Annotated in this window: 56 protein-coding genes (2 of these 56 running past the window's edge); 28 read left to right on the top strand and 28 right to left on the bottom strand. The window is 66.3% G+C overall.

Going from position 1 to position 54287, the window contains the following annotated elements:
- Positions 1-440: the 3' portion of a glutathione transferase GstA gene (gene gstA / locus ACQ4WQ_RS09315; RefSeq protein WP_436496418.1), read on the top strand. The gene continues 175 nt to the left of window position 1, outside the view; 440 of the gene's 615 nt are visible here — the last part of the coding sequence; its start codon lies off the left edge, out of view; it ends in the stop codon at positions 438-440.
- A gap of 243 nt (positions 441-683) precedes the next feature.
- Positions 684-1256 carry a DUF4337 domain-containing protein gene (locus tag ACQ4WQ_RS09310; protein ID WP_326458671.1) on the top strand — a complete coding sequence of 191 codons (573 nt, stop codon included), beginning with the start codon at positions 684-686 and terminating at the stop codon, positions 1254-1256.
- A gap of 6 nt (positions 1257-1262) precedes the next feature.
- Here the strand turns inward: ACQ4WQ_RS09310 and ACQ4WQ_RS09305 are convergent, their stop codons facing one another.
- The 3 genes from ACQ4WQ_RS09305 to ACQ4WQ_RS09295 form a co-directional block, all read right to left on the bottom strand.
- The gene (locus tag ACQ4WQ_RS09305; RefSeq protein WP_436496416.1) at positions 1263-1883 is read right to left on the bottom strand and encodes a ParB-like protein; all 621 of its coding nucleotides are present in this window, start codon (positions 1881-1883) and stop codon (positions 1263-1265) included.
- A 49-nt stretch (positions 1884-1932) separates the two neighbouring features.
- A complete protein-coding gene (locus ACQ4WQ_RS09300; protein ID WP_436496414.1) occupies positions 1933-3594 on the bottom strand; it encodes a SulP family inorganic anion transporter in 1662 nt (553 codons plus the stop codon).
- A gap of 64 nt (positions 3595-3658) precedes the next feature.
- Positions 3659-3955 (bottom strand): hypothetical protein, encoded by a 297-nt coding sequence (locus tag ACQ4WQ_RS09295; protein WP_436496412.1) that lies wholly within the window; start codon positions 3953-3955, stop codon positions 3659-3661.
- Positions 3956-4072: 117 nt separating this feature from the next.
- Between ACQ4WQ_RS09295 and ACQ4WQ_RS09290 the strand changes: the two genes are divergently transcribed.
- The gene (locus tag ACQ4WQ_RS09290; RefSeq protein WP_436496410.1) at positions 4073-5170 is read left to right on the top strand and encodes an acyl-CoA dehydrogenase family protein; all 1098 of its coding nucleotides are present in this window, start codon (positions 4073-4075) and stop codon (positions 5168-5170) included.
- On the opposite strand, the gene ACQ4WQ_RS09285 is transcribed toward ACQ4WQ_RS09290, so the two are convergent.
- The 3 genes from ACQ4WQ_RS09285 to ACQ4WQ_RS09275 are packed head-to-tail and all read right to left on the bottom strand — an operon-like array spanning position 5153 to position 7896.
- On the bottom strand, positions 5153-6514 hold the full coding sequence (locus tag ACQ4WQ_RS09285; protein WP_436496408.1) for an MFS transporter: 1362 nt from the start codon (positions 6512-6514) through the stop codon (positions 5153-5155). The two genes, ACQ4WQ_RS09290 and ACQ4WQ_RS09285, sit on opposite strands and share 18 nt — an antisense overlap.
- 38 nt (positions 6515-6552) lie before the next feature.
- Positions 6553-7200: a 4-carboxy-4-hydroxy-2-oxoadipate aldolase/oxaloacetate decarboxylase gene (locus tag ACQ4WQ_RS09280; protein WP_436496406.1), complete on the bottom strand. Its 648-nt coding sequence runs from the start codon at positions 7198-7200 to the stop codon at positions 6553-6555.
- A 33-nt stretch (positions 7201-7233) separates the two neighbouring features.
- Positions 7234-7896 (bottom strand): RraA family protein, encoded by a 663-nt coding sequence (locus ACQ4WQ_RS09275; protein ID WP_436496404.1) that lies wholly within the window; start codon positions 7894-7896, stop codon positions 7234-7236.
- 93 nt (positions 7897-7989) lie between these two features.
- Here ACQ4WQ_RS09275 and ACQ4WQ_RS09270 point away from each other — a divergent pair, with 93 nt between their 5' ends.
- The 4 genes from ACQ4WQ_RS09270 to ACQ4WQ_RS09255 all read left to right on the top strand — a co-directional run bounded on the left by ACQ4WQ_RS09270 (position 7990) and on the right by ACQ4WQ_RS09255 (position 11394).
- Positions 7990-8883, top strand: a complete 894-nt coding sequence (locus tag ACQ4WQ_RS09270; protein WP_436496402.1) for a LysR family transcriptional regulator — start codon at positions 7990-7992, stop codon at positions 8881-8883.
- A 221-nt stretch (positions 8884-9104) separates the two neighbouring features.
- Entirely contained in the window at positions 9105-9938 is an 834-nt protein-coding gene (locus ACQ4WQ_RS09265) for an HDOD domain-containing protein (RefSeq protein ID WP_436496400.1), read from the top strand.
- Positions 9939-10030: 92 nt separating this feature from the next.
- Positions 10031-10462, top strand: coding sequence for a hypothetical protein (locus ACQ4WQ_RS09260; protein ID WP_436497379.1), 432 nt, complete (start codon positions 10031-10033; stop codon positions 10460-10462).
- Positions 10459-11394 carry a DUF2145 domain-containing protein gene (locus tag ACQ4WQ_RS09255; RefSeq protein ID WP_436496398.1) on the top strand — a complete coding sequence of 312 codons (936 nt, stop codon included), beginning with the start codon at positions 10459-10461 and terminating at the stop codon, positions 11392-11394. The genes ACQ4WQ_RS09260 and ACQ4WQ_RS09255 overlap by 4 nt, the downstream gene beginning before the upstream one ends.
- Here ACQ4WQ_RS09255 and ACQ4WQ_RS09250 read toward each other — a convergent pair.
- Genes ACQ4WQ_RS09250 through ACQ4WQ_RS09235 form a run of 4 tightly spaced genes read right to left on the bottom strand, consistent with a single transcriptional unit; the run spans position 11391 to position 15172 of the window.
- Positions 11391-12680, bottom strand: a complete 1290-nt coding sequence (locus ACQ4WQ_RS09250) for a glycosyltransferase (RefSeq protein ID WP_436496396.1) — start codon at positions 12678-12680, stop codon at positions 11391-11393. The genes ACQ4WQ_RS09255 and ACQ4WQ_RS09250 overlap by 4 nt on opposite strands.
- A gap of 23 nt (positions 12681-12703) precedes the next feature.
- On the bottom strand, positions 12704-13168 hold the full coding sequence (locus ACQ4WQ_RS09245; protein WP_436496394.1) for a GNAT family N-acetyltransferase: 465 nt from the start codon (positions 13166-13168) through the stop codon (positions 12704-12706).
- 47 nt (positions 13169-13215) lie between these two features.
- Complete coding sequence (locus ACQ4WQ_RS09240; RefSeq protein WP_436496392.1) at positions 13216-13845, bottom strand: Rossmann-fold NAD(P)-binding domain-containing protein; 630 nt, start codon at positions 13843-13845, stop codon at positions 13216-13218.
- Positions 13846-13891: 46 nt separating this feature from the next.
- Positions 13892-15172 (bottom strand): arsenic transporter, encoded by a 1281-nt coding sequence (locus tag ACQ4WQ_RS09235; RefSeq protein WP_436496390.1) that lies wholly within the window; start codon positions 15170-15172, stop codon positions 13892-13894.
- Between the two features lie 167 nt (positions 15173-15339).
- On the opposite strand from ACQ4WQ_RS09235, the gene ACQ4WQ_RS09230 reads away from it, so the two are divergent.
- A complete protein-coding gene (locus ACQ4WQ_RS09230; RefSeq protein WP_436496388.1) occupies positions 15340-16824 on the top strand; it encodes a phage tail sheath family protein in 1485 nt (494 codons plus the stop codon).
- A 33-nt stretch (positions 16825-16857) separates the two neighbouring features.
- On the opposite strand, the gene ACQ4WQ_RS09225 is transcribed toward ACQ4WQ_RS09230, so the two are convergent.
- Positions 16858-18513, bottom strand: coding sequence for a DUF4394 domain-containing protein (locus tag ACQ4WQ_RS09225; protein WP_436496386.1), 1656 nt, complete (start codon positions 18511-18513; stop codon positions 16858-16860).
- A 197-nt stretch (positions 18514-18710) separates the two neighbouring features.
- Here ACQ4WQ_RS09225 and ACQ4WQ_RS09220 point away from each other — a divergent pair, with 197 nt between their 5' ends.
- From ACQ4WQ_RS09220 to ACQ4WQ_RS09205, 4 genes are all read left to right on the top strand, one after another.
- Complete coding sequence (locus tag ACQ4WQ_RS09220; protein WP_326458654.1) at positions 18711-18995, top strand: 7(1) septoil knot domain-containing protein; 285 nt, start codon at positions 18711-18713, stop codon at positions 18993-18995.
- 22 nt (positions 18996-19017) lie between these two features.
- Positions 19018-19602 (top strand): Hcp family type VI secretion system effector, encoded by a 585-nt coding sequence (locus ACQ4WQ_RS09215; protein ID WP_436496384.1) that lies wholly within the window; start codon positions 19018-19020, stop codon positions 19600-19602.
- A 16-nt stretch (positions 19603-19618) separates the two neighbouring features.
- Entirely contained in the window at positions 19619-19849 is a 231-nt protein-coding gene (locus ACQ4WQ_RS09210; RefSeq protein WP_436496382.1) for a contractile injection system tape measure protein, read from the top strand.
- A 64-nt stretch (positions 19850-19913) separates the two neighbouring features.
- On the top strand, positions 19914-20726 hold the full coding sequence (locus ACQ4WQ_RS09205; protein ID WP_436496380.1) for a hypothetical protein: 813 nt from the start codon (positions 19914-19916) through the stop codon (positions 20724-20726).
- A gap of 3 nt (positions 20727-20729) precedes the next feature.
- Here the strand turns inward: ACQ4WQ_RS09205 and ACQ4WQ_RS09200 are convergent, their stop codons facing one another.
- Genes ACQ4WQ_RS09200 through ACQ4WQ_RS09190 form a run of 3 tightly spaced genes read right to left on the bottom strand, consistent with a single transcriptional unit; the run spans position 20730 to position 26419 of the window.
- The gene (locus ACQ4WQ_RS09200) at positions 20730-22103 is read right to left on the bottom strand and encodes an efflux transporter outer membrane subunit (RefSeq protein ID WP_436496378.1); all 1374 of its coding nucleotides are present in this window, start codon (positions 22101-22103) and stop codon (positions 20730-20732) included.
- Complete coding sequence (locus ACQ4WQ_RS09195) at positions 22103-25249, bottom strand: multidrug efflux RND transporter permease subunit (RefSeq protein WP_436496376.1); 3147 nt, start codon at positions 25247-25249, stop codon at positions 22103-22105. Before ACQ4WQ_RS09195 ends, ACQ4WQ_RS09200 begins: the two co-directional genes overlap by 1 nt.
- Positions 25250-25282: 33 nt before the next feature.
- The gene (locus tag ACQ4WQ_RS09190) at positions 25283-26419 is read right to left on the bottom strand and encodes an efflux RND transporter periplasmic adaptor subunit (RefSeq protein ID WP_436496374.1); all 1137 of its coding nucleotides are present in this window, start codon (positions 26417-26419) and stop codon (positions 25283-25285) included.
- 163 nt (positions 26420-26582) lie between these two features.
- On the opposite strand from ACQ4WQ_RS09190, the gene ACQ4WQ_RS09185 reads away from it, so the two are divergent.
- Positions 26583-27332 carry a response regulator gene (locus ACQ4WQ_RS09185; RefSeq protein WP_436496372.1) on the top strand — a complete coding sequence of 250 codons (750 nt, stop codon included), beginning with the start codon at positions 26583-26585 and terminating at the stop codon, positions 27330-27332.
- On the top strand, positions 27332-28414 hold the full coding sequence (locus ACQ4WQ_RS09180) for an ATP-binding protein (protein ID WP_436496370.1): 1083 nt from the start codon (positions 27332-27334) through the stop codon (positions 28412-28414). Before ACQ4WQ_RS09185 ends, ACQ4WQ_RS09180 begins: the two co-directional genes overlap by 1 nt.
- Here ACQ4WQ_RS09180 and ACQ4WQ_RS09175 read toward each other — a convergent pair whose 3' ends face one another.
- A complete protein-coding gene (locus tag ACQ4WQ_RS09175; RefSeq protein WP_436496368.1) occupies positions 28415-29302 on the bottom strand; it encodes a LysR family transcriptional regulator in 888 nt (295 codons plus the stop codon).
- A gap of 102 nt (positions 29303-29404) precedes the next feature.
- Between ACQ4WQ_RS09175 and ACQ4WQ_RS09170 the strand changes: the two genes are divergently transcribed.
- Positions 29405-30403, top strand: a complete 999-nt coding sequence (locus ACQ4WQ_RS09170) for an aldo/keto reductase (RefSeq protein WP_436496366.1) — start codon at positions 29405-29407, stop codon at positions 30401-30403.
- A 106-nt stretch (positions 30404-30509) separates the two neighbouring features.
- Positions 30510-31148, top strand: coding sequence for an NAD(P)H-dependent oxidoreductase (locus tag ACQ4WQ_RS09165; RefSeq protein WP_326458644.1), 639 nt, complete (start codon positions 30510-30512; stop codon positions 31146-31148).
- 56 nt (positions 31149-31204) lie between these two features.
- Here the strand turns inward: ACQ4WQ_RS09165 and ACQ4WQ_RS09160 are convergent, their stop codons facing one another.
- A complete protein-coding gene (locus ACQ4WQ_RS09160) occupies positions 31205-32515 on the bottom strand; it encodes an ATP-binding protein (protein ID WP_436496363.1) in 1311 nt (436 codons plus the stop codon).
- Entirely contained in the window at positions 32509-33174 is a 666-nt protein-coding gene (locus tag ACQ4WQ_RS09155; protein WP_326458642.1) for a response regulator transcription factor, read from the bottom strand. The genes ACQ4WQ_RS09160 and ACQ4WQ_RS09155 overlap by 7 nt, the downstream gene beginning before the upstream one ends.
- A 190-nt stretch (positions 33175-33364) precedes the next feature.
- Here ACQ4WQ_RS09155 and ACQ4WQ_RS09150 point away from each other — a divergent pair, with 190 nt between their 5' ends.
- Positions 33365-35230 (top strand): LodA/GoxA family CTQ-dependent oxidase, encoded by a 1866-nt coding sequence (locus tag ACQ4WQ_RS09150; RefSeq protein ID WP_436496361.1) that lies wholly within the window; start codon positions 33365-33367, stop codon positions 35228-35230.
- Positions 35227-36333, top strand: a complete 1107-nt coding sequence (locus ACQ4WQ_RS09145; RefSeq protein ID WP_436496359.1) for a tryptophan 7-halogenase — start codon at positions 35227-35229, stop codon at positions 36331-36333. The genes ACQ4WQ_RS09150 and ACQ4WQ_RS09145 overlap by 4 nt, the downstream gene beginning before the upstream one ends.
- Here the strand turns inward: ACQ4WQ_RS09145 and ACQ4WQ_RS09140 are convergent.
- The 4 genes from ACQ4WQ_RS09140 to ACQ4WQ_RS09125 all read right to left on the bottom strand — a co-directional run bounded on the left by ACQ4WQ_RS09140 (position 36320) and on the right by ACQ4WQ_RS09125 (position 38790).
- The gene (locus tag ACQ4WQ_RS09140; RefSeq protein ID WP_436496357.1) at positions 36320-36952 is read right to left on the bottom strand and encodes a hypothetical protein; all 633 of its coding nucleotides are present in this window, start codon (positions 36950-36952) and stop codon (positions 36320-36322) included. The genes ACQ4WQ_RS09145 and ACQ4WQ_RS09140 overlap by 14 nt on opposite strands.
- Before the next feature lie 127 nt (positions 36953-37079).
- Complete coding sequence (locus tag ACQ4WQ_RS09135) at positions 37080-37742, bottom strand: DUF799 domain-containing protein (RefSeq protein ID WP_070221498.1); 663 nt, start codon at positions 37740-37742, stop codon at positions 37080-37082.
- Complete coding sequence (locus ACQ4WQ_RS09130) at positions 37739-38107, bottom strand: DUF4810 domain-containing protein (protein WP_414654781.1); 369 nt, start codon at positions 38105-38107, stop codon at positions 37739-37741. The genes ACQ4WQ_RS09135 and ACQ4WQ_RS09130 overlap by 4 nt, the downstream gene beginning before the upstream one ends.
- An 8-nt stretch (positions 38108-38115) precedes the next feature.
- On the bottom strand, positions 38116-38790 hold the full coding sequence (locus tag ACQ4WQ_RS09125; RefSeq protein ID WP_230538325.1) for a CsgG/HfaB family protein: 675 nt from the start codon (positions 38788-38790) through the stop codon (positions 38116-38118).
- A gap of 301 nt (positions 38791-39091) precedes the next feature.
- On the opposite strand from ACQ4WQ_RS09125, the gene ACQ4WQ_RS09120 reads away from it, so the two are divergent.
- Together ACQ4WQ_RS09120 and ACQ4WQ_RS09115 are read left to right on the top strand one after the other, a co-directional pair.
- Positions 39092-40291: a YbfB/YjiJ family MFS transporter gene (locus ACQ4WQ_RS09120; RefSeq protein ID WP_326458638.1), complete on the top strand. Its 1200-nt coding sequence runs from the start codon at positions 39092-39094 to the stop codon at positions 40289-40291.
- Between the two features lie 39 nt (positions 40292-40330).
- Positions 40331-40864 carry an ankyrin repeat domain-containing protein gene (locus ACQ4WQ_RS09115; protein WP_436496354.1) on the top strand — a complete coding sequence of 178 codons (534 nt, stop codon included), beginning with the start codon at positions 40331-40333 and terminating at the stop codon, positions 40862-40864.
- A gap of 441 nt (positions 40865-41305) precedes the next feature.
- On the opposite strand, the gene ACQ4WQ_RS09110 is transcribed toward ACQ4WQ_RS09115, so the two are convergent.
- The gene (locus ACQ4WQ_RS09110) at positions 41306-42085 is read right to left on the bottom strand and encodes an HAD-IC family P-type ATPase (RefSeq protein WP_436496352.1); all 780 of its coding nucleotides are present in this window, start codon (positions 42083-42085) and stop codon (positions 41306-41308) included.
- Between the two features lie 25 nt (positions 42086-42110).
- Positions 42111-44516 (bottom strand): AAA family ATPase, encoded by a 2406-nt coding sequence (locus ACQ4WQ_RS09105; RefSeq protein WP_436496350.1) that lies wholly within the window; start codon positions 44514-44516, stop codon positions 42111-42113.
- 96 nt (positions 44517-44612) lie between these two features.
- Between ACQ4WQ_RS09105 and ACQ4WQ_RS09100 the strand changes: the two genes are divergently transcribed.
- Positions 44613-45452 (top strand): universal stress protein, encoded by an 840-nt coding sequence (locus ACQ4WQ_RS09100; RefSeq protein ID WP_436496348.1) that lies wholly within the window; start codon positions 44613-44615, stop codon positions 45450-45452.
- Positions 45453-45537: 85 nt separating this feature from the next.
- Entirely contained in the window at positions 45538-46182 is a 645-nt protein-coding gene (locus ACQ4WQ_RS09095; RefSeq protein WP_436496346.1) for a BON domain-containing protein, read from the top strand.
- A 67-nt stretch (positions 46183-46249) separates the two neighbouring features.
- Here ACQ4WQ_RS09095 and ACQ4WQ_RS09090 read toward each other — a convergent pair whose 3' ends face one another.
- Positions 46250-46861, bottom strand: coding sequence for a hypothetical protein (locus ACQ4WQ_RS09090; protein WP_436496344.1), 612 nt, complete (start codon positions 46859-46861; stop codon positions 46250-46252).
- A gap of 256 nt (positions 46862-47117) precedes the next feature.
- On the opposite strand from ACQ4WQ_RS09090, the gene ACQ4WQ_RS09085 reads away from it, so the two are divergent.
- Together ACQ4WQ_RS09085 and ACQ4WQ_RS09080 are read left to right on the top strand one after the other, a co-directional pair.
- A complete protein-coding gene (locus ACQ4WQ_RS09085; RefSeq protein ID WP_436496342.1) occupies positions 47118-47588 on the top strand; it encodes a pyridoxamine 5'-phosphate oxidase family protein in 471 nt (156 codons plus the stop codon).
- Between the two features lie 158 nt (positions 47589-47746).
- Positions 47747-48112 (top strand): hypothetical protein, encoded by a 366-nt coding sequence (locus ACQ4WQ_RS09080; protein ID WP_436496340.1) that lies wholly within the window; start codon positions 47747-47749, stop codon positions 48110-48112.
- A 73-nt stretch (positions 48113-48185) separates the two neighbouring features.
- On the opposite strand, the gene ACQ4WQ_RS09075 is transcribed toward ACQ4WQ_RS09080, so the two are convergent.
- Both ACQ4WQ_RS09075 and ACQ4WQ_RS09070 read right to left on the bottom strand, forming a co-directional pair.
- Positions 48186-48830, bottom strand: a complete 645-nt coding sequence (locus tag ACQ4WQ_RS09075; protein ID WP_436496338.1) for a SagB/ThcOx family dehydrogenase — start codon at positions 48828-48830, stop codon at positions 48186-48188.
- 40 nt (positions 48831-48870) lie between these two features.
- Positions 48871-49320: an Hsp20/alpha crystallin family protein gene (locus ACQ4WQ_RS09070; RefSeq protein WP_436496336.1), complete on the bottom strand. Its 450-nt coding sequence runs from the start codon at positions 49318-49320 to the stop codon at positions 48871-48873.
- Between the two features lie 292 nt (positions 49321-49612).
- On the opposite strand from ACQ4WQ_RS09070, the gene ACQ4WQ_RS09065 reads away from it, so the two are divergent.
- From ACQ4WQ_RS09065 to ACQ4WQ_RS09050, 4 genes are all read left to right on the top strand, one after another.
- Positions 49613-50344 (top strand): lipid-binding SYLF domain-containing protein, encoded by a 732-nt coding sequence (locus tag ACQ4WQ_RS09065; RefSeq protein ID WP_436496334.1) that lies wholly within the window; start codon positions 49613-49615, stop codon positions 50342-50344.
- 83 nt (positions 50345-50427) lie between these two features.
- The gene (locus tag ACQ4WQ_RS09060) at positions 50428-51144 is read left to right on the top strand and encodes a Crp/Fnr family transcriptional regulator (RefSeq protein WP_436496332.1); all 717 of its coding nucleotides are present in this window, start codon (positions 50428-50430) and stop codon (positions 51142-51144) included.
- Between the two features lie 2 nt (positions 51145-51146).
- On the top strand, positions 51147-51944 hold the full coding sequence (locus ACQ4WQ_RS09055; RefSeq protein WP_436496330.1) for a Crp/Fnr family transcriptional regulator: 798 nt from the start codon (positions 51147-51149) through the stop codon (positions 51942-51944).
- Between the two features lie 70 nt (positions 51945-52014).
- Positions 52015-52458: a universal stress protein gene (locus ACQ4WQ_RS09050; protein WP_436496328.1), complete on the top strand. Its 444-nt coding sequence runs from the start codon at positions 52015-52017 to the stop codon at positions 52456-52458.
- 41 nt (positions 52459-52499) lie between these two features.
- Here the strand turns inward: ACQ4WQ_RS09050 and ACQ4WQ_RS09045 are convergent, their stop codons facing one another.
- Together ACQ4WQ_RS09045 and ACQ4WQ_RS09040 are read right to left on the bottom strand one after the other, a co-directional pair.
- Entirely contained in the window at positions 52500-54041 is a 1542-nt protein-coding gene (locus tag ACQ4WQ_RS09045; protein ID WP_436496326.1) for a thymidine phosphorylase family protein, read from the bottom strand.
- On the bottom strand, positions 54038-54287 hold the 3' portion of the coding sequence (locus tag ACQ4WQ_RS09040; protein WP_436497377.1) for an MBL fold metallo-hydrolase RNA specificity domain-containing protein. Its footprint extends 1109 nt past the window's final position; the window shows 250 of its 1359 coding nt (coding positions 1110-1359); its start codon lies off the right edge, out of view; the stop codon is at positions 54038-54040. Before ACQ4WQ_RS09040 ends, ACQ4WQ_RS09045 begins: the two co-directional genes overlap by 4 nt.

Raw genomic sequence — 54287 nt, 5'->3', positions numbered from 1 at the left:
ATGGGACGACCTTGAGCGAAGGCCCCGTCATCGCCCAGTACGTCGCCGAACGGGCCGGCAGGCAGGATTTATTGCCGCCGGTAGGCAACTTTGCCCGCTACAAGGTGCTGGAATGGCAGAACTACATCACGTCCGAGCTGCACAAGTCATTCAGTCCCCTGTTCGACCCCCGCTTCGACGCCGCCACCAAGGCCTTGTTCATCGAGCAACTGGGCAAGAAATTCAAGTGGGTGGACAGCCGCCTGGAAGGCCGGTCCTATCTGACGGGCGACACGTTCACGGTGGCCGACGCCTACCTGTTCGTCATCACGGGCTGGGCGCCGAACGTGGGCGTGGACTTGTCCGCGCTGGCAAATCTGCAAGCCTTCCTGGGCCGGGTGTCCCAGCGCGACAGCGTCAAGGCTGCCTGGGAAGCGGAAGGACTGGCAAAAAGCGCCTGAATCCCGCGCCGCGGTGCACGGCTCACGTCTTTTCAGACTTGCCGTGCATCGCCATGATGGTGTGCTGCATCAGCGCGCACGGCGAACACTGCGGCCTTCCACCTCTTTTTGAACGACCTCTTTCGCGCCCGCGTCGCGCATCGGGCGGGGTGGGATGGGCCTGATCGGCCGGGCACGCTGAAGGCTGCGGCCCGATCAGGTATCATCGCGCCATTTCCCACCCCGCTACGCGAAAGATATAGCATGGAAGACGAATACGAAGTGCCCAATCCTTATGAACACGCCGTCGAAGAGGCTGCGGAAAAGGATCGCGATGGCTTGACGCAAAAAATCGCGCTGATGACGGCCATCCTCGCCACGATAGGCGCGATGGTCAATTATCAAAGCGGCAACGCCCAGAACGAGGCGATGTTTCTGAAGAACGAGAGCATCCTGCTGCAGGCGCAGGCGAGCGACCAGTGGGCCTTGTACCAGGCGAAATCGACCAAGGGGCATATCGCCGAGGCAACGGCGGCGTTGGCCACCGCGCCCGAAGTCAAGGCCCGCTTCCTGGCCGAACAAGCGAAGGAAGACAAGGCCAAGCTGCAAGTGCAAGCCAGCGCGCGCAAGCTGGAAGAGCAATCACGCAAGCTGGGCGAGGAATCGGACGCCAAGCTGCGCCCGCACCATCGTCTGGCCCTGGCACTGAGCCTCATCCAGATCGCCGTGGCGCTGGCCGCCATCACCGTGCTGACGCGGCGCCGCTGGCTGCTGTGGGGTTCCGTCGGCGCCGCGGCGGCCGGCATACTGGCGGCCGCCAGCGCCTTCCTGCTGTAGACGCCGTCAAGCGGGCGGCAGGACGCCGCTCCAGCCGGGCAGATAGCGCGCCTGCTGGCTGCGCGCCAGTTTCATCGCTTGCGCCAGTGCTTTGGAAAAACTCTTTTGCAGGATGGCCAGCGCGATACGGCTGCGCAGGAAATCGGCCCACAAAAATTCGCTGAAGGGCGTCACATCCTTGGCGTAGCCGCCGGCGTTGCGCAATTCGCCGGCCAGGCTGCGGTAGGGATCATCGTGCAAGCCGCTCAGGTGCCGGGGGATGGCGGAAAAATCGCGGCGCAAGCCTTCGCTGTCGTAGGGGTGCACCCACTGGTGGTGGTCCATCACGTGCCAGAAGTGCAAGGGTTCCAGCCAGGACAGATCCTTGAGGATCATCAAACTGACGCTTTTCACGCCTTCCTGGTGCAGCGCCAGGCCGAAATGGTGGTGATCGACGATGTAGTGGCGTCCTTCCGGGCCGATGATGCCGGGAAACCAGTGATCTGCCAGCGCCGCCGCCCGCGCCTTCCTGCCCAGGCCGGCCCAGTGCGCGCGCTTGAACGCCACCTCGGCCATGCCGACCGTGATTTGCGTCGGCAGCAGCTTGTTCAGCCTTGCCTTGAGCAGTTGCGGTTTCGCCCTTGTCATGCCGTCTCCCGAGATGCCTCGCCTGGCCGCCAGCGTAGCATAATCGCCGCTACTTTTCAGGCGCGGCTGCGTCCAGCAGGCGCACGGCCTCGGCCACGCTCAATTCGCTGAGCAGCAGCGCCGGCCCCGCCTGGACGGCCAGCATGTCGCCCAGCGCCAGCTGCAGCACCGCGTGCGCCGGCTCCTTCAGACGCGCCAGGGCCAGGGACAGCCCCTGCTGCCGCACGAACGCGGCAAAGTCGCGCAAGGCTTCGACGCTGCTGCCATCGAGGTCGGGCGACTCTTCCAGGCTGAGGATCACCTTGCGCAGCGGACCGGCCCGCTCCTCCAGCATGGCACGCGCCAGGTGCAGGCTGCGCTCGGCATTGACAAAGAACAAGGGTTCATCGAGGCGCAGTATCAGCAGCTCCGGCTGCGCCCGGGCATCGCGATGCAGCGCCAGCTTGACGTAGTCGTGGCTGTCGCCCAGCCGCCCCAGCACGGACATGCCCGGGCGCGACAGGCGGCGCAGCATCAGCAGCAGGCTGATGGCGATGGCCACCAGCAGGCCGTCGAGCACGCCGAACAGCAGCACGCCGGCAATCGCCGCCAGCACCAGCAGGCGGTCGCGGCGCCAGGTAAAGTATCGCTGCAAGGAAACAGGGTTCAGGGTATGGCTGACGGCGTGGATGACCACGGCGGCCAGCACGGGCACGGGCGTAAACGCCACCAGCGGCAGCAGGGTCAGCACGATGACGCCCACCACGGCGGCGGCCACCAGCCCCGCCAGGCGCGAGGTGGCGCCGGCCGCCTCGTTGGCCGACGTGGCCGAATAGCCGGCGCCCACCGGCATGGCTTGCAGCAATCCCGCCAGCACGTTGGCCGCGCCCAGCGCCAGCAAGTCGCGCTCGGGCGCCACGGGGTCGCCATGCTTCAAGGCAAAACTGCGGATGGCGCCATACGATTCCGCATAGAGGATCAGCGCCAGCGCAAACGCCAGCTCGGCCAGGCGCGTCCATTCCTCCTGCGTCAGGCGCGGCAGGACGGGCATGGCCAGGCTGACATCGATGGCGCCCACCAGGGCCACGCCGTGGCCGGGCAGATCCAGCCAGCGGCCAGCGCCGATGCCCAGCGCGATGATGATCAGGCCGGCGGGCCAGCGCTGCGCGCGCCGCAGCAGGAACAGCAACAGCAGCGCCGCCGCGCACAGGGCCGCGCCGCGCCCGTTCCACTGCCCTGCCCGCGCCAGCAAGCCGGGCACGAGATGCAGCACGTCGCCCTGCGGCGGCTGCACGCCCAGCACGCCGGGCAGCTGTTTGACGATGATGACGATGGCAAGACCGAAGGAAAAGCCCCGCAACACGGGCTTGGCGATGAATTGCGTGACGCTGCCCAGCCTGGCTACCCAGGCCAGCAGGAAAAATCCTCCCGTCAGCATCACCAGCCCCGCCATCAGCATGAGCCGGTGCCCCGCCGTGCCGCCCGGCATGGACGCCATGGCCGCGGCCAGCACGGCGGCCGACGACGACGTGGCCGAAACGATGGCAAAGCGGCTCGTGCCCAGCACGCCATAGCACAGCAGGCCCGCGAACAGGGCCAGGATGCCCGCCTGCGGCGCCAGGTTGCCGATGCTGGCATATGCCACCGCTTCCGGCAACAGCAGGCCGGCGATCGACAGGCCGGCGCTGACATCCTGCCAGCGGTTCGTTTGCGTCGCAGCCGATGTGCTCATGGCGAGGCTCCTGGTGGCTGGCACGGGTCCGCGCCATGGTGCGGCAAAACGGCGGCATGCGGGCTCACGGCGCCTTGGAGCGGTCCACTTCCGTCACTTGTCTGCCGGCGCGAAAGATGGAATAGATCGCCCCGCCGATGCGTTCATAGGGCACGTCCGGCTCCGTCCGCAAGGCAACGCTGGCAATGTTCTTCTCGGCCAGGACGGCCAGCATCTCTTGCACCGTGTGGACGCGCTGGCCCGCCACGATGATGTCTTCCTTGCCCACCATGACGACCGGCGGCGGTGGCGGCACGCTGGCGCAAGCGGCCAGGCACAGCAGCAATGCCGCCGCGCTCCCCGCATTGACGATTTTGCACATGTTTCCCCCTTTCCTGCAGCTTACAGGCGCCGGACTGGCGCCGCAACAGGCGCGGACTATCCCCGGCCCGCCGCGCTGTGCGAAAATGCCCGCCTTTGCCATTGCCGGATACCGCCCATGCCGCACGCTGCCATTGCTACCCTTTCCGAGCGCGACGCCCGGCGCATCGCCCGTCACGCCCAGGCGGCCGATACCGCCCGCTTTCTGCATCCGGCCCAGCAAGCCTTGCTGCACCAGCGCGGCTGGCTGACGATGCTGGCGCCGCGCAGCGCAGGCGGCGCGGAACTGCCCTTGCCGCAAGTGGTGCGCCTGGAAGAAGCCGTGGCCGCCGCCGACGGCAGCATGGGCTGGGTGCTGACCCTGTGCGCGGGCGCCGGCTGGTTCGCGGGCTTTCTGGCGCCGGAACTGGCGCGCGCCATCATCGGCACGCCCCGCGTCTGTCTGGGCGGCAGCGGCGCGGCCACCGGTCATGCGGAGGAAGAAGGCGACGGCTACCGCATCACGGGCAGCTGGGACTACGCCAGCGGCGCGCCGATGGCCACGCACTTCACCCTGAACGCCCGGCTGCGGCGCGATGGCCAGCCCCTGCTCGATGCGAACGGCCATCCCCGCATCCGCGCCTTCCTCGTGCCCGCCGCGCTGGTGCAGCTGGTGCCGTCGTGGAACAGCCTCGGCATGCGCGCCAGCGCCTCGCACAGCTACCGCATCGACGGCGCATGGGTCGGCAAGGAACACGGTTTTACCATCAGTCCCGATACCGCGACGGCCGACGGTCCCCTGTACCGCTACCCCTTCTATTCGCTGGCCTACGTGACGCTGGCCGCCAACGTGGCCGGCATGGCCGCACATTTCATGGAATTGGCCGAAGAATGCATGCGCCACCGCCGCCATGCGCGCGCCGGCCTGCCGCTGCTGGAGGTGCCGGGAGTGATTTCCATGCTGCAAGGCAGGAAAGACGCCTTGATCGCCGCCCGTACCCGCTTCTATGCCGTGCTCGACGCCAGCTGGACAACGGTGGCGGGCGGCGCGGCGCTCGACGCCGGCGCCATGCAAGCCGTGCAGGCCAGTTCGCTGGATTTGGTGGCAATCTGCCGCGCGGCCGTCGACGGCCTGTACCCGTATTGCGGCCTGTACGCGGCCCGCGAAGACAGCACCATCAACCGCGTGTGGCGCGATTTCCACACGGCCAGCCAGCATTCACTGCTGCTGCCCTGAAGGCCGCAGCTTGAGCGGTTCGGCAATGGTCAGCACCACCAGGAAGGTCAGGCAGGAAATGGCCGCCATGAAGCCGAACACATAGTCCCAGCCGTAATGATCTAACAGCATGCCGACGATCCACGGCGTGGCCGCGCCGCCCAGCTGGCCGCCCATATTCACGACGGCATTGGCGACGGGAAACTTTTCCTTCGACACGAACTGCATCGGATACACCATGTAGGCGGAAAAACCGATGCTCAGCAGCATGCCCGTGAGGAACAGCAGCGCGCCGTATTGCAGCGGGTCGGCCGGCGCATGGATCAGCAAATACATCATGACGGCCGTCGACAGGGCGGAAATCAGCATGCCCGGTTTGCGGCGCTTGTCGAGCACGCGGTCGGCCAGCAAGCCGCCGAGGATATTGCCGAAGACGGCGCCCACCCACGGCGCGGCCGCCACCATGCCCATGTTCATGATGGAAAATTGTTTTACCGTCAGCAAATACGTGGGAATCCAGGCCAGCAGCACGCTGGAGATGCCCAGCTGGCAGCAGTAGCCGAGCGCGCAGCCGAGGATATTCCACGATGCAAACACGCCACGGCTGGTGCTGACCGTCGGTACCACGCGCACGCGGATCAGCCTGTCGAGCCAGGGCATGGGCCGCGACGTGGCCGCCGCGCCGGTGCTGGTGCCGTCCGGCGCCTTTTCCTCAATGACGGCCAGTTCTTCGGCGTTGACGAAACGGCTTTTGGCTGGCTTGTTGCTCACCAGGAAATACCAGAAGATCGCCAGGATCACGCCGGGCACGGAAAACCAGATGAATACCTCGCGCCAACCCCAGGCGGCGATGATGGCCGCGCCCAGGATGGGCGTGATGACGGGGCCGAACTTGACGGCGGACAGGAACAAGCCCGACGCCGTCCCCTTTTCACGCGAGGGAAACCAGTGATTGATGGTGGTGGTCACGCCAATCGGCAACGGTCCTTCGGCCAGGCCCAGGCCGATGCGGCACAGTTTCAGTGACAGCAAGGAACCCACGAGCCCCGTCAGGCCCGTGGCAACCGACGTGAGCACCATGGAAATGGTAAACACCTTGCGCACGCCGAACTTCGACAGCAGCCACGCGGAAGGCAGTTGCGCCAGCGCATAGGCGACGAGGAAAAGGCTGACGAGGCCGCCCGCGTCGGTATTGCTCATTTCGAACTCCTTGCGCAAGAACGGCAAGACCACGCCCAGGTTGGCGCGGTCGGCGGCGGCAATCGTGTAGACGATGAAAAACAGGGCCGCGACGACCCAGCGGTAGCGCGTGGGACGGCGTGCCGCCGGAACCGCGTCGGGCGCGGCGTTAATGGTGGTATGCATGGGGTGTCTCCTGGTTTTTTTTGAGTGACGGGCACGGGTCAGTGCAGTTCCAGCCGGCGCAAGGTCTCTTCCAGCCCCAGCAGGTCGACGGTCGTGGCGCCGTCTCGGATCCGCTGGCGGAATTGCGCTTCCTTCTCTTCGCGCTGGCGGCTTTTCAGCAGCACCGCGTCCACCTCGTGGCGCCGCACCACCACCACGCCATCCTGGTCGCCAACGATGATGTCGCCGGGATCGATGCCGACGTCGCCGATGGTGACGGTCACGTTGAGGCGCCCCGGCTGGTGCTTGCCCGTGCCCTTGATCGACAGGCCGCGGCTAAAGACGGGAAAGCCCGCCTCGGTCATCGCGGCCGCATCGCGCACGGCGCCGTGGATCACCAGGCCAGCCAGGCCGATGCGCTGTGCCTGCTCGGTGAACACGTCGCCCCATACGCCCGCTTCCAGGAAACCCTTGGCGTCGACCACCAGCACGTCGCCGGGCCGGGCCTTGAGCATGGCGTAGTGCAGCATGAGGTTGTCGGCCGGGCGCGTATCGACGGTCAGTGCGGGGCCGGCCAGACGCATGCCGGGCGCAATCGGCCTGATGCCGCTGTCGAGCGCACCTTTCGCGCCCTGCGCTTCATAGATGGTGGCCGCGCCCAGCTGGCGCAGGGCGTGCAGGGTCGCAATGGAAACAATCTGGTCCATGATGTGCTTTCTGAGAGGTAAATAAAGGGGGAATCAGGCGGTCGCAGGCTTGCGCTGCAGGGTGTGGTAGCCGAACTGGCGCCGCGCGTCGCGCAGGGACATGCCGTCCAGCGCGGCGGCGACGATGGCGCGCTCGACCGCCTGCATGGCCAGAGCGCGCCCGAATACGGCGCGCGCCCTCGCCGCCGGCACGATCACGACGCCATCCTGGTCGGCCACGACGATGTCGCCTGGTGCCACGCGCACGCCGGCCAGGCTGACGGGCGCACCGACGGCGTCCACCTGCACCCGGTCCTTGCCGGTGCGCATGAAGCGCCCCAGCGCAAACAGGGAGTAGCCGGCGGCGTCCGCTTCGGCCGTGTCGCGGCACACGCCGCCGATGACGGTGCCGGCCACGCCCCGCTGCGCCGCCAGCTGGCTCATGATGCCGCCCCAGACCGTGCAATCGGCGCGGCCGGCGTTATCGAGCACGGCGATGGCGCCCGCCGGAATATCGTCGAGGTAATCGCCCACCGTGCCGGGGGACTGGCTGTCGACAGGCGCGAAACGCACGGTGAAGGCGGGACCGAACAGACGCTGCGGCCCGGCCACCGGGACGATGCCGGGCACGCTGCCGGGCACGCCGAAATAATCGAGCGCGTCCGATATCTCCGCGCTGCTCAGGCCGCGCGCCTGCGTGAATACACTGCCTTCCATGAAACGTCTCCTCGTCTTGTTGTCGTGGAGTCCAGTTTCATATAAAGTGTTTTCAATATCAAACATCGATTATTGACTCTTGGATCAATAAAAATGAACTTAAGACAGTTGCGATATTTTTGCGAGGTGGTGGAAGCGGGCAGCGCCGCGCACGCCGCCGAGCGCCTGCACGTGGCGCCGACGGCCATCAGCATGCAGCTGGGGCAGCTGGAAGCCCACCTGGGCGGCGAGCTGTTCGACCGTTCGCGCCGCCCGATGGAGCCGACGCCGCTGGGCCGGTTTTTCTATCCGCGCGCCAAGGAACTGTTGCTGCAGGCGGTGCGCCTGGACGACGAGGCCAAGGGCCTGGCGACGGGCAGCCACGGCTGGCTGGGCATCGCGTTTACCCGCTCGGCTACGTTTTCCGTGCTGCCGCGGGCCATCCGCCAATTTCGCGCCGCCTATCCGCAGGTGCAGCTGGACCTGGTCGAGGCCCTGTCCGAATACCAGCCGGCGCAGCTGCGCCAGGGGCGCATCGATATCGGCCTGTCGCGCTTCATCGGTCCCTGCGAGGCGCCGCCCGACCTGCGCCACGCGGTGACCCTGGACGACCCGCTGGTGGCCGCCCTGCCCCTGCACCACCGGCTGGCGGGACGCACGTCGCTGCGCGCCGCCGAGCTGGCGGACATCCCCTTCATCCTGTATCCGAAAGACCCGATCAGCCCGTTCGGCCAGCAGATCGTCGCCGCGCTGAAGGCGGCGGGCGCCGAGCCGGCCGTGGCGTATTCCGCCGTGGAAATCTACACGGCCCTGTCGCTGGTGGCAGCGGGATTGGGCGCCACCCTGGTGGCCCGTTCGATCGCGGAAAACAACCGCACCGACGTCGTTTTCCTGCCCGTGGACGACATCGCCACAAGCACCACCGTGGTGGCCGTCACGCGGGCCGATGAAAAAAGCCGCCTGGTGGCGGCTTTCCTGGAGATATTGGCGCACGGCGAACGGCCCTGACCACCGGGGTCACCGTCAGCCGTCACGTGTTCCAGCCAGCTGGCGGCCGTGACAAGCCTGACAGTGCTGGCTCGCGCTGATTCACGGCGCAACTCCACCAGCGCTTACCCGCTGGGCAGATGCATATACCGTGCACGGCCGATGACAGAAAGGCTGGCGGACGCCATGCGGACCGGATTGCCTGATAATATGAGGCATTGCTACTTCTCGCTCCCCACTCCATGCACGTCAACACGCTCAGCAGCCTGGCACAACTCTTGGCCAGCGCCGAAACGGAAACCCTGGCCTTTCCCACCAGTATCAACACGGCCCTGCTCCTGCAAAAGGAACTGGCCAACCCGGATTGCCATTCGGCCGACATCAGCCGGCTGCTGCTGTGCGAACCGACCTTGTCGGCGCGCGCCGTGGCGCTGGCCAATTCGGCCCTGTTCGCGCCCGGCCAGGCGCCCGCCATCACCAGCGTGCGCGCCGCCGTCGAACGGCTGGGCCACCGCAACCTGTATGCGCTGGCGACGGCGGCCGTCATCCGCCAGCTGAACGCGGGCATCCGCGACGAAGCCCTGCGCGCCCATGCCACCCAGCTGTGGGCGCACACGGTGCACGTGGCGGTGCTGGCGCACGCGCTGGCAGGCGCCGTCACGCACACGGATGCCGACACGGCGCTGTTCGCCGGCATCGTGCATGAAGTGGCCGGCTTCTATTTGCTGGCCCAGGCCGACAAGACCCCGGGCCTGTACGCCCAGCTCGAAACGCAGATGGCGTCCGCGCTGGAAGTGATCGGCCGGGGACTGATGCGCCAGCTGGGCGTGCCGCAGCAGGTGGCCGACGCCGTCAATGCCTTGCCCGGCTCGACCATCATGCTGCCGCCCGAAGGCTTGCGCGACACGCTGCTGCTGGCCAAGGCGCTGGCGCCGGTTCCTTCGCCGCTGCCGCAGGCCGGCATCACCGTCAGCGCGCCGCTGCAAGCCTACCTGGAACACGATCCCGTGCTGCAGGCGCTGCGCACACAGCCGTCGGCCGAAGCGAAGGGCCTGATCGAGGTGCTCCTCAGCTGATGGCCGATCTGCTATGATGGCGCAGGCCGGGATGGACCCGGTCCGCTTTCATTGATGTGCACTGGAAAACTGCCTTGACTACCTCCTTACGCATGCTCGGCCTGGCCGCAGCTCTGACCATGGCGTGCAACGCCAACGCCGACAGCTTCGTTTCCTCGGCCTCCAGCGCCGGCTCCCAGTCGAGCGGCAGCATTTCCGATTCGCTCAACGGTTCGAGCAACAGCTCCTCGCGCGACAACAAGGTGGCCAATGGCCCCTACCGCATCATCGACGTGGCCGCCGTGCCGGGCCGCGACGGCATGACGCGCTTGACCATGCAGGCCAACGCCACGGCCACGCCGCTGGTGCTGGACTTGCCGCAAGCGGCGCTCGACAAGCAGCAGCTGGCGCAGGGCGACGTGGTGCATGCGCAAAACCGCGCCTACGGCATCGAATTCTCGCGCAACGACACGCGCGCCGCCTTCTTCCTCGTGCTGGCCGACGACTGGTACGGCGAACTGGCCACGCGTCCCGTCAGCCTTTGATCCGTTTTCTCCTGCACCGCCCGGCACTGCTGCTGGGCGTTTGCGCCATCTTCAGCGCCGGCGCCGTCCAGGCAGGCACGTCGCTCGCCTCGTCGCGCTTTTGCGACCGCGCGCAGGAACTCACGGCGACGGAACAGGACCGGCTGCTGCGCTTTGCCGCCGTCGTGCGCGAGGAACTGGCCGCCAGCGAAGGCAGCGTGGCCCTGATCAGCCGCTCCGGCCTGGACCTGGCCCGCTTCGGCATCCGCTATTCGCATGCGGCGCTGGCCTGGCGCCACGACAACGACAGCGGCTGGTCCGCCCGCCAGCTGTACTACGCCTGCGACGAAGGCCGCCCGCGCATCTTCGACCAGGGCACGGCCGGTTTCGCCATGGGCACGGCCAACCCTGCGCTCGGCTACATCTCGCTCGTGAAACTGCCGGCCGAAACCGTGCCGCCCCTGCGCCGCGCCCTGCTCGACCCCGTGCGCGTGCAAGAGCTGCTGGCGGGCCGCTACAGCGCCAACGCGTACGCCTTCAATTTGAAATACCAGAACTGCAACCAGTGGGTGGTGGAAATGCTGGCCGCCGCCTGGGGAGAGCTGCCCGCAGGCAGCGACTTGCGCGCACGCGCCCAGGATTGGCTGCGCGCCGCGCCTTACAACCCCGCTCCCGTGGACGTGGGCGCCCGCTGGCTGATGCTCGGCTCCATCTTCGTGCCCCTCGTGCACATGGACGACCATCCGCCCGAAGCCATCGGCACGATGCGGCTGGCAGTAAGCCTGCCGGCCAGCCTGGAAGCGTTCGCGCGCCAGCGCCTGCCCGCCAGCGAGCGCGTGGAAATCTGCCACGACGGCAAACAGGTGGTCGTGCACCGGGGCTGGGAACCGGTCGCCGACGGCTGTATTCCTGGCGCGAACGACCGCGTCATCGCCCTCGACGATACGCCCTAGGCAGTCCAGGCGGCCAGCGTCGCTTCGACCTGATCGAGCAAGTGCGCTGGCTGCGGCCCCTGCCCCATCCGGCGGGCCACCTCGCCGCACGCCAGTTGGACGGCGGGCGCGGCCAGCAGGCGCGCCAGTTGCCGCCGCATGCGCCCGGCCGACAAACGCCTGGCCAGCAAGACATCCCCCACGCCGAGCCGCTTGATCCTCCAGCCGTTGTCGAACTGGTCGTACGCGAACGGCACGATCAGTTGCGGGATGCCCGCGCGAAAGGCGTCCGCGCTGGTGCCGATGCCGCCATGGTGCACCACGGCCGCCACGCGCGGCAGCAGCGCCGCAAACGGCACGTACGCCTGCCACATGACGCTGGGGGGCAAGTGCTGCGGCACCTGCGCCGCATGGGACGTGAGGAACAGGCCGCGCCGTCCCAGCCGCCGCAACACGTCCAGGGCGATGCTGAAATAGCGCTGCGCGTGCTGGTGACCGGTACCGGGCGTAAAGACGATGGGCGGCTCGCCCTCGCCCATAAAGCGTTCCAGCTCCGGCGGCAGCGCCGCAGCGCCATGCGGGGCGGCGCAGGGGAAACCGGCTTGCACGAAGTGCGGCGGCCAGTCCGCCTGCGGGGCGGCGAACCAGGCGGAAAACAGCCCCAGCGAGGCATCCGGCGCGGCCAGCATGTGCGCGAAAAAATGCGCTTCGGGCGGCAGACCGTACTGCGCGCGCGCGCCGTTCAGGCCGGGCAGCAGCACCGGGTCGACCATGCCGCGGTGGATCAGCCGCCACAGGGCCTGGCGCCAGGCGAGCGGCACCCACGCGGGAATGCGCAGCGAGCCGGCCGCCAGGAAATCATGGCTGCTGCACAGGTTCGATGGCGCCAGGTAGGCCGCGACGATGCGCAGGTCCGGGCGTGCCGAGCGCGCCAGGGCGGCCATCGGCACGAGGAAAGGATGGCACAGCACCACGCACTCTTCACCGTCCGGCAAGCCTTGCACCACGTCGCGCACGGCGCCCAGGTGCGGCACGAGGCCGCGCCACACCACGCCCCAGCCTTTGCGCTCATCCCACAGGCCCGGGTCGCCCAGCATGACCTGGCCCTCCGCCGCACTGCCGAAGGTGCGATACGGCAGCCCTGAGGCCAGCGCCGCCGCTTCCTGCCAGGCTGGCACCAGCAGCAGCACGCGCCGCCCCCGTTGCCGCAAGCCCTGCGCCAGCGCGATAAACGGTTGCATGTCGCCGCCGGTGCCGTTGCTGGCGATGATGACGAGCGGCGCTGGCGGGTGGCGGTCATCAGCCATGGCGCCTCCGTGTCTGGCGGCGCTCATCGGTGCGCGCCGCGCGCCGGCAATTGCAAAACCATATCCCACTGGTCGATGCCAGGTCCGAAGCCATCGGGCGTCACCTTGACGGGCACGAAGCCGTAGCCCGCATAGAAGCCCTGCGTGTGCTGGCTGGTGTTCATGCTCACCTTGGCGACTCCCGGCGTGGCGCCGATGGCACCCAGGCGCGCCTGCGTCAGCGCGCGGCCCAGCCCCTGGCCGTGCAGATCCTGCGCCACCATGCCCCAGCACAGGCTGGCGGTTGAGCCGTCCGCCTCGATGGCGTGGCCGCCGCAGGCGACGATGCGGCCGTCGCGCAGAATGACCAGATACGGATGCGTCGAGGTATCGAGCCAGGCGGCAAAGTCCGCGCGCTCGGACGGGTCGAAAAAGCGCGGCGTGTTGCCGTCGAAAAGAGCGAGGCAGGCGTCGCGGTCGCCGGCCCGGTAAGGACGTACTGTTTGCATTTTATGTACTCAAAAGAACATGAACGCCGATTATACGGGGTGCGCGTTCAGGCCAGATCTTCCGAAGCGACGACGTGCACGCCCGGCGCGGCGGCCAGCGCCGCTTCCAGCAGGGCGGCGGCGATACGCGGCGCGGGATTGATGCGCCAGCGGCGCGGCAGGACGGGACCGAGCACGCGCAGCAGGCGCAAGGCGGCGCCCTCGCCCGCGCGCGCCTCGTCGCGCTCGCCGCCGATCAGGCCCGGCCGCACGTAGGTGAGCGATCTAAAACCCAGCGCTTCCAGATCGCGCTCCAGCTCGCCCTTGACGCGGTTGTAGAAGATGCGCGAGCCGGCATTGGCGCCGGCCGCGGAATTGAGCGCATACGTGCGCGTGCCGGCCGCCAGCGCCAGGCGCGCCACGGCCAGCGGATAGTCGTGGTCGACGCGCCGGAACAACTGCCGCGTACCGGCCAGCTTCATGGTCGTGCCCAGGGTGCAGATGACGGCGTCCACCTGCCACCACGGTGCGTCGGGCGGCAAGCGGTCGAAATCGACGAGCGGAGCATCGAGCTTGGGATGCGCGGGCAAGGGCTTGCGCACGGGGGCGACGACCTGGCTGACGCGCGCGTCACTCAACGCCAGGCGCAGCACTTCGCGGCCCACGAGGCCGGTGGCGCCGACGAGCAGTAATTTCATTGCATCCCAGTATAAAGTTGCTCACAGCCACCACCATACACGGAACTCAGGACAGGCGCAGCGCCAGCGCCGCCAGGGTCACCAGCAGCACGGGCACGGTCAGCACGATGCCGACGCGGAAATAGTAGCCCCAGGAAATGTGGATGTTCTTGCTGTCGAGCACGTGCAGCCACAGCAAGGTGGCCAGGCTGCCGATGGGCGTGATCTTCGGGCCCAGGTCGCTGCCGATGACGTTGGCGTAAATCATCGCTTCGCGCACGGCGCCCTGCGCCGTCGTCGGGTCGATGGCCAGCGCGCCCACCAGCACCGTCGGCAGGTTATTCATCACGGACGACAGCAAGGCCGTCAGCACGCCCGTGCCCATGGCCGCGCCCCACACGCCGTATTGCGCACAGTGATTGAGCATGCCCGTCAGGTAAGCCGTCAGGCCCGCATTGCGCAAGCCGTACACGACCAGATACATGCCCAGCGAAAAGACGACGATCTGCCACGGCGCATGGCGCAGCACGTGGCGCGTGGAAATCACGTGCCCCTTGCCCGCCACGCCCAGCAGCAGCGCGGCGCCCACGGCGGCGATCAGGCTGATGGGCACGCCCAGGGCTTCTTGCGAGAAAAAGCCCACCAGCAGCAGCGCCAGCACCAGCCAGCCGGCGCGGAAGGTCCCCAGGTCGCGGATGGCGGCGCCCGGGCGCTTCAGCTGCGCCACGTCATAGTCGCGCGGGATATCCTTACGGAAAAAGAGCAGCAAGGCCGCCAGGGTAGCGGCCACGGCGACGACGTTGACGGGCACCATCACGGACGCGTACTCGGCAAAGCCGATCTTGAAATAGTCGGCCGAGACGATATTGACCAGATTCGACACCACCAGCGGCAGGCTGGCCGTATCCGCAATGAAACCGGCCGCCATCACGTAAGCCAGGGTGGCCCTGGCGGAAAACTTCAATGCCCGCAGCATGGCGATGACGATGGGCGTCAGGATCAGCGCGGCGCCGTCATTGGCGAACACGGCGGACACCAGCGCGCCCAGCAAGACCAGCAAGGTAAACAACTTGCGCCCGCTGCCGCCGCCCCAGCGCGCCACGTGCAGGGCCGCCCACTCGAAGAACCCCGCCGCGTCGAGCAGCAGGCTGATGATGATCACGGCAACAAAGGTGCCGGTGGCGTTCCACACGATATGCCAGACGACGGGGATGTCGCCCCAGTGGATCACGCCGGCCAGCAAGGCGACGCCGGCGCCGATGACGGCGCTCCAGCCGATGCCCAGGCCGCGCGGCTGCCAGATGACGAGGGTTAAGGTGGCGAGAAAGATCAGGAAGGCGGTGAGCATGGGGCAGTCGTCCAGGAAAAAGCGCGAATAATATTCAATATTTCAATACTACTGGAATTATCAAATAAATGTAAGGCGAGAAATGCCCATGCCCGTGACATCCATGGCTATACTAGCCAGATGCGTGGCCCCATGCCGCCCCGCTCCCTCTGACCAACCAGGAAAGCATGCACATGGCGCCCTACAAGACTCCCGGCGTGTTTATCGTGGCACAAAACGCGTTTCCCAATTCCGTCGTCGAAGTGGCGACGGCCGTGCCGGCCTTTGTCGGCTACACCGCCAGCGCCAGCCACGACGGCCGTTCCCTGCGCAAGCAGCCGTGGCGCATCAGCTCGATGGCGGAATTTGAAGCCTGCTTCGGCGGCGCGCCCGTGCCCGAATTCATGCTGGAGGCGAACCGCCCGTCCGGCGCGGCAGGCGTGTCATGCACGCTGCGCCAGGCCGCCGGCCGGTTCCTGCTGTATCGCAGCATGCTGCTCTTCTTCCAGAATGGCGGCGGCGCCTGCCATATCGTCTCCGTGGGCGATTATCATGACACGCCGGACAGCGGCGCACTGCGCGCCGGCATCGATGCCCTGCTGCGGGAGCAGGAAGCGACGCTGCTGGCCGTCCCCGACGCCATGCTGCTGGCGCTGGACGACTGCCATGCGCTGCAACGGCACATGCTCATGCATTGCGGCCAACAGAGGCGGAACCGCTTCGCCATCCTCGACATCCACCATGGCGCGGCGCCGCTGACGGATGGGGCCGTGACCGCTTTCCGCGACGGCATCGGCAGCGACTCGCTGGACTTTGGCGCCGCCTACTATCCGTGGGTACAGGCCACGGTCGTTGCGCTGGACGAGCTCAATTTCACCCACATCCGCACCAGCCAGCGGGGTGCGCTGCGAGACGTGCTGCTGCAGGCGCTGGACGCCGGCGGTCAGCGGCAAGTGTCGGCCCTGTTCGAGCAAATGGCCATCGCGCCTTCTTCCGAAAACGTCCAGGCCAGCGGCATCGCCGCCATCGATCGTGCACTGCGCGACGTGAGTCCCCTGTACCAGCAGCTACTGCGGGACATGCACGGCCAACTCAATCTGCTGCCGCCAGGCGCCGCGATGGCCGGCGTGTATACCCGGATCGACAACGCGCGCGGCGTGTGGAAGGCGCCGGCCAATGTCGGCCTGGCTGGCGTCAGCGCGCCGGCCGTCAACATCACGCACGAAGACCAGGAAGACCTCAACGTGTGCAGCAGCGGCAAGTCGGTCAACGCCATCCGCAGCTTCGAAGGCGAAGGCACCTTGGTGTGGGGCGCGCGCACCCTCGACGGCAACAGCCTCGACTGGCGCTACATCAACGTGCGCCGCACCATGATCATGCTCGAAGAGTCGCTGCGCCTGGCGATCCAGGCGTATGTGTTCGAGCCTAACGTGGCCAGCACCTGGCTCACGATCAAGAGCATGGCCCTTAACTTCCTGACCGGCATCTGGAAGCGCGGCGGCCTGGCGGGCGCCACACCGGACGATGCCTTCAGCGTACACGTCGGCCTGGGTGAAACCATGACGCCCGACGATATCCTGGAAGGCATCTTGCGGGTCACCGTCCTGGTCGCCATCAGCCGCCCGGCCGAGTTCATCGAGCTCACCTTCCAGCAGCAAATGCAGAAGTCGTGAGGCGCCGGGCGGCGCCTGCCGGGCTTGCCCCGCTTACTTGAGCGCGATGGCGATATCGGTCAAGCCCACCGTCCCATTGCCGATGGCGGAGGCGGCCGGCGTGGCCGCGCCGCCGCTTGGCACCGCCGCGCCCGTCGCCAGGTCGATGCGGTACAGGGAGCTGGGGCCGCCGGGCGCCGTGCGCAGGGCCGCCAGCGCCAGACCGTTGGCGCCGCCCGCGATATCGAAGCCCACGTCGCCCGCCACGGCAACGCCCAGCGCGCCCGGCACCCCCACGTTGACCAGGGTGCCGTCGTTCGGCGGATTCTGCAGGGCGAGACTGGCGCTGGCCGTGTCGATATCGAACAGCATGGTCGCCGCCGAGCCCGCAAAGCTGTTGGTATAGGCAGCCGCCGTCACGGCCGGCGCCGCGCCCGCCCGGTTGATGGCGCCATCGGTGGTGGTGGCGCCCGTGTCGACATTGATGCGCAGGCTTTGCCCCGTGTTGCCGATCACGCGCAGGCGGTCGGCGACGGGGTTGAAATCCACGCCGAAAGCCGTGCCGGCGATGGCCGTGTACGGCGCGCTCGTGTCCGCCGCATCGGCGGCAAGCGTCGCCTTGACGGTGACGACGCCCGTGGCCGGATCGATGGTGACAATGCGGGCCGCCGAGGAAATGCCGTACAGCAAACCATCCTTGGGACGGATGTCAAAGCCCAGCAGGCGCTCGCCCGCCGCCAGGCACGTGACGGCCACGTTGGCATCGAGGGTATTCGGCGTGGCCGTCTTGAAGGTGACGATGCGGCCATCGTCCGTCAGGCCGTAAGCGACGGGCGCCGCCGGCGGCGTCAAGGCGATGCCGCGCAGCGCTTCCGTCACGCCGATGGCCGCCACCAGGGTCGCCGGCGCCGTGGCCGCCGCCAGGTTCAGGGTGTACAGATTGCGCACGCCGGCCACCGTCATGACGGCGTAGCCCGTATTCGTGCGCGCGTCGATGTCGAAGCCGGCCACGCTGGTGGCCGCCACGCCGAGCGGCACGGCGCCGGCCAGGGTGCCGTTGTTCGGCGGATTTTGCGTGTACAGGGTGGCGTTGGCCCCATCGATGACAAATAAGGTGGTGCCGGCTGTGCCCGCGAAACTGTTGGTATAGGCGGCCGCCGTGATGGCCGTATTGCCTGCTCCGCCATTGATGTTGCCATCCGTGGTGGTGGCGCCCGTGTCGGCATTGATGCGCAGGCTTTGCCCCGTGTTGCTGACGATGCGCAGGCGGTCGGCGGCGGGATTGAAATCGATGCCAAATTCCGTCCCGGCCAGCGCCGTGTAGGGCGCCGTGGTGTCGGCCGCATCGGCTGCCAGGCTGGCTTTCACGGTGGCCACGCCCGTGCTGCCATTCAAGGTGTAGAGGCGGCCCGTGCTGCCGACGCCGTAGAGCTGGCCATCGGCGGGCCGGAAATCGATGCCCAGCAGGTTTTCCCCCGCCTGCAAGCCCGTCACGGCGGCCGTGCTGCGGATGGTGCCCGGTGCGGCGCGGTCGAACGACAGCAGTTGATTGCTGGCCGTGAGCACAAACACGTCGCCCGTGACGACGGGGGGCGGCGCTGGCGTGACGACGACCGCATCGTGGCTGCCGCCGCCGCAGGCGGACAAGGCGATGGCGACGGCGGAAGCGAGCAGCAGCCTGGAAAAGGGCAAGGATGGCAGCGTGGACATGAGCGTGACTCCGGTAAGTGAGTAAATGGACGTGCTGCCCAAGCCGCTGTTGCAGCGAGCGCACCCCGGTACTACCCGCCATGCGCGCATTTGGATGCAGCGGCGCAAAAAAAGTGTGCACGCCGCCATTTTTGCTTGTCTTTAAGCAACTTAATCGGTGTATAGTCGCAGGCACGATGAGAACTGGGGTCAGGAAAGTGGCGCGTATCTATCAGACCAACAACATGGGCGAAGCCGACGTGCGGGTGGCCATCGTGCAACGCGGCAATGCCGACTTGCTTGTGCACCGCGCAGCCAGCCCGGGCCTGGCGCCAGGCGACGCGCAGTGGTTCATCACGCGCGAGCGCCAGGATGCCACGGCCAGCGTGTACTTCACCGCGCAAGGCTATGCCCAGCTGACCATCTGTTTTGTCGACCATGCCGGCGAGGCCGGCTGGACCCGGCCGCATCGGCTCAAGGGCTGCCTCGCGCACGGCGGCTGACACTCAAGCGGAGGAATGCGTCATGGATGTGATATTGCTCGAACCCGGCAACGGGGAACTCGTGTTCGGCAAGATGCCGGACGGCGGCATCGGCAGCAGCGACGGCAGCCTGATCGACAGCGCCTGGCGCGATGGCGGCGCGCTGCAGGACATGGGCCGCTGCATCGAACTCGTGTCATTGCATCAGGGCATGAAGCAGCAGGTCACGACGGACGTCAGCAACTCGGCCCGCACGTCGGGGCGGCCCGTGATCACCGAATTTACCTGTGTCAAATATATCGATGCGACCTCGGTGAAACTGGTCGATCTATGCCTGCGCGCCCAGCCGCTGGGCAGCGGCGCGGCCCAGCCGACCAAACTCTACATCGCCCGCAACTCGGGCGACAAGACGAGCAGCATCATCACCATCGCCCTGCGCGACGCCCTGATCAGCGAAATCCAGCTGCAAACCCATCCCAACGACATGCCGACTGAGCAGTTCAAGCTGAACTTTACGGAAATCCTCTGGAGCTACAGCGTGCAGCAGGCGAACGGCCAGCCCGGCGCCACACACACGACGGGCTGGAGCCTGGCGCGCAACCGTCCGATCGGGGCGTTTACAGCGTAATAAACGGGATAAACGCATGAACGACGCCGTACACTCGCCTGACATCGCCTGCATCAGCAACGCCGGCCTGGCGCTGGTCCATCCCTTCCTGCCGGTGCTGTTCAAGCGGCTGAACCTGGTCACCGGCGGGGACGATGGCAGGAGCGACGCGCCGGCGCCGCAAGTGCTGCTGAACAAGCTGCTGAGCGGCCTGCCGTGGAGCCTGGCTGTCATCCGGCAGCCGTGGATGCCGGCCCCCTGCACGTAAGCTGGCCCTGAACCTGGCCGCGTAACCCTCGGCCGGCTGACACCCATTTCACAAGGATACCCGCATGAGCAACTACATCCGCATCGCCGGCAACCCCGCAACCGGCATCGTGCTGCTGGGCGACGATGGCGCGGTGCGCAGCCTGGGCCAGGTCGAGCCGGCAGGCGCATGGGTGCAGTCGCCGCAAGCGGCCGGCTTCGTGCCCGGCGTAGCGGCGTTTGCCTGCCTGATCGGCGACGGCGCGGGCTTCGTCACGGCGGCCCATGGCACAGCCATCCGCTATCTCTCCGTGCTGGGCCAGCCGAATGCCCGCTGGAAGGACGTCGCCTCGCCGCCCGCCGGCACGGGCATCGCCGGCCTGGCGGGCGGTCCCCTGGAGGGTTACCTGCTGCTGGCCGCCGATGGCCGCCTGCACCGGCTGGACGGCGGGCCCGGTGGCGGCAGCAACGCATGGCAAGCGTGCTCCGCCCCGCCATTCAGCGGCAAGGCCACGCTGGTCGCCGGCAACTGGCAGCACGGCATGCTGGCGGTGCATGACGACGGGGTAGCGAAACTGGCGCGCAGCGGCACCGGCGACGCCTGGACGGCCTTGCCGGCGCCTCCGTTCGCCATCGAGATGGTGACGGGGAATTTTCAGGATGGCTTCATCGCCTGCGGCGAGGGACAGTTGTACATGCTGGACACGGGCGCCCAGCCAAGGTGGAGCCGCCTGGCCATGCCAGGCTTCGACTTGCGCGCCCTGTCCGGCGATCCCGCTCACGGCGTGGCGGCCGTGCTGGCCGACTCCAGCGGCGACGGCACCCTGGTCGCCTATGCCCTGCGTCCGGGCAAGGGACCGTGGTCGCTGGCCCTGGCGCCGCCGGCAAGGCGCGCATAGCCCCTACTCTTCCAGCCCTCCCCCCAGCGCCTTGTACAGCGCCACGGCCGACTTGAACTGGTCGCGCCGCGCGTCGAGCAGGGCTTGCTGGGCCGCATACGACTGGCGCTGCGCGTCGAGCAATTCCAGGCGGCTGTCCTGGCCAGCGTCGTAGCGCAGCTGCGACAGCCGCTGGCGCTGCCGCGCCGCCGCCACCACGCGCTCTTGCGCGGCGATCTGCTGTGCATACGTGGCGCTGCCGGCCAGGCCGTCGCGCACCTCGCGGAAGGCGGCCTGGATCGCCTGCTCATATTGCAGCACGGCCACGTCCTTGCGCAGGCGCGACAGCTGCAGTTCCGCGCGCAGCTGGCCGCCCTGGAACAGCGGCTGCGTCACTTGCGGCGCGAACGACCAGCTGCGCGCGCTGCCGCGGAACAGGTCGCCCAGTTCCGGGCTGGCAAAGCCCAGCGACGCCGTCAGCGACAGGCGGGGGAAGAAGGCGGCGCGGGCGGCGCCGATTTCCGCATTCGCCGCTGCCAGCGCGTACTCGGCCTGCAAAATATCGGGACGGCGCGCCAGCAAGTCCGACGGCAGGCCGGGCGGCAGCTGCGTCAGCACAGGCTGGCCATCGAGCGGCCGGCTTGCGGGCAAGTCCGTTGGCAGCGGCGCACCGAGCAGCAATTCCAGGTTGTTGCGCGAAAGTAGACTGGCCCGTTCGCGCGCCTGCACGTCCGCCTCCGCCGTGGCCGCCTGCCCTTGGGCTTGCGCCACGTCCAGGCCGCTGCCCTGCTGCGCGCCGTGCAGGCGCTGCGTCAGCACCAGCGCCTGGCGCCAGTCAAGCAGGGTTTGCCGGGCCAGCGCCAGCTGTTCCTCGGCCAGGCGCTGCTCCAGGTAGGCGTCGGCCACGGCGCCGATCAGGGCCATGTGCGCGGCGCGCTGGCCCTGCTGCGTGGCCAGGTAGCGGGCAAACGCGGCGTCCGACAAGGAACGCAGGCGGCCGAACAGGTCGATCTCGAACGCGCTCATGGCGATGCCGGCCGTGAACGTGTTTTGAACCGTGGCATCGGCGCCGCGCTGGCGCACGCCGCCCGCATTCGCACCGACGGCAGGATAGCGGCCCGCATCCTGGATCTGGTACTGCGCCCGCACGGCTTCCACGTTGAGCGAGGCCACGCGCAAGTCGCGGTTGTTTTCCAGCGCGATATCGACGAGGCGCTGCAGGCGCGCATCGAGCAGCATCTGGCGCCAGCCCAGGTCGGCCGCGGTGTCGGCCGTGGCTGGCGCGGCAGATTCTGCATAGCTGGCCGGTATCGGTGCCGCCGGCTTGACCAGCGGCGGCGTCAGGGAACACGCCGACAAGGCCAGCACGGCCAGGGGCGTGAGAAAAAAGAAACGCATTACAACTCTCCTTCCACCGCCTTGACGGCGATGCGATCACTGCGTTTGTTGAAGTACCTGCCCATCTTGTCGACGGCGCCCAGCACCACGACAAAGAACACGGGCACGAAAAACACGGCCAGCACGGTGGCGGTAATCATGCCGCCGAACACGCCCGTACCGATCGCGTGCTGCGTCTCGGCGCTGGCGCCCGTGGCCAGCATCAACGGCACCACGCCCAGCGCGAACGCCAATGACGTCATCAAAATGGGGCGCAAGCGCAAGCGGGCCGCTTCCACCGTCGCCTCGACCAGCCCCTTGCCCTGCGCCTGCAGCTGGCGCGCATATTCGACGATCAGGATGGCGTTCTTCGCGGAAAGACCAATGATCGTGATCATGCCCACCTTGAAGAACACGTCGTTCGGCATACCGCGCAACATCACGGCCAGCACGGCGCCCAATAAGCCCAGCGGCACCACCAGCATCACGGAAACGGGAATCGACCAGCTTTCATACAGGGCCGCCAGCACGAGGAAGACCACCAGCATCGACAGCGCCATCAGCATGGGCGCCTGCGACGCCGATTCCTTCTCCTGCAGCGACTGGCCCGTCCACGCCAGCGCGAAGCCGGGCGGCAACTGTTTCACCAGGCGCTCCATTTCCAGCATGGCGTCGCCGCTCGACACACCGGGCGCCGCGCTGCCGGAAATGCGCGCCGACGGATAACCCTGGTAGCGCACCAGCTGCAGCGGCGACTCGCTCCACACGGGGCGCACGAGTTCGCCCAGGGCCACCATGCCGCCCGCGTTATTGCGGATGCGCAAGGCCAGCACATCGTTGAGCTGCATGCGCGATGGCGCGTCGGCCTGGATGATCACCTGCTGCATGCGGCCCGCATTCGGGAAATCGTTGACGTAGGTCGAGCCCATGGCCGCCGTCAGCATGTCGGCAATCGCCGTGAACGGCACGCCCAGCGCTTCGGCCTTGGTGCGGTCGATATCGAGGCGCACGCTGGCGCCGGGCGGCAAGCCGTCCGGATACACGCCCGCCACCTTGGCGCTTTGCGCGGCCAGGCCCAGCAGCTGGTTCTGCGCCGCCTGCAAGGCCGCGATGCCCTGGCTGGCGCGGTCTTGCAGGCGCATCGAAAAGCCGGACGAGTTGCCCAGTTCATCGATGGCGGGCGGCATCAGGCTCATGATCACGCCCTCCTTCGCCTGCGACATGGCGGCCTGCGCCAGCGCCACTTCTTCCTGCGCCGTGGCGCCGTTGCGCTGTTTCCAGTCCTTCAGCATGGTGAAGGCCAGGCCCGCGTTCGGTCCCGCGCCGGAAAAGCTGAAGCCGAGGATCGACTGGTTCACTTCGATGCCGGGCCGCGTGGCCACGTGCTGCTCGTACAATTTGACGACATCGAGCGTGCGCTCCATGGTGGCGTCGGACGGCAGCTGGATCGAGGTAATAAAATATCCCTGGTCTTCCTCGGGCAGGAAGGCCGACGGCAGCTGCATGAAGGCCACGCCCAGCGCCGCGACAATGGCGCCGTACAGCACCATCGAGCGGCCCGCGCGCTTGAGCATCGCCACCACGCCCTTTTCGTAGCGGGCCGTCATGCGCTCAAACTGGCGGTCGAACCACAGGAAGAACCCTTTTTTATCGTGGTCGTGCGGGCCGATGGGTTTCAACATGGTGGCGCACAGGGCCGGCGTCAGGCTCAAGGCCAGAAACGCCGAGAACAGGATCGACACGGCCATGGCCAGCGTGAACTGGCGGTAGATGGCGCCCACGGAACCGCTGGCCAGCGCCATCGGGATGAACACGGCCGTCAGCACCAGCGTGATGCCCACGACCGCACCGGTGATTTCACGCATGGCTTTCGACGTCGCTTCCTTCGGCGACAGGCCTTCGGTCGCCATCAAACGTTCGACCGCTTCCACCACGACGATGGCATCGTCGACGATGATGCCGATGGCCAGCACCATGCCGAACATGGTCAGCACGTTGACGGAATAGCCGGCCAGCAGCATCACCGTAAAAGTGCCCATCAGGGCGATCGGCGCGACGATGGCGGGAATCAAGGTGTAGCGTATCTTTTGCAGGAACAGGTACATGACGAGGAAGACCAGCACCATCGCCTCCAGCAAGGTGACGACGACCTTCTCGATCGAGATCTTCACGAACGGCGCCGTATCGAACGGCACCGAGTACTTGATCCCGGCCGGCATGGTGTGCGCCAGCTCGGCCATGCGCGCGCGCACGGCGGCCGCCGTCTGCACGGCGTTGGCGCCGGGCGACAGCATGATGGCGGCGCCCGACGCGGCTTGGCCGTTTTCGCGGATGCTGAAATTGAAGCTTTGCGCGCCCAGCGACACTTTCGCCACGTCGCCGATGGTCACTTTCGAGCCGTCCGCGTTCGCGCGCAGCACGATGGCGGCAAATTCGGCCGGGGTTTGCAGCTGCCCCTGCACCGTCAGCGGAATCGTCACGCGCTGGCCATGCACGGCGGGCGAATCGCCGAGGCGGCCCGGCGCGATCTGCGCATTCTGCTGCGCGATGGCGGCCGTCAGTTCGCCCATGGCGATGTTGTACGACACCAGCTTGGCCGGATCGACCCAGATGCGCATGGCCCGCTCGGAACCAAACAGCTGCACTTTGCCCACGCCGGGGATGCGGCGCAGTTCTTCCGTCACGTTGCGCGCCAGGTAGTCGCCCAGCGCCACTTCGTCATGCTGGCCATTCTCGGAAATCAGGCTGACGATCATCAGGAAGCCGGACGATGCCGACTCCACCGTCAGGCCGTTTTGCCGCACGGCTTGCGGCAGGCGCGGCTCGATGGCTTTCAGGCGGTTTTGCACGTCCACCTGCGCCATTTCCGGGTCCGTGCCCGGCTGGAAGGTGACGGTGATCGAGGCCGAACCCGAGGTATCGGTGGACGACTCGAAATACAGCAGGTGCTTGACACCAGACAGTTCGCGCTCGATCAGGCCCACCACGGAATCGTTCATGGTTTGCGGCGTGGCGCCAGGGTAGTTGGCGCTGATGCTGACGCTGGGCGGCGCCACGGAAGGAAAACGCGCAATCGGCAATTGCGGTATGGCGATCAGTCCGAACAGGACGATAAAGACCGCCACCACCCACGCAAAGACGGGGCGGTTGATGAAAAATTGAGGCATGTCGTTAGACTTTCATTGTATTCAAAGTGTGCATCAACGCGCCTTGGCGGCAGCCGCCGTGGCCACGACGGCCGGCTTCCATGGCTGCGGCGCGGCGGTGGCGCCCGGCTGCAGGCGTTCCTGGCCTTCGATGACGACGGTGTCGCCCGCCTTCAGGCCGCCGCTGACCACGTACTGGTGCTCGACCACGTCGCCCACGGCGATCGGTTTCAAGCTGGCTTTGTTCGTGCCATCGAGCACCCAGGCCTGCGCCTGGCCGCCGCTGCTGCGCAAGACGGCTTGCTGCGGCAGCAGCACGCCATCGGCCTGCACGGCGCGGGCGATACGGGCGCGCACGAACATGCCCGGCAAGAGCTGGCGCTGCGGATTGTCGACCAGCACGCGGATCACGGCGTCGCCCGTGCCCGCATCGACGCTGATACCCGAGAACAGGATGCGGCCCGTGACGGGATGCGGCTGGCCGTCGGCGCCTAAAATGGTCACGGGCAGCTTGTCGGCGCCGCCCGTGCTGTCCGAACCCGAGACCCGCAGCGCGGCCAGCGCGGCGGCCGGCTGGCGCACGTCGACATACACCTTGTCGATCTGCTGGATGCGCGCCATCGGCGCCGCGTCCGCCACGCCCACGAGCGCGCCTTCCGTCACCAGTTCGGAGCCGATGCGCCCGGCAATCGGCGCCTCGATGCTGGCAAAGGCCAGGTCCAGGCGGCGCCGGGCCAGGGCGGCACGCGCCTGCGCCACGGTGGCCACGGCCTGCTCGCGCTGGGCCACGGCGTCGTCATATGCCTGGCGGCTGATGGCGTCCGCTTCCACCAGCGGTTTCAGGCGCTCGGCCTGGCTGCTGGCGCGGTTCGCCGTGGCCACGGCATGCTGCAACGCGGCGGCGGCCGAATCGACTTCCGCCTGGAACGGCGCGGGGTTCAGCTGGAACAGCTTCTGCCCCGCTGTCACGTCGGCGCCCTGCTCGAACTGGCGGCGCAGCACGATGCCGCCCACCTGCGGGCGGATGTCGGCCGTGCGGAAGGCCGCCACCCTGCCCGGCAATTCGTCGCTGAGCACCACGGGCGCGGCGTGCAGCTTGAGCACAGTGACGGCGGCGGGCGGCGCCGCGCCTTCTTCCGGCGCGGGTTTGGAACAGGCGGCAAGGCTGAGCAGTGCCGCGGCGATCAACATGTTTTTCCTGGTGGGGTACTTTACTGGCATGACTTTTCTCTATGGCGGATCCCAACCGGCGGTCCGGTCGACAGATAGGCGCAGCATAAAAGTCCTGCGTGGATGTTCCGTCAAAGAAATGTGGAGATTCGATGGAGAGCGCGAAGAATGCTAGACTATTTGCATGAACTATCATCACAGCGCCAGCCAACCCTCTTTTCTTGCCACCACGCCCCCTTCCGCCCTCGTCCTGATCGCCGAAGATGAACCGCAAATCGCCCGCATCCTCGCCGGTTATCTCGAGCGCGACGGCTACCGCACGGCCTTCGCCCACGATGGCCAGGATGCGCTGCAGCAGCACCTGGCGCTGGCGCCGGACCTGCTGCTGCTCGACGTGCAGATGCCGCGTGTCGACGGCTGGGGCGTGCTGGCCGAAGTGCGGCGGCGCGGCGAGACGCCCGTCATCATGCTGACGGCGCGCGACCAGGATGCCGACAAGCTGGCCGCCCTGCGCGTGGGCGCCGACGACTACATCATCAAGCCTTTCAATCCGGCCGAAGTGGTGGCGCGCGTGGCGGCCGTGCTGCGCCGCTCGCGCGTGCGCCACCACCCGGTGGGCGGCCAGCGCCTGCGCTGCGGCCCCATCGAAATCGACCAGGAAACGTATGTGGCCAGCGTGCTGCGCGAAGGCGCGCCCGTGCCCTTGAGCCTGACGTTGACGGAATTCCGCCTGCTGGCCCACCTGGCGCGCACGCCGCGCCGCGTCTGCAGCCGCCTGGAATTGCTGGAGTCGTGCATGCCCGAAAGCAATTCGATGGAGCGCACGGTGGACAGCCACGTCAGCAAGCTGCGCAAGAAGCTGGAGGAAGCGGGCGTGATGAACATGCCGGCCAGCCTGCGCGGCGTGGGCTACCGCCTGGAAAGCGACGCCTGATGCGCTTTACAGGCCTGAACCGGCAGATCGTGCTGTCGATGTCCGTGCTGATGGTGTGCAGCATCCTGATCATCTGGATCGGCTCGTGGATCTTCTTCGCCGTCGCCTTCAAGATCGATCCCGGCATGCTGTCCGAGCCCGACGACTGGTCGCCCAGCACCGTCGAATGGCTGTGGATCTTCGCCATCACCATCTTCGGCCTGGGGCTGGCCGCCTTTTTCGCCTTCAAGCTGGCCGCGCGCATCTTAAAACCGATCAATTCCGTGATGGACAGCGTGCGCCGCGTGGCCCACGGCGACCTGTCCGCGCGCGCCTTCGCGGGCGACCGCAGCCTGGGCGAGACGGCCATGCTGGTCGACGATTTCAACAGCATGGCCGAGCGCCTGCAGCGGGGCGCGAAGGAAAGCGAAACGTGGAATGCCGCCATCGCGCACGAACTGCGCACGCCCGTGACCATCCTGCGCGGCACCTTGCAGGGCGTCGTCGATGGCGTCTTCAAGCCCGAGGAAGTGCCGTTTTCCAGCCTGCTGGCGCAAGTCGAGGACCTGGGCCGCCTGATCGAGGATTTGCGCACCCTGAGCCTGGCCGACAGCGGCCACATGCAGCTGCGCATGGCGTGGACGGACCTGACCCTGGAAATCGAGGAAGTGGCCCGCCTGCTGGCGCAGGAAATGGAGGCGGCCGGCTTTACCCTGCAATTGCACCTGTCCGACCATCCCGTCTGCTGCGACGCGGCGCGCATCCGGCAAATCGTGCTGGCCCTGCTCGACAACGCGCGCCGCTATGCGCATCCGGGCCTGCTGCGCGTGCGCACCCGCGTGCAGGCGGGCCAGTACTACCTGAGCGTCGAGGATGCGGGCCCCGGAATTTCAAAGGAACTGGCGCCGCACGTGTTCGAGGCGTTTCGCCGCGGCGACAGCGACGGCGGCGACCCGCATGCGGGCAGCGGCCTGGGTCTGGCCGTGGTCGAAGCCATCGCGCGCGCGCACGGCGGCAGCGCCGTCTGCACGCGCGGCAAGGCGGGCGGCAGCGTGTTTACCGTCAAGTGGCCGGTCGAGCATGCGGCCCCGCCTGCCGGCTGACTATATCGCCGGCGCGCGCAGCATGTCGACAAAGGCGCGCAGCACGGCCGGCATCTGCCGCCGGCCGGGGTAGTACAGGAAGTAACGGGACGGCGGCGGCAGGCAGCGCTCCAGCACGCACGCCAGGCGCCCCGCCGCGATATCGGCGCGCGCGTCGGCTTCGTACACATACGCCAGTCCCGCCCCGTCGCGGGCCGCGCGCAGCATCAGTTCATCGTCGTCGAACACGAGCAGCCCGCCGACGGCGATGCTGACGGCTTCCCCATCCTGCCCGAACTCCCACGCATACTGGCGTCCGCTGGGAAAGCGCCGCCCTATGCAGGCGTGCGCCAGCAAATCGCGCGGCGTGCCTGGTGCGCCATGCGCCGCCAGGTAGACGGGCGACGCCACCACCACGAACGGCTGCGGCGCGCCCACGGGCACAGCGATCATGTCGGCCGCCACCTGTTCGCCGAAGCGGATGCCCGCGTCAAAACCGTCGCGCACGATATCGATCATGCCGTCATCGGTGACCACTTCGACCTGCACGCGCGGATAGCGCGCGACGAAACCGGCCAGCATGGGCGCGAGCAGCAGCCGCGCGGCCGGACGGGGCACGTTCAGGCGCAGCGTGCCTGCCGGGACATCCTGCAAGGCGCTCAAGTCTTGCAAGGCATCGTCGATTTCGCGCATGGCCGGCGCCAGCCGCGCCAGCAGCTGCTGCCCCGCCTCAGTCGGCGTGACGCTGCGCGTGGTGCGGTTCAGCAGGCGCACGCCCAGGCGCTCTTCCAGCGCGCGCAATGCGTGGCTGAGGGCGGACGCGGATACGCCCCGTTCGAGGGCCGCCTTGCGAAAGCTGCGCAGGCGGGCGACGGCGGCAAAGGCCGTCAATTCGTTGAGGTCAGTCATTATTCATGAGAAAAATTCAGTAATACATGCAGGATTAGCCATCTTATCGCATGCTGTTCCGTCATCCATACTCCTTGCATCTTTTTTTGAAAGGAAATGACAATGGAACACAGAACACTGGGCAACTCCGGCTTGCGCGTCGCCCCCATCGGCCTGGGCTGCATGGGCATGAGCTTTGCCTACGGCGGCGCCGACGAAGCCGCCTCGCTGCGCGTGCTGCACCGGGCCGTGGAGCTGGGCGTGACCCTGATCGATACGGCCGAAGTGTACGGCCCCTACGCCAACGAGGATTTAGTAGGCCGCGCCCTGAAAGAATTACGCGGCAAAGTCAGCATCGCTACCAAGTTCGGCTTCAAGATCTTGCCGCACGGCCAGGGCGTCGAACGCATGGCCGGTGTCGACAGCCGCCCCGAACATATTCGCCAGGCGGTGGAAGGATCGCTGTCCCGGCTCGGCATCGAGTGCATCGACTTGCTGTACCAGCACCGCGTGGACCCGGCCGTGCCCATCGAAGACGTGGTCGGCGCCATGGCCGAACTGGTGCGCACAGGCAAGGTGCGCCACCTGGGCCTGTCGGAAGTGTCGGCCGCCACCCTGCGCCGCGCCCACGCCGTGCACCCGATTGCGGCCGTGCAGTCCGAATACTCGCTGTGGAGCCGCGACGTGGAAGCGGACGTGCTGCCCGCCTGCCGCGCGCTCGGCATCGGTTTCGTGCCCTATAGCCCGCTGGGCCGGGGCTTCCTGACGGGCCGGCTCGCATCCAGCGCCACGCTGGCGCCAGACGACTACCGCCACAGCCTGCCCCGCTTCCAGCCGCCCGCGATGGCGGCCAACGCGCACATGGTTGCCGAGCTGCAGCGCCTGGCGGCGGCGCGCGGCGCCACGGCGGCGCAGCTGGCCCTGGCCTGGCTGCTGGCGCAAGGCACTGACATCGTGCCGATTCCCGGCGCCCGCAGCCTGGCGCACCTGGAAGAGAACGTGGCCGCCGCGCAACTCACCCTGAGCGGCGCCGAGCTGGCCGCCATCGGCGCCGCCATCGCGCCCGCCGGCGTGCAAGGCGCGCGCTACCCGGCAGTGGAGCTGGCCATGGTGGGGCTGTAAAGGGCACGCGACAGCTCATCTATACAACTCTTTGAGGGACCGCACTTGAAATGGCTGAATCCGCTATCATTTCCAATCTGAACTATTCACTCTGAAAGGGATTCACATGTCCGATTTGCTCGAAACACTGCAATGGCGCTACGCCACCAAGAAAATGGACCCGACGAAAACGGTGCCGCAAGACAAGGTCGAGCGCATCCTGGAAGCCGTGCGCCTGACGGCCAGCTCCAGCGGGCTGCATCCTTACGAAGTGTTCGTCGTGACGAATCCGGCCCTGCGCGAGCAGATCAAGCCGCACGCGTGGAACCAGTCGCAAGTAACGGACGCCTCGCACCTGCTGGTGTTTGCCGCCTGGGACAATTACACGGCAGAACGCATCAACGCCCGCTTTGACCTGGTCAATACCGTGCGCGGCTTCAAGAATGAGGGCTGGGAAGCGTACCGCCAGCAAATTCTGGCCACATATCCGCAGCGCGATGCCGAGACCAACTACCAGCACGCGGCGCGCCAGGCGTATATCGGCGTGGGCACGGCCCTGATCGCCGCGGCGCAGGAAAAAGTCGATTCGACGCCGATGGAAGGTTTTGATCCGGCCAAGGTCGACGAGATCCTGGGCTTGCGCGAAAAAGGCTTGCGCTCCGTCGTCATGCTGCCGCTGGGCTACCGCGCCGACGAGGGCGACTGGCTGGTGGACCTGAAAAAAGTGCGCCCCGCGCGCGCGCAATTCATCACCGAGCTGGCGTAAGCGCCTCGATCGTGACTGAAAAGCGGATGCCTTCGCCGGCATCCGCTTTTTTTCGTTCAGGCCGCTTGCGGAAAGCGCACCGTCACCTGCAAGCCCCGCCCCGCCTCGCCCTCGGCCAGCGCGATATCGGCCTGGTGGTGCTCGGCGATGTGGCGCACGATGGACAGGCCCAGGCCGCAGCCCCAGGCGTCGTTGCCGTCGGGCCGGAAGAAGCGGTCGAACAGCCGCGCATGGTGCTGGCGCGGCACGCCGGGGCCGTTGTCGGAGACGCGCAGCAAGGGTCGGCCCCCTTCCAGCGCCGCCTGCAGATCGACCCGGCCGCCCTGCTGCGTGTAGCGCAAGGCGTTGTCGATCAGGTTATTCAGCAAGACCTGCAAGCCGTCGGGATCGGCTTGCACCAGCACCGGGGCCGGCAGCGTTTCGACCACGCCCAGGTCGATCGCGCGGCTGTCGGCCAGCGCGCTGTGGTCGGCCACGGCCGCTTCCAGCAACTGCCCCAGGTCCACCGTGTGCAGCTGGCTGGCTGTGAGCGCCGTTTCATGGCGCGCCAGGCTGAGCAATTGCCGCACCAGGTGCGTGCTGCGGTCCAGCCGTTCATGCAGGCGTGCCAGCGCCACGCGGCGCTCTTCCTCGCTGCCGGCCCGCTCCGCCACCTGCAGCTGCAATTTCAGCGCCGTCAGCGGCGAGCGCAATTCATGCGCGGCATCGGCGACAAAGGTGCGCTGCGCCGTCAGCGCCGCCTCGAACTGGCCCATCAGGCTGTTGAGCGCCAGCGCCACGGGCCGCAGTTCGGGCGGCATGTCGTCGGCCGCCAGCGGCGTGAGCGTATCCGGCGAACGCCCGGCCACCGATTCGGCCAGCCGGTGCAGCGGCGCCAGCGCGCGCCCCACCACGACGACGATCAGCAGCGCCAGGATCAGCGCGAACACCAGCAGGGGCGCGCCCGCGCGCACGGTCATCTGCCAGGCCAGCTGGTCGCGCACGGCCTGCGCCTGCGCCACCTGCACGTAGCGGCCGCGCCGCGTCTCGCCGTACAGGCGCCAGTCCTCGCCATGCACCGTGACATCGGCAAAGCCGGCCAGCGCATAGCGCGGCAATGCCGGCTGGCCCTGCAGGACGGGCAACGGCTGCCCGTCCTCGTCCCACGCCTGCAGCACGAACGCTTCTTCCGGCTCCTGCGCGGCGGCCAGCCCCGTCTGCGGCTCGAACTCGTCGGGCAAGGCCACGGCCAGCTGGCGCAGCTGCAAGTCGGCCAGCTCATTGGTTTCCTCGAGCAGCGAGCGGAACAGCGAAATGCCGGCGCCCAGCACGCACAGCAAGGTGGCGGCCAGCAAACCGAGCAGCAATTGGCGGCGGATGGTCAGCAAGATGCCACCCGCATCTTGTAGCCCACGCCGCGCACGGTCTGGATGGCGTCCGCGCCCAGCTTCTTGCGCAGCTGGTAGACGTACACGTCGACGGTATTGCTTTCCACTTCGCAATCCCAGCCGTACAGCTTTTCGCTCAGCTGGCGCTTCGACACCACCTTGCCCGGATGGTCGAGCAAGGCGCGCAGCACGGAAAACTCGCGCGGCGGCAGCTTGATCTGCTCGCCCTCGTACGTGACGTCGTGGCTGGCCAGGTCCAGGATCAGCGCGCCATGCTCGATGACGGAGCGCGAACGGCTGACCCGGCGCCGCAGCAGCGCGCGGATGCGCGCCAGCAGCTCGTCGAGGTCGAAGGGCTTGACCAGGTAATCGTCGGCGCCGCTGTCGAGTCCTTCCACGCGGGCCGGCGTGCCGTCGCGCGCCGTGATGATCAGCACGGGCAATTCGGCGCCCCCCGCGCGCATGGCGCGCAGCACCTCCATGCCCTCCTTGCCGGGCAAGCCCAGGTCCAGCAGCATCAAATCGTAGGCGAAGCCGGCCAGCGCCAGCTCCGCATCGTGGCCGTCGCGCACCCAGTCCACGGCATAGCACTCGCCGCGCAAGCCCTCGACCAGGCTTTCCCCGATCATCGGATCGTCCTCCACCAGCAACACGCGCACCTGGGCCCCTCGCAATCTTGAAAATACCGCTATCTTAACGTGGCTGGGGGAAGCTCGCCTGGCGCGCCGCCACACGCCTTGTGTCCGGCGCCCATCGCACGAATTCACGAAGCGGTGACTATGTGCGCATTTGGCGCATTTTTTATGCGGTATATTTTCCTTCCCTCCACGCCACCTGGAAAGGCATGCCATGTCCAGTTCCTCCCAAGATACCGTCATCGTCAAGGCGGCGATTTATCCGCCCATTGGCATTGCCCGCGTGGGCAATAGCCCCAGCGAATACTTTCTGGGACCGGAGGTGCCGGAACCGGCGGCGCGGCCGGCCGGGTACTACCGCGATGCCACCGGGGCCATCAAGCGCCAGGCGGCCGGCTTTCGCATCTACGGCCTGAATGCCGCCGGCGTGGCGGTGGCCGAATTGAACTCCGGCAATGCCGACATCGCATGGTCCGTCACCCTGGCCAACACCAAGGCGGCGTGGTACCAGTTCCAGATCGCGCTCGATATTCCGGAAGCAAATGTCACCCAGCCCTCGTTCCTGCGCAACATGGCCATCACCGACCGCGCGCAATTGTCCATCACGCCGGGCGAGCGCAAGATCAGCGGCAGCGAACAGCCGGCCGTGACCTTCGACGGGGGCCGTTTCATGGGCATGCCCGTCTACCTGGGCGAATTGCGCACGGATGCCATGGGACGGCTGATCGTGCTGGGCGGCCATGGCAAGTCGGCGTCGTGGACTGGCGCGCGCGCCATCACCTTCGCCAACAACGAGGGCTGGTACGACGACACGGCCGACGGCCCCGTCTGCGCCACCGTGCACTACCAGGGCCAGGCCTTGCCCGTCGACATGGCCTGGGTCGTCGTCGCGCCGCCCGACTACGCGCCGCAGCAAAAGTCGGTGCGCACCATGTGGGACTTGATGCGCGACTTGTTTGTTTCCACAGGAAAACTGGCAGCGCCCGCCGTTCCCTCGTTCCAGGACGATATCCGCCCCATTTTCGAACGCCTGTCCAACCTGCAATGGGTCAATGCGGGCTTCGCGGCCGCCTTCGGCTGGGACGGCAGCACGCCGTTCAGCCGCGACGAATGGATGGCGCGCCTGGCCAGCCCGTCCGAAAACCGCAAGGAGTGGCGCAACGTCATCTACAACCAGTTCCGCCAGTTCGAGCGCGACGCCTGGGCGCCATCGCCGTGGCCGTGGCTGTATGGCGATGCGATGGCCATCCCGCCGGCAGACACGCCGCGCCAGAACTGCGCGCTGAGCAATCTGCAATTGCGCTTCCTCAAGCAATGGGCCGCCGGCGAGTTCACGGCCGACTACGCGCCCGGCAAGACGCCGCCGCAAAGCCTGGCCGAGGTGGACGTGGCCCTGCAACCGGACACCCTGCTGCGCGCGGCCATGGAATTTTGCCTGGCAGACGCCTTCCACCCCGGCTGCGAAATGACCTGGCCCATGCGCCAGGCCAGCATGTACAGCGCGCCGTTCCGCCTGGCGCACCGGCCGCCGGGCTGGGTGGAGCCCGACTATGGCGCCGTCTTGACGCCAGACAATATCAGCAGCCCCTGCTCGGCACAGATCGCGGGCGGCGTGACGCGCTGGATGGCCGTGCCATGGCAGACGGACACGGCCAGCTGCCGCTCCGGCTACCAGTCCGACTACGATCCCTACGTGCCCACGTTCTGGCCCGCGCGCGTGCCGAACCAGGTGATGAGCAAGCTGGCCTACGATACGGTGATGAACCGCGAAATTCCCGTCGACGACCGCCTGGCCGCTTTTGCCCGGCGCGCCGCGTGGATACGTCCGCTGGGCAACATCAGCTATGAAGAGCAGATCAACAACATGATCGCCGACCTGGCGCAAGTGGGCGTGGTCGAGGTGCGCCCCGGCCCCACGGACGTGAGCGGCTTCCCCGCGTTCCTGCAGGTGGAAAACCTGCCGCCGCCCACGGCCGGCAAACACCTGCTGCGCGCGGCGGCGGCCATACCGGACGAGTTCGTCGACGTCGACCTGGAAGGCACGGAAAAAGCGCGCCATCTGCAGCGGCACCGCTTGTGACCTTGCTGCAGGCCGACGTGCTGATCGTGGGCGCCGGTCCGGCCGGCGCCACGGCCGCCCTGAACCTGGCGGGGCGGCACCGGGTCTTGCTGGTGGACCGGCTGGCCGCGCCGCTGGCGCGCATCGGCGAATCGCTGCCGCCGGCCGCCGCACGCCTGCTGCGGGACATGGACCTGCTTGACGCCTTCCTGCGCCAGGGCCACGCGCCCTACCACGGCAACCGCGCCTGGTGGAACGGCGCCTGGACGGAGCACCACTTCCTCAGCGATCCCGATGGCCACGGCTGGCACCTGGCGCGCGGCACCTTCGACCTGTCGCTGCGCGACGAGGCGCGCCGGCGCGGCGCCGCCTTGCTGGCCCCGGCCAGTGTCGACGCCATCACGCCGGAGGACGGCGGCTGGCGCGTGCGGCTGCAGACGCGGCACGGCCCTTGCGATGCGGCGGCGCGCATCGTCATCGACGCGACGGGACGGGGCGCCCGGCTGGCCCGCCGAATCGGGGCGCGGCGCCAGCGCGGCGACCGTTTAATATCAGTCTGGCAATATGGGCGCGACCTGGCGCCGTCACAGCGGGGCTTTGCCCACATCGAGGCTTGCGAAGACGGCTGGTGGTACAGCGCGCCCCTGCCCGGCCAGCGCCGCGTGCTGGCCCTGCATACGGATGCGGACTTGCTGGCCAACACAGGATTGCGCGATGCCGGCTGGCTGGAAGCGGCGGCGCGCCGGCTGCCGGCGACGCGGGAATTGCTGGAGCAGCAAGGCTATGCGGCCGATACGCCCGCCATGGCCACGCCCGCCCATACGGCCAGCCTGGACGCCGGTGCCGGTCCAGGCTGGTTCGCCGTCGGCGACGCCGCCCTGAGCTTCGATCCGCTGTCGTCGCAAGGCATCTTCAACGCCCTGTACACGGGCCTGGCCGCGGCCGAGGCCGCCGACCGCACGCTGCGGGGAGAACCGCAAGCCTGCCAACACTACAATGGGGAGCTGGCGGCCATCGGCGCGGCGTACGAACGCCACCTGGCGTACTGCTACGGTCAGGAAACGCGCTGGCCGTCGGCGCCGTTCTGGCGCCGGCGCGTCCCGGCGCGCCTCAGCTCGCGCTGAAGTCGAAGTGCCACAGGCCCTGCTTGCGGTGCACAGTGACGTCCACTTCCGTGACCGTCTCCGGCATCACGTACTGCGTCATGTCCGAGAAATTCTGCACGATATAGGTTTGGCCCACCCTCGGCGGCGACGCCACCATGAAATAGAAGTTGGGCAGGTGCTCAAAGCTGACCGTCATGTGCGAATCGACCTGCGGCATGGTCACGACGGGCCTGTCGTTGACGTACCAGTTGCTGTCGAACTGGATGTAGGGATTGGTGTGGTTGATCACGCCGCACTGCTGAGGCGTCAGTGTGGTTTGCGCCAGGGACGTGGAGCCAGGCTGCAGCAACGGCGGCGTCATGCCGTTCGGGCTGACGGCAGCCAGCAGTTGCCCCGGCTGCACTGGCTTGCGCCCGGAGACGATATCGCTGTCTTTGATATCCCGGCTGGTCACGTCGGTCGAGATCTGCGGCGTGTAGTGGAACGATTCGGTAGTGCCGGGCGCGCCGGCCAGCACTTGCCAGGCGTGGATCTGGTAATTGCGCTGCGGGTTCTGCGGTTTCAAAAAGACCAGCACGCTCTTGCCCTGCAGTTCGTCCGCCGACACGTTGTAGTTGACCTTGAATTGAATAGTCATCGCTTGCCCTTTGCTCTGGATCTGCCCGGACTCAGGAAAGACAGCGCCGGGGGGACGAGTCCGTGATGTCCCCCCGGCGCCGGTCATTCAGTACAGCGGCACATGCCTTGCCGATGCGGCAGGACGCTTACTGCGCCAGGTAGCGCTCCGAACGGGGGCCGTACAGCAAGCCGTTCGGCACGCCGGCCGACAGCAGCCGCGCATTCGCCGTGCCGGCGATAGGATGGCTGGCATCGGTGCTGGTGTTGATGATCTGCTTGACCGCCGCCGTCACCAGCGCGCCGATCAGGCCGCCGCCACCGCTGTTGTTGCCTTCATTGCTAGACGCGCTGGCCGCGCCCTGCCACAGCAAGGCGCCCGTCTTCAGGTCGACCAGCTTGGCATCGACCGCCACCACCGTCACGCTGTCGATCACAGCGTACGTGGTGCCGTACTTGGAAATCGTCACGTACAGGCCCGCATCGGCGCCAAAGATCTCGTTGAGCTTTTTCGCATCGACGCCGTGGATATCGGCGGCGTTCGTCAAGCCGTTCTGCTTGAAGGTCTCGCCCACCACGGCCACCGGCAGCACGTAGTAGCCCGCTTCGGCCAGCGGATAGGTCACTTGCGCGTAGACGCTGTTGCCGGCATTGACTTCCGGCGAGTTGTTCAACGGCGGCAAGACCACGATGGAGCGGGGTTTGGCGGCCTTGAAGGCGGTGTAATCGTATGCGGCCTGCTTGGTGGCGCAACCGACCATGAAGATGGCGGGACCCAGGCACAGGGCCATTTTCAACATGCGCGACATCATAATTTCTCGCCTTTTTTCAATTTACCCAACAGGAAGTCCATGTACGGCGTCGATTCCGGGAACAGTTTTTTCTCGTCCTCGAACTGCGCGGCGACCTGCTCCGGCTTGCCGGCGATCGAGTACAGCATGCCCAGGTGGGCATGGAAGCCCGGCGGCGCGTGATTGCCTTTCGCAGCGATCACTTGCAAGTCTTTTTCCATGGCGGCGATCTGCTGCTCGGGGCTTTCGCCCTTCAGGTATTCGTACACTTGCGGCTGGTAGCCTTCCCATTGGTACAGGGTCTTCGATTGCGTGGCGCAACCGGTCAGGGCGGCACAGGCAAGCATGGCCAGCAGGGCTGCGCCCTTGTTCATCATTGTTTTCATGGGATACCTTATTGTTTGCGCAATGCGCCCGCTTCGACGCCAGCCACCAGGCGCTCGACCGCTTCGCGCATGGCCAGGTCCAGCACCTTGCCATTCAGGGTGGCGTCATAGCTGGCGGTGCCGCCAAAGCCCAGCACTTCGCGATTCGACAGGCTGTATTCGCCGGCGCCGCCGGCCGAGTACACGACTTCCGAGGTGGCGATGTTGACGATGTTCAAGGTGACCTTGGCATACGCCACTTGCGTCTTGCCGCGGCCCATGATGCCGAACAATTGCTTGTCGCCCACTTCCTTGCGGCCGAATTCGGTCACGTCGCCGGTGACGACGAAGTCCGCGCCCTTGATGTTCTGGCCCTGCTTCTTGAAGTCGGCTTCCTGCTTGAGCTCAGCCATGTTGTCGCGGTCGAGGACGTTGAAGCGGTTGGACGTTTGCAGGTGCGCAATCAGAATCGTCTTCGACTGGCTGCCCAGACGGTCGACGCCATCGGAAAAGATGCCGCGCATGAAGTTCGAGCGGTTGTCGAACTTGCCGACAGCGATCAGGGTGCGTGGACCGACGTAAGGTCGGGCCGCGCTGGCGACTGTGGGAACAGCCAGGGCTTGCGACGACTCGGAAGCGCAGCCAGCCAACGCCGCGCCAATCAGCGCTGCAATCAACAACGCGCCAGGTTTATTCTTGTTCATAGTGCCCTTAAGATATGGAGGATCAGGAGCAACCCGCAAAATTGAATTTTGGCAAGTTAATTTCCTAATTGCAATTATATGAGATTGTATGTCTCACAATTCTCTCCAAAAGTAACGATGACAAAGATTACATTGTTGCCAGCAATGACAGGCGCGGCGCGGCTTGACTTCCCGGGTCCGATTCGCTAACTTAGCAGTAAAAAAGCGTGCAGCCAGCGCCACTGTCCCGCACAGACCTCGCCCGCCGGCCTGCCCCTCCCGGCGCCTACTCCACGCTCGCACACAGACGGGTATCCAGGCCATGCCGACACACGATCGTTCCCCGTCCCATCCGCTGGCCACGGCGCTGGCGCTGTCGCTGGGCGCCGCCGTCGCCCTGGGCCTGTCGCGCTTTTCCTACGGTTTGCTGCTGCCGCCCATGCGCGCCGACCTGGGCTGGTCCTACCTGCTGGCCGGGGCCATGAACACCTTCAATGCGCTCGGCTATTTTCTCGGTGCGCTGGCCACGCCGGCCCTGATGCGCCGCCTGGGCGTGTGGCGCCTGCTGATCGCCGGTTCCGTGCTGGCCAGCGTCTTCATGCTGATGTCGGGCATGGTCAGCGATACGGCCGCCCTGTTCCTGCAGCGCGTATGCGCGGGCGTGGCCAGCGCCTTCATTTTCATCGCCGGCGGCGTGCTGGCGGCGCGGCTCGGCTCCATGCACAGCCAGCGCGCCGGCTTCTACATCGGTTTGTACTACGGCGGCACGGGCTTCGGCATTGCGCTCTCGGCCCTGCTGGTGCCGGCCGCATTGGCCGCCGCACAGGCGCACGGCGCCGCGCATGCCTGGCAATGGCCATGGCTGGCCTTGGGCATCGCCTGCCTCGCCGCCACCGCCCTCATGGCCCTGCCGGCGAAGGCGATCGGCGAAGCGCCGCGCACCCTCGACACGCCACGACGCTTCGCCTGGCGCGACTTTTCTCCCAGCCTGGCCGGCTATTTCATGTTTGGCGTCGGCTACATCGGCTACATGACCTTCGTCATCGCCCTGCTCAAGCAGCAAGGCATGAGCGCCACCTCGATCACCGTGTTCTACACGGCATTGGGGCTGGCAGTGGTGGCGTCGTCGCGCATCTGGGCGCGCATGCTCGACCGCTACAAGGGCGGCGAATCGCTGGCGATTTTAAATGGCGTGCTGGGCGTGGTCACCATCCTGCCCGCCCTGACGAGCTTTGTGCCCGTCGTCTTCCTCTCCGGCCTCGTCTTCGGCGCCGTGTTCCTGTCGGTGGTGGCCTCGACCACGGCGCTGGTGCGGCATAACCTGCCGCAGCAATCGTGGACGGCCGGCATCAGCGCCTATACGACCGTGTTCGCGCTGGGCCAGATCGCCGGCCCCATCGCGGTCGGCTGGATCGCCGACGGCCCTGCGGGACTGGAGCGGGGCCTGATCGCCTCGGCCATCGCCCTTTTCATCGGCGCAGCGCTGGCTGCGCGGCAAAAAGCGCTGGCGCCGGCCGCATAGTAGACTGCAAGCTTGGACCACCTTCGCGGAAAGAACACGATGAACACCGAAGCACGAAAACTCCCGGCGACGATGGATGCCGACACGCTGGAATTCATCCAGGGCCTGTTCGCCCTGGTGCGCGAAGGCGATACGCAGCAACTGGGCCCCATGCTTGCCCAGGGCGTGCCGGTCAACTTCCGCAACGAAAAAGGCGACAGCCTGATCATGCTGGCCAGCTACCATGGCCACCTGGAAACGTCACGCCTGCTGCTCGCAGCGGGCGCCGACGCCAACGTCCCCAACGACCAGGGCCAGACGCCGCTGGCCGGCGTGGCCTACAAGGGCTACCTGGAGATCGCCGAACTGCTGCTCCAGCATGGCGCGAAGGTGGAAGGCGCCAGCCCGGACGGCAAGACGCCGCTGATGATGGCCGCCATGTTCAACCGCCTCGCCATCCTCGACCTGCTGCTGCGGCACGGCGCCCGCATCGACGCCGTGGACAGCCGCGGCATGAGCGCCGTTTCACTGGCCAAGAGCATGAATGCGCAGGAGACCCTGGCACGGCTGGCCGGCCTGGGGAAGACGACATAGCCGATGCAGGTATTGCGACTGCCGCCAGGCAAAAAGCTAAGCGCAGGAGCTGGGCTGTTTCATTGATTCGGCATTAGCCTTACGCTGCCGGACGGGAGATTATTCCACTCAATTGTCAACGAGCTGCCTAAGCGCTTGATTTTTCGGTGATTTCCAAACCATTCAGTTACCGATACCCTCATAAATACCCTCACCGGATCTATCTATCATTGCCGGTTGGTCAGGGACTGGGCGCAAGAGTCCCTTCAACCATCACCACATACGCAGGCGAGCTGGCCGTCGGCGCAGGGTCAAGTCCCTGTGGTGGGTGTTGGCACCGTTTCAGCCGTTCACACCGTCCAAGCGTCAAGGCTGCGATCATGCAGCAAATGAGCAACAGCCCAGGGCCGGGGATGGGAAATGCAAACAGCTGCTCCAGCACGGGCACGCCCAGTAGCAACATTAACAGCGGCACGGCCGCGCCCTCGATCCAGAGAAGGTCAGGGCGATGAAGATGGCGGCGCGCGCCGCCTCGTCGGACGGCCCCGATGCCCGTGCATACCAGAACATGCCGAGCAGCATCGCCAGCAAGCCGGCGCCCTGCAGCAAGCCGCGTAGCAACAGGTCGCGATCAAAGAGCTGCTGCCCGGGTTTCCTGGGCGCCAAACGCATGGCGTCGGATTCGGCTGGCTCGACCCCGAACACGATCGAGCAGGCCGGATCGATGATGAGTTGCAGGAAGAGTATATGCGCGGGCACCAGCAGCGCAGGCAGGATCGACAGACCAGTGATCGGCACGCACGCAGCCACGATAGAGACGATGGCCTTGCGCAGCCTGGCAAACAGACGTCGGCCTTGGCGCGCGGCCGCCTCGCGCACCACGCCCGTCCCGGGAGCGTCGTTGATGCCATCGCCCGTCATGGCGGCGATGTCGCCACGCGTACGCAAGGCCCGCACCAGGCGTAGTCGCAGCGCGGCATCGTCCATTCCCTCGAGCTCGCGGCCCGTCAGCGGCGCGCTGTCCGTGGATATACCGGCCTGGCGCGCGATCCACACGGCGGTCACGGGATGCTCGCCCGTGATCATGACCACGCGCATGCCGGCGGCCCGGCATTGCGCCACGGCTGCCGGCACTGCGGGCCGCACGGGGTCTTCCAGCGCCAGCAGACCGACGAAGGTGAAATCGAAATCATAGTCGAGCAGCAGCAAGAACATCGGTTCGCAGATGATGTCTTGCAGCAAGCGGAACAGCTCCAGAGGAGGCAGATCATGTCGTGTTCCGATGCGGCGCGCATGCTGCGGCGCGCCGCAGCATGGCCTGTCGCACCTGCACCACCAGCAAGGCCAGTGCCTCCACGCCGAAACTGGCGTCATTGGCGATCTCGATGACGTCATCCGCCTCGCCCGGACGCAAGCCTTGCCCGGCGCAGTGCTCCATCTGGCAGGCGAGAACGGCCATGTCCGCATCGGAAGGATCTGTACCGGCACGCGCCCGCGCGGCCAAGCGCGATGCCAGCACCGGCAAAGGCGCGTCGATATGCAGCAGCAGGAACGGCACCTGGCTGCGGCGCGCCAACGCGCGAAAGGCCTGGCGCCGCCGGCGTTCCAGAAAAGTGGCGTCGACCACCATCACGCAACCGGCCGCCAGCCCCTGCTGAGCGAGCCGTGCCAGGCGCCGGTACGTCGCGGCATTGGCGGCCTGGCCATACATCCCCTGCGCTGGCGAGACGGAGGCGACGGTGGCGGCAGCGCTGGAAAACAGCCGCTTGCGCTCGACATCCGAGCGCAGTCGCACCGCCTCCAGCGGTTCGACCAGCGCATTGCACAGCCATGACTTGCCGCTGCCGGCCAGTCCGAGGGTAATCAGCAGCGCCGGCGCGGCGGGTGTGATGCACGCGTGCGCGAAGGCCAGATAGCGCTGCGCCTGCAGCAATGCCGCAGAGCGACCGCGGCTGCCAGCCTGGGAGCGCAACAGGAACACCTTGCAGCGCACCAATGCCCGCTGCACCCGGTAATACGGCAGCAGCGCCAGGCTGCCGTAGTCGCCGCAACGCTCGAGATAATCGTTCAGCAAGCGAGCGGCCAGGCCGCGGCGGCCCTGGCATTGCAAGTCCATCCAGGCGAACGCCAGGTCCTGCGCCACGTCGATCCAGCGCAACGCGGTGTTAAATTCAATGCCGTCAAACACGCGCACCTGTCCCTCCACTGTCAGGATGTTGCCGCAATGCAAATCACCATGGCATTCGCGCACCCAGCCGTCAGCCTTGCGCTGGGTAAATATCGGCGCCAGGGCGTGCTCCTGCAGTGTCAGCCAGGCCGCAATTTCGTCGAGCATGGCACGCTGGCGCGTGTCGTCGAGCACGGCGGCAATGCCGGCCACGTCCTCGCGGGTGCGGGCAACGATCAATGCGCCATTGCCCCAGGGCGACTGGGCTGTCGCCCGCGCAGCGCCGGCATGAAAATCCGCCAGCAACAGCGCCAGCGCGCTGACTTCATCCACGCCAAGCTGGCCGGCATTCAGGCGCGCCTGCCACAGGGCGGACTGGTCGAAGCGGCGCATGCGCACGGCATACTCGAGTACCGGCCCCTCGCCGTCGATGGAGGGGCATGCCCGCGTGCCGGTGATGCTTGCCAGGCCCAGGTACAACTCCGGCGCCAGGCGCCGATTCAAGCGCAACTCTTCCTCGCACGCATACCTTCGCGCCGCCAAGGTACTGTAATCGAGCACGTCGCGATGCAAGGCCTTCTTGAACTTGTAGGCCAGGTCGCCCACCAGCATGATGCGTGAAATATCGGTGACGATGAGCCGCACCCGCGCATCCTCGCTGTCGAGGCGATGTGCCAGGCGGTGCAATAGTCTGGTCTGCCGCGAGACCTCGTGCTTCTCGATGCTTTGCGTGGTATCAGGCCACTGATGCTCGCTTTGCGGCGCAGGCATCGGCCCCTGGACAAGCGGCGGCAACGCGCCCTGCCGCCCTGCCGCGTGGCCAGCGGCACGCGCGTGGGCAGGCTGCGCGGCCGCGTTCTGCCGGACAGCACGGATGATGCCATTCACGTGGGAAGGCAGCCGCTTTTTCCAGCGCAGTTCAGCGGCAGGGCCTGCGGGCGCCAGCACAATGCTGTTTTCGACGCCGCGTACACCGCGCAGGGCATATACCGCTTCCTCGGCCCGCTTGCGCTGATAGTTCCAGCCCAGCGTCCCTTTCAGCCGCAGCACGCCGTCGTGCGCCACCACCGTGACGGCGTCGGCGGAGCTGGGCAATTGCGCCTTGACGGCCGCTACCGCCGCGCCGGCAAGGTCGGTATCCGAGCGCGCCTGCCCCACGAGCGCCACGTCGATATTGTTGAGCACGCCAGCCACCCCGGCCACCCCCGTGGCGCAGCGCCCGGCCAGTATCTTGCCGGCGAAATCATGCACGCGCCCCGACAAGGTGACGACGCCGTGATGCACGGACACCATGATGGCAGGCGGCCCTATCCCGGCAATACAGCTGAGTTCATGCTCCACGTTCTGCCTTATTTCAGCATCGTTCAACATGCTTTCCTCCACCGCCATGGCACCGCGCGCGCACCGCATTTTCTTGCTGCGCATCGCCTGTCCGGCAGTGATCCTAGCACGGCCGCGCCGCCAGAAAATATGATCTCGATCAATACTTGCCAGGTGCCAGTTCACTGAGCCACGAATTGAAGGCTGGCTTGATCTGGATCAGTCGGCGCTCCTTACAAGCGAGGCTGAAACAGGTATCGTGAGTCTTTTATGGAGCCCACCATGTACAAGACCATCCTGATGTATGCCGACCAGTTTTCCGGTTTCGAACGGCGCCTGCAAGTGGCAGCGGCGCTCGCCAGTGAAGCCGGCTCCCATCTGATAGGAACGGTAGCCAGCGGCGGGCCGCAACTCGACTACCTGGTCTACGGGGCGGTCACGCTGGCGCCGCCCCCGCCGATCGACTACGAACCCTTGCGCGACGCGGCGCGGGAACAGCTGGTCCGCTTCGATGAGCGTTGCCGCCAGCTTGGCGTGGCCTCGTATGAAACCCGCTTTCAGGATAGCAGCGCGGCCGATGCGCTGATCCTCCAGTCGCTGTACTGCGATCTGGTCATCACCGGCCAGAGCGACCTGAGCGACCGGTCGCTCATCTGGTCGACCCGCCTGCCCGCGTATCTCGCGCTGCACAGCGCCCGTCCCTTGCTCGTCATACCCGAAGGCGACGGCGCGGTGACCATACCAGGGCGCTCCATCGTCATCGGCTGGAACGCCACGGCCGAGGCCAGCCGCGCGGTGGCTGGCGCGCTGCCGCTGCTGGTGCGGGCGCAGCGCGTGCAGATCATCGTGCTCAATGCACGCCAGCATTATGGGCAGCACGGACAGGAGCCGGGAGCCGACCTGGCCACCTACCTGGCGCGCCATGGCGTGCGCGCGGAAGTGAGCCGCAGCGAAACGACCGAAGAATGCGGTACGGCACTGTGCCGCCTGGCCCAGGACAGCGGCGCGGACCTGATCGTGGCCGGGGCATTCGGCCGCAGCCGCTTCCATGAATGGGTGCTCGGCGGGACGACGCACAGCCTGCTGAGCCAGTCACGCCTGCCGCTATTGCTCGGTCATTGAGGCACATCGTCGGCCAGCCGCTTGCGCGCCGCTGACGCCCTGGCGCAGGCCGCAAGCGCTTTCTTATCCTATCAGGAGCACGTTCATGGTCACCGACAACGACATCAAGACGCAAGTCGAACAGGAATTGCTGTGGGATGCACGCATTAATCCCAGCCACATCGGCGTCTCGGTCAACGACCGTGTCGTCACGCTTTCGGGCTTTGTGCATGCCTACAGCCACAAGCTGCACGCCGAGCGCGACGCGCAATGCCTGGCCGGCGTGCTGGGCGTGGCCAACGACATCGAGGTGCGCCCCCACTCGCGGCTGGACGCGGAAATTGCCCACGATGCCATTGCCGCCATCGCGCTGCAACTGCCCGTGTCGTCGAAAACGATCAAGGTCATCGTCGAGCACGGCCATGTCAGGCTGGAAGGTACCGTCGACTGGAACTATCAGCGCGAGCACGCCCAGCTGGCACTGCGCCATGTCCATGGCATACGCGGCATCGACAGCGCCATCGAGATCAGCCACAAGGCCATCCCGGCCGATATCAAGGCGCGCATCCAGGCGGCTCTGAAGCGCAGCGCCCTGATCGAGGCCAGCGGCATCAAGATCGAGGCCGATGGCGATGCAGTGACGTTAAGCGGCAAGGTGCGTTCCTGGACGGAACGCGACGAGGTCGAGCGCGCGGTCTGGATGGCACCAGGCATCACCGCCGTCACGAACGAGCTTCAGGTTGGCAGCTGAAACGTCCGCGCCCAAGGACGGGGTCGGCATCTCCGCCCCGCATGCCGGCTGGCCAAGGTTGCCGGCGTCACCCATTATTGACTTTGTTGTCCTCTACCAGCTCCTTGCGCAGCGGTTCCAATTGCCGGCGATACGCGTCGGCATCGCCAAAGGCGACAAACCGGCAGACATGGGCATGCACTGGCGGCGTGGCATCGGCGTGCCCGGCGTGCTGGATCGGGCACCAGTATTGCTCGGTGCGCCCTACCACTTCGCGGGCATAGGCGAGCAATCCCGTGGCATAGGCGCAGTACTGGCAATGGAATTTCTCCAGCACATTCAAGTAAGCGAGCCTGCCGCGGTCATACACGAAAAAATCACGCCGCCGAACGCGGGCGATGCGGTACAGAGGAAAACAGATCAGCTGGTAGAGGCTGATGGACAGGTCCAGCAGACCGAGGGGAATGGCAACGAGGTAAATGAATGGCACGGACAGGATATGGCGCCATTGGGCATGCCGCAGGTAGGCAAGCAGCCCCGTTTGCGGACGGTTCCCCTGCTGCGCCGCCGCCCTGGCCTCCAGCAGACGGCAGCCCACCAATGCGCATGGCGATACCGTCTCCGGCCGGCGCCCACCGCGCCCAAGCTCTTGTTCCAGCTGCTCGATCCGCGCCTGCAGCTCGCGATTACGCCGTGTCATGGCTGCCGCACCTCGATGAAGTCAAAGCAGCAAGGTCGCGCTGCCACCTGTTCACTGTAGCGCGTCCCGATCACGTTGTCTGCCGGGCAATTTGAGGCTTCTCAATACAAGCGCTACAGATCGCTGGCATCGGTGGCATTTCCGTGCGGAGAATGTCGCAGGCACGTGATCTGGCGCATTGCCAAACACTGCGCGACTTACTACTATGGAAATGCGGGCGCAATGCGCCCATCGGGCATTGCGTGAAGGAGATACCATGATGCCGCTGGAGTCGTCCCATCGCCAGTTCATTGCCGATGTCCTCGCTGCCACGCCGGACATGGCCCTGGCCACCGTACGTCCGGATGGCTATCCTCAAACGACGGTGGTCAGTTACGTGCACGACGACCTGACTCTGTATTGCTGCATCGGGCTGAATAGCCAGAAAGCGCACAATATCCGCCAGCACGACAAGGTCTCGCTGGCGATTACACCCGCGTACCAGGACTGGCAGCATATCCGCGGCCTGTCCATGGCGGGCACGGCTGCCCTGGTCGACAATGCCAGCGAAACCGAGCAGGTGGCCGACCTGATGCTGTTTCGTTTTCCGCAGCTGCGCGATGTCATGGGAACCAGCACCACAGCGCCGTGGCCGGGCCTCGTCTTCCTGCGCATCAAGCCAAGCGTCATTTCCTTGTTGAACTATGAACTGGGTTTCGGCCACACCGAATTATTTACCGTCAGCTGAAACATGCTACGTCACCAGGCCTTGCAGATTATTGCTGCGCTTGATGCGCATCAATTTCCTGCCTTCCGCTGCAGATGCGGGCCGCTACACTGACGTCGTGACGGCGTTTCCTGCAGCGGACCCCGCGTGCAGCGCCACACCAACGCTGGAGAGCCAACATGCCCGACGTCAACCTCAAATTTTCCGACCTGCTCGCTACGAGCAGCAGCAACTTGCTCGATCACTGCAACGCGATGGCCCAGCATACGTTCGACAATGGCGCCGACGCCGCGCGCCTGACCCTGCATTACCTGCGGGACTTGTCACAGGCCAACATGGACATGCTGCTGCAGCGCGTACAACAGAAAGGCATCGCCCATCTGTACGAGTTCGATCCGGCCGGTTTGAAGGCGCAGTGCACGCTGGGCGATGATTACCGCGCCAATCTGTTCGCCATCCTGCTGGACATGCAGCGCAGCATGGTCGAAGGCGGCAGTTCATCGCTCTATGACGGCTACAAACGGTGGCAGAAGATCGCGGCCTAGGAAACTGGCCATGCTTTCGCCACCGGGGACCAGGGGCCGCGCCTGGCCAGCCCGGCCCAGGTGGTCCAGCCACTCAGACATAGCATGCTGGCGCGGCCACGCCCTGCGGATAGCCGACCGACTGCGCCAGCACCACGTGGTGTCCATCCGCCAGGCCCATGGCCGTAGCGAGCTCTCCCTGGTCGAACCAGCCACGCGATACCACCGCCAGGCCCTCGGCGGCGCAGAACAGGTAAACGTTCTGGCTGATGTGACCGGCATCGAGGGCGGCAAACAGCAACTGCCTGGCTTGCTCCTCGGGCGGCATGCGCGACAAATTGGCAACGTACAGCAGGTTGACAGGCACCTTCGCCACGAAATCCTGCTTGCCCGTCACGGCCCGGACATCGACGGCGCTCAGTTGCCGCAATGACGGTGCAAGCTGATCGTAGCGATACAGGCCACTGGACATGGCGACATAGATGTCGATTTCCTGCGCGTTGCAGACGGAAGGAGCCGTCCGGTAACCGGTACCCGGACGGTTGCAGCCATCGGCGGCCCACAGCAGGCGCGACAGCCGGTACCAGGACAGCTCGCGCTCGCTGAAGTCGCGCTGCGACTGGCGCAATTTCAACACCTCGATGAGGGCCATGCCCAAGGCACTGATATCGGCGTCGAGTTCGAACGTAGCCGGCCCCATCAACGGCAAAGGTTCGCTTGTGTATGCATTTTTCTTCACGTCCCCTCCAATGCGTGAAAATCAGCTGGCCATTGTTTCCTTAACTGATCTGCAGGCGTTTCGCGCTGCCACCGATCAGCTTGGGCAGCTCCAGATCCAGTACGCCGTCACGGTACTTGGCTTCGGCCTTGTCGGCATCGATGTCCTGTCCCAGCGAGAAACTGCGGAAATACTGTCCCACATGGCGCTCGCGACGCACGACCTTCTGACCGTTTCCCTCTTCACGTTCCTGCCTCGATTCGGCCGAGATCGAAACGCGGTTGCCATCGATCTCCACCGAGATATCCTCCACCTTAAAGCCTGGCAATTCAGCCTTGATCAGGTAGGCTAGCTCGCTTTCCGTAACGTCGAGCCGGATTGGCGACGGTCGGGAAAAATCCTTCAGCGCATCCTTGAAACCCATATCCTTGAAGAAATCATCCATGCTGCGCAAGGGATCGAACCTTGCGAGGTCGCTGAGCGGATCAAAATGCGTCATGTGGTGTGCCATCTCTTTGCCTCCTGAAAAAGTCGATGCCGCAAATTAAAGCCGGGCAGCGGCAGCCGTGTACCCAAACTCACTATAAAGGGCGCAGCTTGCGCCTGTCTGCTTGAAAAATGATCGATATCAAGAGTGACGGTAATCGGCAGACATGCGCCCCCTGTCTGGACGACAGCCATCGCGGATGGCACACCATTTGCGGAACACTATTCGGGCACGGTATTGATACAGATCATGGCAAGCGGTGGCTGCCTGCCTGTAGTGTGAAAGGCAGTAGCCCCATTCAAATAGGAGTACCGTCATGATTGCCCACGTCAAACCGCTTGGCAGCCTGCTGTGCGGCGCATTGCTCGCTTGCGCACCGATGATTACCCAATCGCAGCCGAAGGATGGCATGGCGTCCACCCAGGAGATGGCAAGAGCGCAGTTGCAAGCGATGGCAAATCAGCAAATCGACAGCGCGCGCACGGCTGTGGCCGCTCTGGAGAAGGATCCGCTCATGACGGAAGCGTTGCGCTGGTCGAAGGGGGTCTTCATTCTGCCCTCCTACCGCCGTGCGGCGCTGGCCATCGGCGCCAGCGGCGGCACCGGCGTGCTGCTGCGCAAGCGCGACAACGGCAGCTGGAGCGCTCCGGCATTCTTCAAACTGGGTACATTGGGCATCGGCCTGCAGGCCGGCGTGGAAGCGGGACCATTCGTCTTCGTGCTGCTCAACGACAAGGCAATGCAGCAATTCCTGCAGCGCAATAGCTTTTCCGTCAGTGCGGATGCCGGATTGACTGTGCGTAATTGGAAAAAAGTGGCACGCGGCACCGTTGGCAAGGGCGATGTGATCGCCTGGTCGAGCACGAAAGGCATTTTTGCCGATGTGGCAGCCGTCAGCGTGGACGATATCCGCTACGACGAGCAATTGACCGACGCCTACTACCACCGCACGCTGTCCGCCGGCGACGTGCTGGCGGATCGCGTCAGCAACGACCAGGCCCAGGGGCTGCAGCAAGCGCTTGCCACCGCCAGTGCGCCGGACCGCTAGCGGCGGGAGCATGAGGCGATGCTTTCCCTGACTATCTTGATGCATGGGCGGCTGGTTCGCGCGCCATGGTCTGCGAGGACGTGATGCATGACGACATGACACCAGCCGCTCGCGGGGCGCCCCATGCCCGCCTGCTGCTCGATCACGCCGCCAGCGGGCAGCGCCAGTGGATCAAGCGCAATGCCAGCCTGTATCGTTCCGGCGATCCCGTCGCTGACTATGTGTTTTTCATCCACGCCGGCAGTTTCAAGCACTATCGTACGGATGAGACGGGCGCGAGAAAAATCACCGCTTTCCCTGCATGCGGAGACTTCCTCGCACTCGACAGCATCGGCCTTGTCAGGCATACCTGTACCGCCGTGGCGCTGGAAGACAGTGAGGTGGATGCAATCAGCTACGCCATATTGCGCCAGCACCTGACCATATTGCACCGCCTGCTTGCGCAAAGCATACGGAAAATGCGCGCCAGCACAGCCCAGCTGCATCACACCACGGCCGAGCAGCGGCTGGCAGCCTTTCTGCTCGACCTGGCCAAACGGCACGGCAGGCTGGAGGGCACGCCGCCACGCTATCGCCTGCCGATGTCGCGCTGCGACATCGGCAACTATCTGCACCTGTCGCCGGAAAGCGTCAGCAGGGTCATGCACCAATTCAAGCAGGCCAGCCTCATTCTGCTGGAAAACCGCGACATCACGCTACGCGATGCAAGCGCAATGGAAGCCATCGCGACTGTCGCGCCGCCCGCTTCACCGCATGCTGACCAGCATCCCCTGGCCACCAGTCACATGTCGAAGAGCTGACCATGTATGACACCTCCAGGTCCGCCGGCGAGGCGGCATCCCCCCTTCCATGCGGCGAATGCCGCAGTCGCGGCGTTTGCTTGCCGACGGGCATGAGCGACGCGGATTGCGCCAGGGTCAGCGGCCTGGTGCTGCAGCAGCATCACCTGGCGCGGGGGGATACCTTGCAAAGAGTCAACGAGCCCGTGCACGGGCGCTGGTATGCCATTCGCAGTGGCCAGTTCAAGTCCTTTCAGGCCGACCAGCATGGAAGACCGTGTATTACCAGGTTCGCCAGGGAAGGCGACCTGCTGGGGCTCGACAGCCTTGACCTCGACCACTACACCGACTCAACGACGGCGCTCTGCGATAGCACGGTGTGCGAGTTTTCCTATCCGCAACTCATCGAAGCGGCCCGGCATTTTCCTGACCTTGCACGCGCGCTGGAATGCCGACTGAGCAAGCAACTGGCGCAACAGCAGGCGCTGGCCCTGCTGGTCCGGTGCGACTATGCGGAACATAAATTCGCGCAATTCCTGTCGCACCAGGACTGGAATGACATCGACCAGGCTCATCAGGTAACGGAGTTGCACCTTGCCTTGTCGCGCAAGGAAATTGCCGACTATCTGGACCTGACGCATGCCACGGTCACGCGCATGCTCTCGCGGCTGCAGAAGCTCGGCATCATTTCCGTCAGATATCGTCAGCTGCGCCTGCTCGACGGCCCTGGCCTGCATCAGATTGCCGCAGGGCAGCCTCCTTCCTCGAAAGGAGGCGTGGGCACGACCATGCCTGGCATACATTTGCTACCGCCAGAATGATCTGGATCATGGTTTCTCTGCAGTATCAACGGCACACTGGACACTTCACAACAAGTTCGAGGAGAGCACCATGTTCAAGCACATACTGGTTCCAACGGACGGTTCGCCCGCCTCGCGGCCTGCGTTGCTGTCGGCCATCGCCCTGGCGCGCTCGTGCGGCGCGCGCATTACCGCCCTGCACGTAGTGCCGGATTTTCACGTCCTCAGCCATGATACGGAGATGCTGGAGGCGACCCGCGCAACCTATCTGGAGGAAAGCATGCAAAACGGCAAGAAAGTGCTCGACTTCGTCATCACGCAGGCACGCGAAGCGGGCGTCGAATGCGGCACCTTCCTGACGCGCTCCGATCACCCCCACGAAAAAATACTCGATGTCGCCCAGGCAAACGGCTGCGACCTGATCGCCATGGGGACGCATAGCAAATTCGGCTTGAAAGGCGTGCTGCTGGGCAGCGAAACACACAAAGTCCTCGTGCACAGCCCCGTGCCGGTACTGGTCTTTCGCGCGGCCTGAGCACGGGCGCAAGCCTGCCCCAGCGCCGGCCAGGCCGGCGCTTATCCTGGGTCGCCTATCGTGACGAGATTATCCTGCGCCTGTGCATAGGCAAGCGCATAAGCGAGCTCACCGGGGGAACCGGCATGCAAGGTGAAGAGCGGTTGCCCCACCGCCACCACGGTGCCCAGCGGCGCATGAAACACCATGCCTGCCGCCGGCGTCTTGGGCGCGCCAGCCAGCTTGGCGGCGCGGGCGAGCAGACGATTGTCGATGGCCATGACCGTGCCGGCATGCAGCGCGCACAATGGTTGCGTAAAGGCTGCGCGCGGCGGCTCGCGCATACCGCCCTGGGCGGCGCAGATGGCCTGAAATTTGCGCCATGCAGCGCCGCTGTCCAGAGCCGCGGCCGCCATGGCCATGCCGGCGCCCTGGGACGCCTTGCCTGCCAGCTCCAGCAAGCCGGCGGCCAGCGCCAAGGCCCGCTGGCGCAAGTCGTCCGGCGCCTCGCTGTGATTCTGCAGCACGGCCAGTACATCGAGCGCTTCGAGCGCCGGACCGATGCCGCGGCCAACGGGCTGCACGCCGTCACTCATCTGCACGCGCAACGCCATGCCCAGGCTGCGAGCGACCTCCACCAGGCGCGCGGCCAGGATTGCCGCCGCCTCGGGCGAGCGGACCTTGGCGGTACGCCCCACCGGCATGTCGATCAGCACATGCGTGGCGCCCGCCGACGCCTTCTTCGACAGGATGGACGCGACCAGCAAACCGTCGCTGTCGAGCCCCAGCGGGCGCTCCACGCGGATCAGCAAGTCATCCACCGGGCTCAGCGATACAGCCCCGCCCCAGGCGATGCAGCCGCCTTCCTGCTCCACCACGCGGTGCATCTGCCGCGCCGTCAATTCCACGGGCGCCAGGGTTTCCATCGTGTCCGCCGTCCCGGCCGGCGACGTGATGGCGCGCGAGGACGTCTTGGGTATCAGCAAGCCGCAGGCGGCAACGATCGGCACCAGCAGCAGCGTGGTGCGGTTGCCCGGCAAGCCGCCGATGCAATGCTTGTCCGCCACGACAGGAGCATCCCACTCCAGGCGCTGCCCGGCATTGACCATGGCCATGGTCAATGCCGCCGTTTCGGCCAGGTCAAGCCGGCTGCCCGAGCAGGCCGTGATCAGCGTCGCCAGTTCGATGTCCGAATACGCGCCGGCGGCGATGTCATTGATGATGGCAATGATTGCCTCGTTGCCGAAGGGACGGCCGTAGATCTTGCCGCGCACGGCCGAAAACGATTCCACCGCTGGCGCGTGGCCAACCTGCACCAGCTGCCCGTCGGCCTGCCCGAGCGCCGCCCAGGCGGCCTCCGACAAGCCGATTTCATCCATGTCTATCAGTGCAAAGTGCACGACATTCAGGGTCGCGACGATCCTGCGCTCGCCGCACCGCAGCACCAGCCGCGAACGCGCTTCGAAGCCTTCCGCCTTGCAGACGGGGCTGTCGCTGCGGATATAGGCGATGGATTCCTGGTAGGTGTCGATGCCTAGGCGCCGCAAGCGCAACACCGATGCGGCGACCGCCTGGTGCTGCAGGGACGGCGCGCGGCGTATCATGTCAGCGTCACTTCATCGCCATACGCGGGAACACTGCATTCCCAGCCCAGTTGCTCGCCGATGCGCCGCCGCAGCGCTTCGGCGGCATCCGGTTCGCCATGCGTGATGAAAGTGTGGCGCGGCGCCTGCCGCAATGGCGCCATCCAGGCGATCAATTCATCGCCATCGGCATGCGCGGACAGGTTGCTGATCTGTCGCACGGTGGCGCGTACAGGCACGTACTCGCCATGGATCTTGACGGCGTCA

Origin of the sequence: Janthinobacterium goodfellowi, assembly GCF_051380695.1 — a bacterium.
Classification (GTDB): domain Bacteria; phylum Pseudomonadota; class Gammaproteobacteria; order Burkholderiales; family Burkholderiaceae_D; genus Janthinobacterium.
This window is presented reverse-complemented; position numbering and strand designations above follow the sequence as displayed.

Coding starts and splice junctions, on each gene's coding strand:
- ACQ4WQ_RS09085 (WP_436496342.1), top strand. CDS start 47,118: ATGATGCCGCTGGAGTCGTCCCATCGCCAGTTCATTGCCGATGTCCTC.
- ACQ4WQ_RS09050 (WP_436496328.1), top strand. CDS start 52,015: ATGTTCAAGCACATACTGGTTCCAACGGACGGTTCGCCCGCCTCGCGG.
- ACQ4WQ_RS09065 (WP_436496334.1), top strand. CDS start 49,613: ATGATTGCCCACGTCAAACCGCTTGGCAGCCTGCTGTGCGGCGCATTG.
- ACQ4WQ_RS09175 (WP_436496368.1), bottom strand. CDS start 29,302: ATGACTGACCTCAACGAATTGACGGCCTTTGCCGCCGTCGCCCGCCTG.
- ACQ4WQ_RS09235 (WP_436496390.1), bottom strand. CDS start 15,172: ATGCTCACCGCCTTCCTGATCTTTCTCGCCACCTTAACCCTCGTCATC.
- ACQ4WQ_RS09185 (WP_436496372.1), top strand. CDS start 26,583: ATGAACTATCATCACAGCGCCAGCCAACCCTCTTTTCTTGCCACCACG.
- ACQ4WQ_RS09130 (WP_414654781.1), bottom strand. CDS start 38,107: ATGAAAACAATGATGAACAAGGGCGCAGCCCTGCTGGCCATGCTTGCC.
- ACQ4WQ_RS09095 (WP_436496346.1), top strand. CDS start 45,538: ATGGTCACCGACAACGACATCAAGACGCAAGTCGAACAGGAATTGCTG.
- ACQ4WQ_RS09150 (WP_436496361.1), top strand. CDS start 33,365: ATGTCCAGTTCCTCCCAAGATACCGTCATCGTCAAGGCGGCGATTTAT.
- ACQ4WQ_RS09215 (WP_436496384.1), top strand. CDS start 19,018: ATGGATGTGATATTGCTCGAACCCGGCAACGGGGAACTCGTGTTCGGC.
- ACQ4WQ_RS09290 (WP_436496410.1), top strand. CDS start 4,073: ATGCCGCACGCTGCCATTGCTACCCTTTCCGAGCGCGACGCCCGGCGC.
- ACQ4WQ_RS09230 (WP_436496388.1), top strand. CDS start 15,340: ATGCACATGGCGCCCTACAAGACTCCCGGCGTGTTTATCGTGGCACAA.
- ACQ4WQ_RS09305 (WP_436496416.1), bottom strand. CDS start 1,883: ATGACAAGGGCGAAACCGCAACTGCTCAAGGCAAGGCTGAACAAGCTG.
- ACQ4WQ_RS09165 (WP_326458644.1), top strand. CDS start 30,510: ATGTCCGATTTGCTCGAAACACTGCAATGGCGCTACGCCACCAAGAAA.
- ACQ4WQ_RS09225 (WP_436496386.1), bottom strand. CDS start 18,513: ATGTCCACGCTGCCATCCTTGCCCTTTTCCAGGCTGCTGCTCGCTTCC.
- ACQ4WQ_RS09055 (WP_436496330.1), top strand. CDS start 51,147: ATGTATGACACCTCCAGGTCCGCCGGCGAGGCGGCATCCCCCCTTCCA.
- ACQ4WQ_RS09180 (WP_436496370.1), top strand. CDS start 27,332: ATGCGCTTTACAGGCCTGAACCGGCAGATCGTGCTGTCGATGTCCGTG.
- ACQ4WQ_RS09070 (WP_436496336.1), bottom strand. CDS start 49,320: ATGGCACACCACATGACGCATTTTGATCCGCTCAGCGACCTCGCAAGG.
- ACQ4WQ_RS09100 (WP_436496348.1), top strand. CDS start 44,613: ATGTACAAGACCATCCTGATGTATGCCGACCAGTTTTCCGGTTTCGAA.
- ACQ4WQ_RS09090 (WP_436496344.1), bottom strand. CDS start 46,861: ATGACACGGCGTAATCGCGAGCTGCAGGCGCGGATCGAGCAGCTGGAA.
- ACQ4WQ_RS09295 (WP_436496412.1), bottom strand. CDS start 3,955: ATGTGCAAAATCGTCAATGCGGGGAGCGCGGCGGCATTGCTGCTGTGC.
- ACQ4WQ_RS09300 (WP_436496414.1), bottom strand. CDS start 3,594: ATGAGCACATCGGCTGCGACGCAAACGAACCGCTGGCAGGATGTCAGC.
- ACQ4WQ_RS09115 (WP_436496354.1), top strand. CDS start 40,331: ATGAACACCGAAGCACGAAAACTCCCGGCGACGATGGATGCCGACACG.
- ACQ4WQ_RS09140 (WP_436496357.1), bottom strand. CDS start 36,952: ATGACTATTCAATTCAAGGTCAACTACAACGTGTCGGCGGACGAACTG.
- ACQ4WQ_RS09285 (WP_436496408.1), bottom strand. CDS start 6,514: ATGCATACCACCATTAACGCCGCGCCCGACGCGGTTCCGGCGGCACGC.
- ACQ4WQ_RS09200 (WP_436496378.1), bottom strand. CDS start 22,103: ATGCGTTTCTTTTTTCTCACGCCCCTGGCCGTGCTGGCCTTGTCGGCG.
- ACQ4WQ_RS09210 (WP_436496382.1), top strand. CDS start 19,619: ATGAACGACGCCGTACACTCGCCTGACATCGCCTGCATCAGCAACGCC.
- ACQ4WQ_RS09245 (WP_436496394.1), bottom strand. CDS start 13,168: ATGCAAACAGTACGTCCTTACCGGGCCGGCGACCGCGACGCCTGCCTC.
- ACQ4WQ_RS09125 (WP_230538325.1), bottom strand. CDS start 38,790: ATGAACAAGAATAAACCTGGCGCGTTGTTGATTGCAGCGCTGATTGGC.
- ACQ4WQ_RS09250 (WP_436496396.1), bottom strand. CDS start 12,680: ATGGCTGATGACCGCCACCCGCCAGCGCCGCTCGTCATCATCGCCAGC.
- ACQ4WQ_RS09275 (WP_436496404.1), bottom strand. CDS start 7,896: ATGGAAGGCAGTGTATTCACGCAGGCGCGCGGCCTGAGCAGCGCGGAG.
- ACQ4WQ_RS09195 (WP_436496376.1), bottom strand. CDS start 25,249: ATGCCTCAATTTTTCATCAACCGCCCCGTCTTTGCGTGGGTGGTGGCG.
- ACQ4WQ_RS09280 (WP_436496406.1), bottom strand. CDS start 7,200: ATGGACCAGATTGTTTCCATTGCGACCCTGCACGCCCTGCGCCAGCTG.
- ACQ4WQ_RS09120 (WP_326458638.1), top strand. CDS start 39,092: ATGCCGACACACGATCGTTCCCCGTCCCATCCGCTGGCCACGGCGCTG.
- ACQ4WQ_RS09060 (WP_436496332.1), top strand. CDS start 50,428: ATGCATGACGACATGACACCAGCCGCTCGCGGGGCGCCCCATGCCCGC.
- ACQ4WQ_RS09205 (WP_436496380.1), top strand. CDS start 19,914: ATGAGCAACTACATCCGCATCGCCGGCAACCCCGCAACCGGCATCGTG.
- ACQ4WQ_RS09170 (WP_436496366.1), top strand. CDS start 29,405: ATGGAACACAGAACACTGGGCAACTCCGGCTTGCGCGTCGCCCCCATC.
- ACQ4WQ_RS09135 (WP_070221498.1), bottom strand. CDS start 37,742: ATGATGTCGCGCATGTTGAAAATGGCCCTGTGCCTGGGTCCCGCCATC.
- ACQ4WQ_RS09240 (WP_436496392.1), bottom strand. CDS start 13,845: ATGAAATTACTGCTCGTCGGCGCCACCGGCCTCGTGGGCCGCGAAGTG.
- ACQ4WQ_RS09260 (WP_436497379.1), top strand. CDS start 10,031: ATGCTCGGCCTGGCCGCAGCTCTGACCATGGCGTGCAACGCCAACGCC.
- ACQ4WQ_RS09265 (WP_436496400.1), top strand. CDS start 9,105: ATGCACGTCAACACGCTCAGCAGCCTGGCACAACTCTTGGCCAGCGCC.
- ACQ4WQ_RS09080 (WP_436496340.1), top strand. CDS start 47,747: ATGCCCGACGTCAACCTCAAATTTTCCGACCTGCTCGCTACGAGCAGC.
- ACQ4WQ_RS09045 (WP_436496326.1), bottom strand. CDS start 54,041: ATGATACGCCGCGCGCCGTCCCTGCAGCACCAGGCGGTCGCCGCATCG.
- ACQ4WQ_RS09270 (WP_436496402.1), top strand. CDS start 7,990: ATGAACTTAAGACAGTTGCGATATTTTTGCGAGGTGGTGGAAGCGGGC.
- ACQ4WQ_RS09310 (WP_326458671.1), top strand. CDS start 684: ATGGAAGACGAATACGAAGTGCCCAATCCTTATGAACACGCCGTCGAA.
- ACQ4WQ_RS09190 (WP_436496374.1), bottom strand. CDS start 26,419: ATGTTGATCGCCGCGGCACTGCTCAGCCTTGCCGCCTGTTCCAAACCC.